Raw genomic sequence first — 57671 nt, 5'->3', positions numbered from 1 at the left:
GAAAACACATGGCCGACTTTAAGCCCAGAAGAACGAGAAAATAGGATTGCTCAAAAAGAAAAAGCTGTTTTCATTATGAAAATTGGCGACAAGCTGCAACATAGCGGTAAGCCCCATGACGGCCGTGCACCAGATTATGACGATTGGCAATTAAATGGCGATCTCATTTTTTGGTATGAACCGCTTAAGCAAAAGATTGAAATTTCTTCAATGGGAATTCGTGTCAGTCCCCAAAGTCTACACGAACAGCTTAAAAAGTCTGGTCATCTTGAGCGCGAACAACTTCCATTCCACAAAATGCTGTTAAAAAACGAATTGCCGTATTCCATCGGAGGTGGTATAGGTCAGTCTCGTTTATGCATGCTTTTATTGGGAAAAGCACATATTGGTGAAGTGCAAGCAAGCATATGGCCGAAAAAAATGATTGAGGAGTGTCAGGCACACCACATTCAAATTTTATAGTTTTCAAAATTCATATGGTGAGCAAGCTGCTTACCATATGAATTTTTATTTATACAAAAACTTGTAGTAAACTATCATATAGTTGTCACTACTTTTAGGGGGAAAAATGATGATCAAAGAAAAGCAATTAACCGAACTCAAACAAGATATTACAATGGCAAAACATATTGTATTTTTAACCGGTGCCGGTGTTTCAACTCATTCTGGTATTCCAGATTATCGCTCAAAAAATGGCATTTATGACGGTGTTTCAGAAAGTCCCGAAACAATTCTAAGCCAAGAAACGCTTTTAAAGCGTCCCGAGTTTTTCTATCATTTTGTGATGAATAATATGTATTTTCCTGACGCTCAGCCCAATATCATTCATCAAAAAATTGCGGAAATTTGTAACCAAAAAGGTGATCTTATCACACAAAATGTTGACGGATTGGACAAAAAAGCAGGTAACAAGCATGTAACCGAATTTCATGGCAGCCTTTATCAGATATACTGTACTAAATGCCAGCATAATGTAGACTATTTAGAGTATGCTCATTCTTTTCGCCATCAAAATTGTGGCGGTATTATCAGACCAGGAATTGTTTTATATGGTGAAGCAATTAACGCCGATAATCTGGCAAAATCAGTTAAGGTAATGCAGCAATCAGATTTAGTGATTATTTCTGGCACAAGTTTTGTTGTCTATCCCTTTGCCCAGTTGCTATCTTACAAACACCCCGGTGCCAAGGTTTGGGCAATCAACAAGACAGAAATACCAGCAACAGATATTTCTGAAATCATTGATGATGCAATTAATGTTTTTAAACAAATTTAATTGATTTCAATATTCACCTTAATTATTACGAAACACTGAAACCCATAAGTGTTTATGGTAAAATACCATGACGATTATCCCCATAGCATTGAGGATACTATTTTACAAAGCAATTAAGAATTCACAAATAATCAGTTTAGAAAAGAGTTTAAAAGATGTCCTTAATCAAATTGTATGCCCCCTTCTTTAGCATTAACAACTGGCTTCATGTTCTAACCAGCGGTAAGGATTGGTTAATTATTCTAACTTTGATTTTGATGGAATGTCTTCTTTCTGTAGATAATGCAGTAGTTCTAGCAGCTCAAACCAAGGCTTTGCCTGATAAAAAGCAACAGGAAAAGTCTCTCATTTATGGTATGTGGGGAGCATATATTTTTCGTTTCATCGTCATCGGTATTGGAACTTATCTTATCAATTTTTGGGAAATCAAACTAGCTGGTAGTATTTACCTCTTCTATCTTTCGTTTAAGTTTTTCTATGATCAGCATCATAAATTGAAAACACAACAAAAGGAGCAGACTAAAAAAGATGATTTTTTAGTGCATAAGAAAAAAAGCGGCAAACATATTTTGTCTCTTTTCTGGCGAACCGTTATTTCAATCGAAGCAATGGATATAGTTTTCTCAATTGATTCTGTTCTAGCAGCACTTGCTGTCTCAAGTAATCCAGTGGTTGTATTAATTGGCGGAATGATCGGTATCTTATGTATGCGAGGAGTAGCAGAAGTAATTATCAAACTAATGGATATCATTCCTGAATTGCAGCCTATGGCTTATCTCTTAATTGGTATTATTGCTCTGAAATTATTCCTGTCACTGCCACCACTACATTACGAAATTTCTAATACCGCTTTTGCATTACTTGTATTTATAATTTTGTTAATTACCATTGTCTTTCATTTTTGGAAAATCAAAAAACATAGACATAAATCATAGTCGTTGTTCAATATAATCTTTAAGTACAATCGCTTGGTTGTGCTTTGTATTTCTAGAACCATATAAAAAGACTACGTCTTGCTCAAGCAGTTGCTTTTTTACTAATATTAAAAATTTTTTCGTATTTGGATTTTCATCCAGCTCCTGGCAATATCTTTGTTTAAATATTAAGAATTTATCGTCATCGTGAGCGAACCACTTGCGCAGATCCAAACTGGGACTTATTTCCTTAGCCCATTTATCTATTTGAACTTCGGCTCTACTTTTCCCTCTTGGCCATAAACGATCTACCAAAATATGATAGCCAACCGGAATTTCATGCTCATAAACGCGTGCTAGTATTATATCTGTCATCATTATCATTCCTTTATTTTAGTATACTACTCGAGAAAGAAAATGAATTATTCATCTTACTTTACCAATCGTCCAACCGCAGAAATTTGTGCAGATTTACTCGGACGCCCCTTAACATTTAATGACGGCAAACAGATTTTAGGAGGTTATATTGTTGAAGCAGAAGCTTATTTAGGTAAGAAGGATCGGGCTGCACATTCCTATGGTGGCCATCGCAGTCCCGCTAACGAAGGTCTTTACGCTCGCGGTGGAACCATTTATATTTATGCTCAACGGCAATATTTTTTCTTTGACGTGGCAACGCAAAAAACAGATGAACCCCAAGGAATTTTAATCAGAGCAATTGAACCAACATGGGGAATCAATCAAATGGTTATAAATCGGGCAGGTAAGGTTGGTCCTTTACTTACCAATGGCCCTGCTAAAATGATGCAGGCGTTAGGAATCCATAACAAAAAATGGAATCTTCATTTTTTAAGTGATTCCCCTTTTACCATTGATTTAAATGATCAACACCAAAAGCAGGCTGCTGAAATTCTATCCAGTCCTCGAATTGGAATTAATCAGTCTGATCATGAGTGGGCACAAAAGCCGCTGCGCTTTTATGTTGCTGGCAATCCCTATGTTTCAAAAATGCCCAAAAGTGCTTATCAAACTACTCGAGGTTGGATATAACAACTAAAGAACGCTGACTAACTCTACATAAATAAAATGATGAAAAAATGATAATTAACTGTTGACAAAAAAAAAAAATTAGCCTATTATCACCTATAAGTTAATAATTTCCAATGCAATAGAGGTCGCGGTGATTACAAAGTTAATCTGAGTGTACGAACACGATGAAGATTTTCTGTAAGAGTTACCGCCGAAATCAAAAACTGTTCGTATCAATTTTTGGTTGGGCTGCACGAGAATATCTTGCAGACTGTCCTAGCTAGTTACTAGGGAGCGCTATATGATTTGTCTAATGAATTAGATTATAACCTCGTTGTTTAACTTCAACGAGGTTTTTATTTACGCTTTTTATTGTATTGGCTTTATTTGAAAAAAGTTTTTGGAGGTTTTCAAAATGAAGTCAAGATATAAATGGATAGCTATTTTAATGGCAATATTCGCAAATTCATTCATTATATTTAATTGGGTTAATCCGGTTAATGCGAAAGATAATAGTCCCTTAAAGATAGCCATGGAAGCTAATTATCAGCCCTATAACTGGACTCAGACAGATGACGCTAATGGTGCTGTACCAATTGAGGGATCACATACTTATGCTAACGGCTACGATGTTAAAATTGCTAAAATTATTGGTCAACGGCTTCACCGAAAAGTTGTTGTTGTTAAAACCGAATGGGATGGATTATTACCAGCTTTAACCAGTGGCAAAGCTGATCTAATTATTGCCGGAATGAGTCCCACAGCTGAACGGGCAAAAGCAATTAATTTTTCCGAACCGTATCGACGTGGTACATTCGTGGTAATTACTAAGCAAAATAGTAAATATGCTAATGCAAAGAAATTAACTGATTTCAAGGGTGCAAAATTAACAGCTCAACAAGGAACATCACATTACGGCATGATTAAACAACTTATCGGTGCCAAAAGGCAAACAGCCATGCGTGATTTTGCTGCTATGCGTCAAAGCTTAATTTCTGGTACAATCGACGGTTATCTTGCCGAAGATACCGAAGCAACTTCGTTTAAGTTAGTTGATCCTGACATTAAGGCAATTCCAATTAGTAAAATGCCGGGCTTTCACGTTTCTAAAGAAGAATCGGAAACATCAATTGGGATCGCTAAGCCCAACAAATTATTACTTAAACAGGTTAATCAAGTTTTAGCAACTATTTCAATAGCTGAAAGAAATAAAATGATGACGGATGCTATTAAACAACAGCCTAAGACTGATGACACCAATAAAGGCGGCAAAAAGGAAAATTGGCTTGTTTCGATTTGGAAACAATATGGCAATATGATCATGACTGGTATTGGAATGACCCTTTTGTTAGCCTCAGTGGGAACAATTGCAGGTTTCTTTATTGGTTTAGCAGTTGGAATCATCAGAACAATCCCTACTCCAACATCTACTAGTAAAAAGTGGCTGCTTAAAGTGGTTAACTGGTTACTTACAATTTATATTGAAATATTCCGTGGTACACCAATGATGGTTCAAGCAGCTGTAATTTACTATGGTATTGCCCAATTTTGGCACCTAAATATCGATCGAACCATTGCGGCTTTGATAATTGTCTCAATTAACACGGGAGCCTACTTAGCCGAAATTATTCGCGGTGGTATCATTTCTACTCCTCAAGGACAATTTGAAGCTGCTAGTGCTTTAGGAATGACCCATAATCAAAGAATGTGGCATATTATTTTACCGCAAGCTATTAAGAATTGTTTGCCATCAATTACTAACGAATTTATTGTTAACATTAAGGATACTTCCGTATTAAGCATCATTTCAGTATCGGAATTATTCTTTGTAGGAACGACTATCGCTAGTCAGACATTTAAGTTCTTCCCAACTTATCTCACAATTTCTGCTATTTACTTAGTTCTAACCTTTACTATTACCAGAATTTTCAACATGATTGAAAAGCATCTTCAGGGTGATAAAAATTACAACTTAATGGCCAACCAAGTACAAGTTGGCGAGCCTAAGAATATGGGGGCTAACAAATAATGACTGCAACAAATGAAACGATTTTAAGTTTAAAACATTTGCAAAAATCTTTTGGTGAACACCAAGTTTTGCGTGACATTTCTCTTGATATAAAAAGAGGCGAAATTGCTACTATCATCGGCCCTTCTGGCGGTGGTAAATCAACTACTTTACGTTGCATTAATCTCTTAGAAGAACCAACTTCCGGTGAAATTGCTTTTCATGGTGAAAATGTTCTTGCTTCTTCTTATAACCGCAACATCTATCGTGCTAAGGTAGGAATGGTATTTCAGCAATTTGACTTATTTGAAAACAAAAATGTCCTTGCTAACTGCATGGTTGGTCAAGAATTGGTTCTTAAACGCTCTAAAGAAGAAGCACGTAAGATTGCACTTAAAAACTTGGAAAAAGTCGGCATGGCAGAATATATCAATGCCCGTCCTAACCAATTATCCGGTGGACAGCAACAACGAGTAGCAATTGCTAGAGCAATTTCAATGGATCCAGAGATTCTATTGTTTGACGAACCAACTAGTGCCCTTGATCCAGAAATGGTCGGTGAAGTTCTAAGCGTAATGCAAAACTTAGCTAATACTGGGCTAACAATGATTATTGTAACCCATGAGATGGCGTTCGCGCGGGACGTATCTGATCAGATTTTCTTTATCAGTGACGGTATCATTGCCGAGCAAGGTAATCCAGATCAATTATTTAATCATCCACAAAATGAAAAAACCACGAAGTTTTTAAGTAACTTCCAGAATAATTAAATCAGTGACCAAAAGTATTTGAGAAAAACTCAACTCAAAAAGGAATGTTAGAATAAAAATGATCTGAACCCTAAAATTAGAACAGATTATTAAGCTTTAACTTAGGACTAGTTTCCGATATTTTATCGGAGCTAGTCCTTTTAATTTTATTTTTATTCTCTCGTTATTGTAGTAGACGATATATTCTCTGATTGCCTGTTCTAATTCGGCTAGATTCTTAAAATTCTTTTGACTGACTAAGACGTGTAATTTTTTTACAAATTCGTTCTCGACAGTAAGTTTCAAGTTCTGTTCTTATATGTCCTTGTTCTGCTACTTGAGACGCTAATTTTCCTGTTTGATTAGCTTGTCTTTGGAAGTCATGTTTAGCGCGTCCTTTCGGTTTAATAACAATATTATTTTGTAAGAGCGTAACCCAATTAGCTAATGTATCCTTACTTTTGAGTCCTAAATCAGGCGAACCATGATAAGCAGGTTCATGATTAATAATAACTCGTTTAATAGCCTGTTCTTTAAATTCTATAGAATGGCTGGTATATGTTTGATTTAAAATATTTAAGCCATATCGCTCAATTAAAGTAATAAGGTATTTAATATTTTCAGCTCTAATATTATATCTCAGGCTTAATTCTTTTGGTCCAGGGCCATAGTTTTTCCATAAATTATAAATATCAATTTTATTTTGTTTAGATAATTTAGCCATAGTAAAATCCCGAAATTAGAACAAACTAATTTCGGGGTTCAGATCATTTTTATTCTAACATTCCTTTTTGAGTTGAGTTTTTCCAAGATACTTTTAGTTTAATTATTTTTTTCATAGTCTAAAACGATCTTTTCATACAATTTAACCGTTAAATAATAGTAAAACAAATACAAAACAAGAAAGATCAAAAAGGGAATCCAGATTTTGTTATAGGGGTGTGGCAGAAAAATACGAAATAGCTTCAACCCGAATAAGACATCGATCACACCTAGAATTGCTGGTAAAAGAAAGAGTGTACCTATTTCTTGCCTAATCGAAGTATGCAATACTCCTACCTGCGTACCCATCTGATAAAGCATCTTATAACGCGCTTTGTCGCTTGACGTCCCGCTCAAGACCTTGAACATCAGAGTTGAAGCAAGCATGGTCAAAAAGGCAAAGCCGAGAAAGAAACCCATAAATTCAAAACCGCTACTAAAACTACTTATGAACTGGTAGCTGCTTGGCTTACTAGCACTATACAAGTTGTCATAAGCCGGATTTTCCTTTAGCTGCTGCTTTTGAATGAGCAGCAAGGTAGGATAATCACGTTTGAAATTCTCTACTTTTAAAAACGTAACAAACTTATTTTGCCCCTTGAGTTTTTGCCACTTGGCATTTGAAACTAAACGAATGATTTTAGCTGTACCGTTAGGTACCAAGGCACCAAAAGCATTGTTAGCATTCGTTCCCGGCCGATCCAGCTTTTTGATTGGCAATGTTTCAAGATGATAAGTTGGATTACCATTTTTCAAAAAGAACCTGACGTTTTTAACTGGTTTGTTTGTAAACTCCCCACGCTTAAAGTAAAGGTGAGCTTTATTTTCCTTATAATGATATGTTTGGCGGCTCTTAATAGCTAACCGAGCGACTTCTTTTTTAACGGTGGGGGAAGTGCTGACCAAGGTTGTATCGTAATAAATGTTTTCTTCCACTTGGTCTTTCAGAGTATTGAAGTTCAAACCGACCGTAATAGCGCCCAGCGCCAGCGCAAATAGCAGCGATATTACCGTCAACATACGAGTATAATCATGCAAGCGAAATTTCAGCTGACCCAAAGTAAATATGCGAATACCATGATATGAAAAACTCTTTTTCTTAATTAAAAAATTGATTATTGCGCTGAAAAAGGCGTTAAAAGTAAAATAAGAACCAGCAACAATCGTAATGAGGGCTGCAGGGATGATGAACAAAATCATCGCCCCCGGCAGACTCATAATGTAGTAGCCAGTAGCCAGCAGCACAAGCCCTAAAAGTGCCTCGATTGCCCGTAATCCAGTATGTTGCCGGTATTTGAATGGCTTTTGATTTTCATGTAGTAAATCAATTACCGGTGTTCGAGTCAATTTGTGTACGTTTTTAAGTGCCTCTAAAAAGAACATGACTATAAAGAAGATAACGGTCCACAAAATAGCAGCAGGCAAAATCACTTGAAAGTGGCTAATTGTCAAATGCAATTTAGCAATTAGCAATCGGGAAACGAGAGCCGTTAGACCAAAGCCCAGGAGTATTCCCAATGCCATTGCCAAGGTTCCTGTCACCAGAGTCTCACAAAAGATTAGCAGTCCGATTCTCGTGCTTTTAGCGCCCAGCATCATGAACATGCCATAATCATGCTTACGCATATTAAGCAAAAAGGAGTTAGCGTAAGTCAAATACACCGAGCTGATTATTATTAAGAGAACGATACCCAAGGCAAAGATAAAGTTTAGGTAATCGGTGGGTGCTTGAATGTCTTTACTGATAAAACTGGGATTAATTGCAATCGTCAAGAACATATAAAAAATCATGCTGGCGACGACCAAGCCAGAAAAAAGTACAAGATAATCCTTGAAGCGGTTTTTAATTCCTGTTAAAGATAATTTCCAAATCATGATTTACAGTTCACTCTCCATTTCCCAAGTGATCAATCAGCAGGTGATAAAATTGTTGCCGCGCTAAGCCTGACTTCAGCAGTTGCTCCCCAATCTTGCCGTCTTTGATGAATAAAATTCGACTAGCAAAACTGGCTGCATAAGGATCATGCGTGACCATCAAAGTCGTGATGCCATCATTTTGGTTTAAGTCAGCCAGCGTATCGAGCAGTTCCTGTGCACTGGTTGAATCAAGTGCCCCGGTTGGCTCGTCGGCTAGCAAAATTGCGGGTTCATGAACTAGTGCCCGTGCAGCAGCTACCCGCTGCTTTTGTCCGCCTGACACCTCTGCAGGATACTTGGGCAAAATTTGCTTAATCCCCAGCCTAGTTGCAATTTGCTCAACTAAGGGATCTATTCGCCTGCTTGGTACGCCACGCAAGCTTAGCGGTAACGCAATGTTTTCCCGGTTAGTTAAATTTTCTAGCAAATTAAAATCTTGAAAAATGAAACCAATTTGTCTGCTTCTAAAATCGGCTAGCTGGTTAGCATTCAGCGCACTGTTATCTTGATGGTTAATAAATATATGCCCGCTCGTTGGCTTGTCTAGCGTTGCCAAAAGGTTGAGCAGCGTTGTCTTCCCTGACCCCGATGCGCCCATGACAGCAACAAACTCACCTTCTTCAAGTGCAAAATTGATTCCCTTTAACGCTTGATATTGTTTTTCACCCTGCTTGCCATAAGTCTTGGTGGCTTGATCTACTCGTAAAATTTCGCCCATTGTGTTTCCTTTCATTTTATCTCTGTGTTACATTTTACTAATACACTATAGCAAAAACGTGAATTTGTCAATCTCCTAATTAAAAAAAGATAAATTTCTTCAAGCAGAAATTTATCTTTTCGTTTGTATTTTCAATTTTCAACTACGCTTATTAATTTTTTGTTTACTATCTTATCCACTTCAAGACGGTTTTGAGTGGCCTCACAATCAATGGTGTCACAATTGCCGTAAAAATCGCTTCGATCACGCCATTCATCCCCAGAACGATTGTCAGCACCACAATCAGCGGCGTGTTCATAGTAAAACTCCCCATGTTACTAATCAGTTCGTTCGCTTAATTCATAAAAATCAAACTAGTCAGCAAGATGACCATGACCGTGTTAGTTAAAGAAGTGATTGCGCCCGTTCTTAGTTTTAGCTAGTTCGATCAGTTCATCTGTTAACTGAAACTCATCTGCTTCATAGATTTTAAGATCGGATACTAAACCCGTGCTCTTATTTTTACGTTTGCCGTATCTTTTAAAGTTGAAGCGCACTCCTTGCCAGTCAATGTAATAATCATCCTGTTCGTTATAAGTCCAGTTAGGCAGCTTAGTCGGATCTTTTTTACATTTTCTAGTTTGTTCCTTATCGTAAAGACCATAAGGAATATAATAATTTTTATCTTCATACTTGTTTTCAAGCAGAGAATAATTGTATTCACTGCCATAGCCAGCATCGGCAACAATATTCTTGAACTTATCTAAAACAGTCATCTACGCCAAAAAGGGTTCTGAAGTCTTAAAATCCGTTGGGTTAGGGTAAAGCGCAAAGTTTACTACATAATGGTCTGTAGTTTCGATTTGAATATTATATCCAAGCTTGAGCTCGGCGATCATTGTTAGGCCTCGACTTAGTTTGCGCCTCTTCTTAAGTGATCGTCTAGATTACTTCTTTTCGAATCAGTTCATCATAAAGTTTAATTGCACTAATTTTTAATTTGGCATGAAACTTTTTCACTGCTTTTTTCCCAACAAAAGTATACTTGTTGGCATCAGCTGCAATTTTAGTCCCGTCAATAAAAATGGCATCTTCTTTGATCAATCCTTCTGCCGGCAAAAGATTAATGAAATAAACAAAAGCTTGCTTAATCACCTGATTGGCATGGTCGCTAGATCTAAAGTTATTGATCGTATTGATATGAAATATGCCTACCGCCGAGAATAAGAAAAAAGTAAAATTTTAAGAATCATAGCTAGGGGGACAGGCTGGTCTGCCAGTATCTGTTTTATCAGAATTATTTTCAAGCATAACATTATCAGGAATAGAATCCACAAAGTTACTGAATAACCTGAGCAAGATGATTTTTAGGGATAGAAAAGTCTAAGTTCAGTGTTAAAGCAGTTTGACCTGTGATATAATTTTGATACATGAAAAGTTTACCTTTTTTGTGATAAATTAATAATATCAAGGTTGGGGCAGAATATATATGAAAAATCCGCTAGAGCTTAAAGGTTCTAACGGATTTTTTGCTTTTTAGTGTCTAGTTTTTTCCCAGACACTTTTTATTCAGTTTATAATACCTTGGGCCTTTGAATTTGGCAATCAAATTTTTCTTTCTAGCAAACAGATTGGCTGCCCAAAGCAAATATGTGATTCTTATAACTCTTTGTGCATAGTTTGCGCCGAATTTTGAAGCTCTTATTAAGAATGCCGCTTATGCCATTCTTTAATTTGTTCAAGTCGCTTCTTGAAGCGCTCCTCATGACCCTGAATTGTAGGTACATAATATTCATGACCTTCTAAACTAGGCGGCATAGTTTTCATTGTAGTTAACTTATCCTTAGTTTGATGAGCATATTGGTAACCTTTGCCATAATTTAAATCCTGCATCAACTTAGTTGGTGCGTTGCGAATCTGCAGGGGCACAGGTTCATCAATTGTCTTTTTAACGTCTTTTTCAGCAGCTAGACGGGCTTTATAGACCGCATTTGATTTCGGTGCTAAAGATAAATAAGTTACAGCCTCAACAAGGTGAACGTCGCATTCTGGCATCCCTAAGAATTGACAAGCTTGAAAAACATTGACTGCTACATTTAACGCGTTTGTATCTGCCAATCCAATATCTTCACTGGCAAACCGCACTAACCTACGGGCAATATAGAGTGGATCTTCACCACCTTCAAGCATCCGCGATAGCCAATAAATGGCCGCATTAACATCACTATTACGCATCGATTTATGTAGAGCAGAAATAATGTTATAGTGTTCTTCACCATTTTTATCATACAAAACCGATTTCTGTGTGATTAACTGTGCCAAGCTGTCCATAGTCACGTTGATCGTATTACCATTTTTATTGCCATTTAAAACAGCCATTTCCAATGTATTAAGTGCCGTTCGCGCATCACCATTGGCAAACTTAGCAATTGAACTGATTTCCTGCTCACCGATTTCTACTTTCAACTTGCCAAAACCATTTGGATTATTGATAGCTCTCTTAAGTAAATTAACAATGTCTTTGACTTCAAGCGGTTTCAAGACAAAAACCTTGCATCGTGAAAGCAACGCTGAATTGACCTCAAAAGAAGGATTTTCAGTAGTTGCACCAATTAAAGTAATGCTACCGCGTTCAACATAAGGCAAAAAGGCATCTTGCTGGGCTTTGTTGAAACGATGAATCTCATCGATAAAGACCAATGTTTTTTGACCAAGTTGACCTTCTTCTTCAGCCTCTTTCATAATTTTACGGATTTTACTAATACTGCTATCAACGGCGCTGAAACTATAGAAACTGGACTGACTTTGTCGCGCAATAATTTCCGCCAAGGTCGTTTTACCCACTCCGGGTGGTCCCCAAAAAATCATTGAACAAAGTTGATCACTGTCAATAATTTCCCGTAGAATTTTCCCCGAGCCAAGTAGTTGTTCTTGGCCTACAAACTCGCCCAAGTTTTTTGGTCGTACACGGTTGGCTAACGGTTCATTTGCTGCATTATTTGCAAATAATGATTGTTGTTTCATGCTAATATCTTCTTTTTTTAATTTATTCCACCTTGCTCTTATTATACAAGTACTTATCACGTTTACTAAATAAATATTACTGGTCAATTTTTAACTTAAGCAGCTCAAGTTTACCAATAATTATTGCAACTTAAGAAATAACCTTTGCGCTGGCAGTCCTTTCAACAAAATTATTTTTACTAGTACATATAAAGTGACTAATTGATCTTTGTATCAATAAAGCTTGCAAATTATTCAGCAAAATAAACAATTGCTAGCTGAAAATTCCTAATTAAACACAAAATCAAGACTAACCAGAGCAAGCAAAGCAAATCTAGCAAAAAAATAAATACCCAGTAAGAGCACGAATCACTCAACAAAAACGGGAATGTTACCAGTAAACAACCAAGAGATTGCCCTTTTGCATGATACACTTGATCTTATTCAAAAGTTACTGGATCAATCGCAACAATTAATAGTCGAAAAAAGTCAATAAGCTTTAAAAAATTCCAGCCAGTCCAGCAAAAAAGAAAAAGACCACCAAAAATCATGGTGATCAAAATTATTTTGATTACTCGATTATTTAAACTTTCAAATGCTACATAGTAATAAAACTTATGTATTATATTAGATAAACAAAGTAATCATATCTGTTACCAAATTAGCCCATGTTTGAGACATACCAACACTACGACATGCTGAATAAATAATATGCTCTGTAGTTCCTGCATAATGATCAATTATTTCTAGAAAACCAGCAAGACCTCCACCAAAATATTTTTCAATCTTATTTTTACTATAGCTTTTGCTACTTCAGTGGCACCAATTCGTGTATCTACTTTAGGGGCTTGTTCAGCAAGATATACAATATCCTTATCCGAAAGCTCTTTTTAAATCTTCATCAGTAAAATGGTTTTCTTGCTTTAAAACCACTTTTGCATCTGCTAGATCTTGTAGTGTAAACACTACATTTTCTGATAGATCATATTCGGTATCTTGCTGAGAAACTTGTTCAATGTCATCACTATCATTAGTCTTAATTAGCAAGAATAGCTAAAATTTGACCGAGAATTAATAGACTTCCACCTAATGTTGTATATTTTAAAAAATTATTTTTCTTCATAATGTATGCTTCTAAAATTAATTATTTTCTTTTACTTTTTAATAACTCTAAAACAATTATTATTACTTGTTGAATAAGCCAAAGTAATAACGAATAAATAGATATAACACCCAGTAAAATATTTTTCCCATCTAAGTAATAGAAAACCATAAAGACGAAGAACATCGTTAAATAAATACGTTCCGAATAAATTACAACTTTGTGATCAACTAAGTAATCTATTTCAGAAGAAGTTGATTTTTGATTTTTACTTGTGGAACATAATGCTACTGCTAATGTTAATAGTCCTATTATTATTTCCCTTGGACTACGCCAAGGAGAAAAATCTTTTATCGCAATTATTATTAATATAATACCTATTAAAAAAGGAAAAATTTTGCTAGGTTTTATCTTCATAATCTACTCCTATAGAATTTAACGATAAGAATTGGTAATCGATCCAATAGATCATGCCATTTTTGATTCCTTAATCTTTGTTTTCTTGTATAAATTTTTTAATTGTTTGCTATATTCTTCCATTCCAATCAAATTAAAAAAATCAATTATAATCTGACAATCTTCCTGTCCCTTTTTACAACTTTGTCCTGTTGGCTATTTGCGTGCTGTCTTGATAACGGAAAAAGACCTCCGAGCTAATCTTTTAGCTTGAAGGTCTTTCTTAACTTCAACTCTTGCATTTTTAAGTATTCTTGTTATACCTAAGTATTCGTTGAAGCTAATCTCTGACCGTACCAAAGTTCTGGATTAGCTTTTTTCATACCCCGATTTCTTACTTGTATAAGAAATGGGGTATTTTTATTTGCATTTAATAAAACAATCATAGCATAAAATGCGTAGCAACTATTTATTTTTTTCACTAGTTGCCAAGTTTAGTTTTTGCTGTTGATCCAATAATTTATGTAATTCAGCTATTTGATCATTATATTCTTGCGTCAATTCGGTAATTTGCTTTTCTTTTTCTTGTCGTATCTGTTCTTTTTCAGCAGTAAGTTTTTGTAACTGTTGCTCCCTATCGTCTAATTTATTAGTCAGTTGATCCACTTGTTTTTCAAACTTAACGACTTGACTGTTTAGGCTAGACAAAATAGTGTCAATCATTTTACTGTCTAGCTGCTTGACATTACTTGTATTATGTTTGACACCTACTGACGTGTAATATTGCTTGATATTTTTGACTGCATTATCATCAAAAATATACTGTCCCATAGCATTTTTACGGGGCTTTTTATCATTGTCTAGCTTTGCTATTATTTGGTATAGTAGCCTTGCTCTGCTTAATCCAAGTTCATTAACTAGCTCTTTAGCTGTCATATTACTCATTGTTATACTGTCTCCCATTTACATATAATGTCTAATATTTACTATCTAATTAGTATCATCTTAACATCTAATATAATAGAAGAAGTTTTTATTATAAAACTACATAAGCATTATCCCCTGAAACATAAACTTGCTGATCATTAATCTAGATCTTTTAAAATAAAAAATTTATTTTACTGACCAACTACGTCATATAATTGATTAACTATTAATTCAAATTCTTTAGCTTTATTAGCATTACTAGTTGGTTCAAGTAATGAATAAGTACTAGGATTAATTATTGCAACTGCTTGCCATACATATACTTAGTATCAGAAGCCTTAATAAATTTATCTACTGAATCATTGCTAGATTGCAATTGATAAAATAATTCAGATTTACTCTCATTTGGAAGCTTAATGTAAGTCTTTTTAATCACACTTTCAACGGTTCCTTTAAGTAATGTTTGTGGCTCTTTAGATGACATAACAGAAACATTTTTATTACCAAGTATAATTTCATTTGAATTAGTTTTGGGAACATATTGTTCACCACTACTAGTGTAAATATTAGTATTCTTTGTTACATAGACATGCATATAATTACTATATGGAAGTAAAGCTTGTCTACAATTAATATTAACAGCAGTACTCCACAGATACTGGTCTTTTTGGTCTTTAACACCATACAATTCTGTAGTTCCACCATTATTGTCAGGGTCACTATTATCAAGATCATGATAATTAGACTGTCGATCCAAAGTTACTTTTTGACCAACTTTCAGATAATTTTTAGTTTGCTTACCATTGTTATCAAGAATTACTTCTTGACCTGGTTTTCTAGAATATTTTAATGTCTTAATTGTTCCTGTAGTTTGATTTGTATATAAACTATCACCATCAATTTTATCAACATTTGCCGCTTTAACATAACCGCCATGACCAATACTATAATATTCTTGTCCTTTGATTGTCTTATATGGCAAATAGAACCAATTCCAGTCATCATCATGGAATGAATATCTTACTGTATCTGGATCAGCTATTGTTTGTGGTTTATCAACATAGCTGACCGTTGCACCTTTTTTAAGTAACCCATTACTTCTCTGGTAAGAATATAATTTTTGACCTTTTTTATTATAAATACGAGTATTGTGGTTTAACGTTAATGTACCATCTGCTGTAATTTTATTTTGCGTTTGGTCAGTTGTTTGTGCTGCATGAGCTTTGTTAAGACTAGCGGTAATTACTGGAACAGTTGCCAAAGCAACTGCCGCTAAACTAATTATTAATTTTTGGCTTTTTTCATTTTTTATACCTCATAATAAAAAAATAATATATTTACTAAATTATAGTTTATACTTCAAAGTAATAAGTTTCTACTATGCTACCAAACAAAAGAGTGAGTAAAAATATCTACTCACTCTTCTTTTATTTCGCTAATAAGTCACCCAGCTACTTACCAATTAGAAGTACCGGTGTTTCTGATAAATCACTATGCTTTAAATAACCTTTTAATTGTTTAATTGAAGTATCAGCTATTTGCTTATTCTTACCAGTTAATTCGCTAGCTAACGTTTGCGCTTGCTCTAATAAAGCCGAAGTAGGTTCATTATTATCTTTAGCAGCCATTACTTTTAGTTCAGCATTAATTAGTGATTGTAAATCCTTATTAAATAGATTTTTGTTATAAATACCAGTCACGTAATTTGTATAACCTTTATATTTACCATCCTTAGAAATCAAATCAACGGAAATGCCGTTTTTGATGGTTGTCAGCTTTCTAACCTTAAATAGTGTATGATTCTTAACAAGCTTCTTTAATAACTTTCGACTGTATGATTTACCACCCTTGGCTGCTGTATTCTTATATAATGCACCCTTAACAGCATAAGGTAATACAAAAACATACCCAGCTTTAGCTAACCTCTTAGTCCAAGCTTTATTAGTTACACGCTTAGGTTTTTCTATTTGCGCAGCTTGGACTGTAGTATTACCTGTGGTAGCGAACAGTTGTCCCGTCAATACTATCGTTAAAACAACCAAGACTTTAAATATTTTTTTCATATGCTCTTCTCACTAGTACCATTTATGTAATTGCCAAAAATTATGTAATATTTCTTAAATAATTATAACATATTTTAAAAATATTGTATATAAATTTTAAAATATACCAGTAGTAACTTAACATAATGTGCATTATCGGAAGTAGGTAAAAAAGCCCGCAGGATTAGGTTTAATTTAAGCTTTAAACATAAGCTTGTGAAATTTAATTTGTATAGCATATAAAAAGCCCGAATTAGTGGGCTTTTTGTTTCGGTAATTTTTGTTATTTCACAATTAGACCAATCAAAAAAAGCGCAAAATTTTCTTGCGCTTTTCCCTCGCAATTTTACTTAAAATTTTAAGTATTTCTTCAAGTAAATCTTTCAACTTATCAAGTAAGTTTGCCAATTTATCTAAAGCGATTCCCAATTCCCGCAAAGCGGGTGTTAAATCAGTAAGTAATATGCAAGTAAGAGATAATAAAACCACGTATTTTAGCATCACGCCCACCTCCTTTCATGGAAGTTAATCAGACTTCCTGAGATTGCGCACTAAAAAACGTGCATTAACATTTTACCATGTTATAATTATGCATGAGAGATAATAAACTACGATTTTAGTAGTAAAACGTGCATGCGACCTAATCAATCGCAAGGTACAGGGGCAGTCGCAATAGACTGCTTTTTTTGTTTCTTTTTGAAAAAGAAAATCGTGTCCTCAAGGACACGACCAGACGAAAAAACAAGCATTAGTCTTCACGACTTTTGCTTGTTTTTTTCGTCATGAAATTTTGTGCATTACGCAGTTTTGCCAAAATTGAATTAAGCAGAAATTGCGCCAGCTTTTTCTGCTTCGCCCCCTGCGTAAGGGCGTGTGATGTAGTGATATAAACTTAACGCATGTCACACATCCAAAAATTGGCAAGCCGCCAAAAAGATTTTGAACAAAATAACCCCAATTTGCAGGTTTACAATACGGTGCTGCACATGGACGGGCTGGGTTCGCGCATTCAAAAGGCGCACAGCAGGGAGTAACCGTTAAGCCGATCCGTCTAACTGAACTAACGCGTAAATATGACATTGACCGTGAACCAGGCTTAGCCAATCAATTAAAAAACGTCCACGAACACCAGCAGGCTATGCGTGCCGTTGACCAAGTTTAAACCTTAGCTCTGCAACAAAAAAATAAAAGTGTTGCATTAGCAGTTGAATTAACTGATCAAAAAATCGTTATCCAAGAATTAGACCACCAAATCAAGCACATGCCCAAAAACTTATTCAGCAAAAACAGCAATTAGCGTAAGAGAAGCAAACCCTTCATATGCAAGCCAATACTCAAAAATACTTGGTCTAAAGTTGTAGAGCACATTGGGCAACATTTCCACCAACAATAACCTAACTTAAGTCACTTTGAACACCACTAAGTTCACACTAATTTTCAAACACTTAAACATTACGCTTCGATGCTTTCAAAAGCTGAATATATCAATTATATCTAAATATAACCAGGATATGAATTTGAATCGTTAAACCCCACCCTTATTAGCATTCTAAGCTACGTCCAACTTAATTCCTCGGTTATTTCTTGACTTGCTCCTCCAAGGCCACATCTATTCCTGTAATACTAAGCTTAATCACTACTGCCAAGTCTCTCCAGTGGCACAACACTACCCCCATAAAGGAAAATAACATAACCACTTTTACGATTGTTGGTTATCAAATCTGATCAAAAAGATCAGTATACATTTTAAAGTTTTTATCGGTAGTAAAAATAAAGAGTAAATAATTTTTTTATAATAAAACGATTAGACACATTAGAACAAGCATATCATGAACACCCCCCTAACAAGGACCAAAAAATTGCCCGTTTGCATGATACACTTGATCATACTCAAAAGTTACTGAATCAATCACAGCAATTACATAATGGCCAAAATAAAAGTTGATGAGCTTAAAAAATTTCTGATACTTCTAACAAAAAAGATCACCAGAAAACCTAGTGGTCAAAGTTATTCCTACAGATGATATAATATCTTCAAACTTGTTTATTTATGCACTAAATATACTATAATACAATTAAATACATCAATTTAATTATCAGTTGAAAAGAGGTCACTAATGAAAATTACGAAAAAATTTAGTATTGGATTTTCTGTCGTTGCTCTGATTGCAAGTCACTTTTTAGTAAATATTAATCAACCACAAGCCATACAAGCAGCAAAACAAGTATCTAAAGGGAAAATCACTTTTATCAAAAATGATTATCTTTATGACAAATTTGGCCATAAAATTAAAGTTAAAAGGAATACATCACTTTATCCCTTTACGACCGATCATCAAGGTTACAAAATAATTTATACCTATGAAGATTCAGACTTTAGTTACTATGCAATAAACAAAATTAACGGTCAAAAATACTATAATCTTGGCGGCGGTAATTACGTAAATGCCGCAGTTGTTAAGGACGTCAACCAAAAAGATACTAAAAAAGGTAAGCTTGTATTGGCAAACAAGTCATTAATTTATACTGCCAAGGGTAAACCTACCGGACAGAGTCTTGCGCAAAATGCAATTGTTACTTATTATGGCAAAGTCAGACCAACCACAACGATGCCTAAATATTTCTTTTATGATGAAGATCTTAATAAGCAAAAACAAATATTTTATTTACCGACTAAAACGATTAATAATAAGCAATATTATGCTTTAGGACAAAATCGTTATCTTCGTGCAGATAATATTGCTAGTATCGACGGTCACATTGCTCGGTATAACGGGGTTAGCTCGGCGACTCTCCTTGCGACAGCCAAAACAAGTACACTTTCTCAACATCAAACCAATCATCTCCTTAAAAAAGGACAAAAAATCAAAATTGATCTTGCTGTTATTCCTCGCTATTTAGATGGCTTTGAGGGGTATATCTATCGGCTACACGATTATCCCGACGAATACATTGATGAAGCAGATATTACTTTTAGAAATGACTTACCAATTGTAGACTATACAGCATTAGCTTTTAATCCCGTTAACCCAGTAACAGGAAATTCAATTGAGCTTTTTGATTTTACTGGTAATCCTAGTGGTATACGCATTCAAACTACAAAAAATAACTCAATTTTAATAGATGGTCTCTTTTATCTCTGGCTACCTAGTGAACACAAAGCTACATTATTTTACCATTTCCTTAACTATGACAATCCCAAATTAGTTAATGACCAAACACAACAACCACTGAAACAGAATGATTTACCAAATAATGTAGCAGCGACTAACTATAGTAACTATTTTATCAAAGCCAGTGACGTTAAATTTAATAACCAAAATAAACTACAAATTCAAAACACGGAACAGCAAGCTCAAAATGATCAAGTTATTGCAACCAACGCTGATAAAAGTGAGCTACAAAAATTATTTATGAGTTTTGAAAATACTAATAAGGTAATTACCCAATATAGTGATTTAAAAGCTAATTATCGTAATGCTTTAACTAATGCTTCCCAAGTTTTACGTTCAAACAAGGCAACAATTGCCCAAGTTAATGAAGCAACTTGGCTGTTAGAAACTACCAGCAAGCAATTAATTTCATTGGATTTCCCATTAGGTGATTAGGATTACTTAAATAACAAAAATAGGTTAACTTCTAATAAGTTAACCTATTTTTCTTTAATTATTTAATTCCTAGGTGTTTAGGAAAACTTGGTTTTTTACCGTTATACATCACATAGATTGCCACTGGACTTTTTTTAGCCGAATGATTATACAACCTAAAGAGTTGCTCTGCTGTATATTTTTTCCCCTGAGGATGATTAAGCTTTCCGTTACCTACCGCTTGAATATGCTTAAAACTTTGCCCCACGCCTGAACTCTTACGCAAACGATAATGACCCAATTTAACTGCAAAGCCATTTGGATTCCCTGCATGATCTAAAATGCTACTATTATGGATGTTAAAGTGACTCAAATCAATACCAGCTAACTTATAGTCATACTGAAACATTAGTGTAGAGTCTTTTAATTTGGGGGTATAAAAACCACTGAGATCAACGTAAACTAACTGTGGACAATACCTAAACATGCTGCTCATTGTGGTTACCTTTTGGGTATTCCATCCTCTTAAATTTACACTTTCAAGCTTAGAATCATATTCAAATAAATCATCCATGATTTTGACTTGATTTGTCTTAAAGTTGTGCAAATCTAAGTCAACCAGATTTGTATCTTTTCTAAACATTGCCTGCATATTAGTTAATCTACTAGTATCAAAATTGCGTAGATCTAAGCTAGTTAAAGCTGCATCAGCTTCAAACATATAATGCATATCTGTTACTTTAGACGTATCTAAGCCGCTGAGATTTAAGTGATTCAAAGCGGTATCATTTGTAAACATATAGGACATATCAGTAACATTAGATGTAACTAAATGGTTTAAGTCAAGACTAGTTAAGTTTGTATTATATGAAAACATCCCTGACATGTTAGTAACGTGACTAGTATCAAAATGGCTTAAATCAAGACTATTTACGCGAGAACGTGCAAACATTTCGCGCATATTAGTCACATGACTAGTATCAAGATTGTTTAAAACAATCTGTGCATATTTAGTATCAGCAAATAATTCCGACATATCAGTTACTTTACTAGTATTAAAGTGACTTAAAGTGAATTTTTCACCTAAAGCTCCGGTGCCTTGAAACATACTTCTCATACTTGTTAAATTGTTAGTATCAAAATGGCTTAAATCAAGATTAGTAATTTTACTATAGGCAAACATATCGCTCATATTTGTTACATTTCTGGTATCTAAATGACTTAGATCAAGATCAGTAATTCCACTATAGGCAAACATATTGCTCATATTTGTTACATTTCTGGTATTTAAATGACTTAAATCAAGATTATTCAGTCTTCTAGTTTGAAGAAACATACCAGACATATCTGTAACATTTTTGGTATCAAAATGACTCAAGTCAAGACTAGTTAAATTTAGATCATTACCGAAAAGATTTGCCATATTGTTTGTCGCATTTGTATCCACTTTATTTAATCCGCTAATGGCCTTTAGACTAGTTAAATTAGCAAATTTGTTTTTCATATTAGCAGGTAACTTTATCTGACCGTCAAAATTAAGATACTCGATTTCATCTGCCCACGACAACTCTTTTGTAAGAGGAATAGATGATAATTGACCATTTTTAATAGTTAATGTTTTGGTAACTACATCATAATTCCAGTTGCAGTCACCATCTTTTCCAGTCCAAATTCCCAATTCTAAACTCGGATTACTTGCTACTGTTTCTAATTTTTTGGCTGATACTTGAACAGTTGCAACAGATTCCACGATACTACCTAATAAAGCAAAAATTATTCCTAAATTAACTAGTTTTGAAAAATGACCTCTTATCTTTTTAATTTTCATTATTATACCTTCTTTCTTATGTTTTAATTATAAGCTTATTTGAACACTTAAATGATATCCTCTTTAGAATTCTCCTGTAATAACTTCCAGCCAGTATTAAAGTGTTGCTCACGCAAATTTCGTAATTCATCATAATCACTACTTAAACTATCAATAGCATCCTGCAATTTTTTATTTTGCTTACGCATTTGAGTTAATTCCGGATCATCAACAACACCTTTAAGATGCATTGTTGCCGCTATGCTGCGCCGCTTTTGCTCAAATTCACTCCTAAGGGTTGCTAGAGCATTTTCATATTTAACCAGTTTTTGATTAAGTTGCGAGATTTGATCATTCAATTTGATAAAGAGCTTATAGGGCATGTTAGATTTAATCCGATTGCATTCCTGACAAGACAAGATTAAATTGTCAAAATCATTATTATGTGATAAAGATACCGGATCCTTATGGTCCACGCTACGCCCTCGCCGGCCACAATACTGACAGCGGTAATGGTATTTAGCCCGTATACGTTCACGATCAATAAAGTCAACTTCATTTAATTTGAAATCAACTTTTAATCCTAATTTATTTAAATTTTCAGCAAAAGTAAGATTTAATTGTGGAATAAATTCAGTTTTTCCTACCTCACTATCGATGACAGCTTGATTAAATTCTTGCCGGCCAAGTTGTTGCTGTGCCAGTTCATTACCATCATAATCTTGAATAAAAGACTCGTAGCGCTTACGTTCATCTTTTGAATGAACTAAAAATTTCAGTTCTTGATCCTCATTATTTTGGCCCACAAATGTATATAGCAAAGCTTGCGCAAAAATCGCAATTGTCGCATTACCAAAATCTTCGGCTTTTCCTCCACGTTGAAGGCATTGATCACAGATACTAGTTAATTTTGGGTTCATTAGTCCTTGGTGTTTAAAATGATTGGAATTAAGTCGAAGACCGCATGCGCTACATTGAAATTTCACTTTAAGATATCTCCTTTAAGGCAAATATTGTCATTAATCTTAGCTTCATTTTAACCAACTTGTGTCCATAAAAAAAGGTGGATTACAGATGTAATCCACCTTTTTTTAATTAGCGCAAACTATTTATTTTCGTCTGCTTTAGCCTTGTTCAAGAAAGCAACAACTGCTGCTACATGAGCAACGCGCTTTTTACCATTCTTCTTGTTTTTAGGTCTTTGGTTTGGTTCACAACCAGTATTATAGTTTTCACCTTTACGCATAGTACTATACTTCCTTTCAGATTTTCGAAAATCTTTTATAGTTTACCACGGAAAGTATAATCAAGCAAGGCTAGGCCGATTCCGCTTCTACTCTAAATTTGAAGCAGCAAAAAAGCAGATATTTAGTCTGCCATAATATTTTTACTTATATTCATTAATTGTAACAGCGCCATCAATTACACCACTATCATCAGAAAGGCTGATTGTAGCGTTCTTTTCATCAATGACCAATCCACCATCTAAAAACTGCATTTCAGCTGGGCTAGTATATAAATCTAATCCAGCATTATTATCAATCTTTATTGTAAAGTCAGGGTCTGGTTGGTCAACCATGACTAACTGAAAGTTAGCACCAATCGTACAGGTACCACCAACATCAGAATATTTATTAGAACCATCGTTTAATGCTAATAAAACAACTTGTCCAGTCTTTACTTGTGACCTGATTTTATCAGCAGCACTGGATTTGATGTTTATTTTAATCGATTTAGAGTTTTCCATCTTCATTTCCTCCTAATCTTTACCATTTCCATGAGTATATGCTATATTACACAATCAAGTCAAAGTTTATGTTTACAGTATCACATTTTTTGTTACCATAGAATTTTGTTATTGCTAACAAACAAAAAAAAGCTCAAAATGTATATAGCGATACATAGATGAATATAACTTGTGAAAGGGGACATTTTATGTCCAGCTTAAAAAAGATTTTTAGTGACAGAATCTTGCAAATTACTATTGTGGTAACAATTATTAGTCTGTTTTTTGCTAGACCGCGAATTGAGGATATCAATTTGCATACGATATTTTCAATCACAACAATGCTAATCATCATCCAAATTTACGCCTACTTACATGTACTTGATGTTCTGGCATATAAACTTACCAGCGTCGCTGATAATATGCAAAAGTTAAATATTCTGTTTACATTACTTGCAATTATTTCTGGGATGTTTCTGGGAAATGATATAACGGCACTTACATTGATTCCGCTATACTTAAACATTGCTAAACGTTGCAAACTGCCACAAATTTTGCCGGTCACCTTAATTGGGATGGGAGCAAATATTGGGGCAGCATTTACACCTTGGGGTAATCCACATAACATTTTTTTGGTTAGCAAATATTCGGTTGGCGCGTTTGAATTTTTTTCATGGTCATTACCTTATTTACTGGCATCAGTATTAATTTCCTTGATTATTTTTTATTTTATTCCACGTAAACAAATTCCAAGACAAGATATTAAGCCAATCAATATTAGTGTACGTCCTACTATTATAACTACAATCGTTTTTGCCTTATTCTTTTTGGGTGTTTTCAAGATTATCAACATTGTAATTCCTATGATCATTGCTATTATTTTAGCCCTTGTAATCAATCCACGAATCTTACTGAAAATTGACTATGCCCTACTTTTAACCTTTACCTGCTTCTTTATTTTTATTAGTGATATTCAACAGATCCCAATCATTGTCACCCTTATCCATACGATGATTAATTCGGAACAATCGACATATTTTACCTCAATTCTTTCTAGTCAAATTATCAGCAACGTTCCAGCAACTATTTTAGTAGGAAAATTCACACCATACGCTAAAGCTCTCTTTTTAGGTTCTAACATTGGTGGTTTCGGTTCACCAATCGGATCAATGGCTAATATGCTTGTCTTAAAAACTTTTACCCAAAACGCTACCGTTTCCAGAAGTGAATTTTTCAAAAAATGGCTAATTATGCAACTAATTAGTTTAATTATTTTAACAATAGTCGGTTGGTTATTATTACTTATTTAAAAACTATTTATCAGTAATCACTTTTGTATTCAAATAACATATAATCAGTTATAATTGATTAAATACTTATTAAGGAGGAAAAGTAATGTTTAGTTTATCATTCAGCTTATTTTGGATAATTGTCGTTATCCTTGTTTTATTAATTGCCATTTATATTACTATTTATAATAGTTTGCAAAAATCCAAGGTCTACATCGATGAATCGTGGAGCCAAATTGACGTACAGTTAAAACGACGTAATGACTTAATTCCCAATTTAGTGGAAACAACTAAAGGCTACGCCAAACATGAAAAAGAAACCCTTGAGAACGTCGTTCAACTGCGAAATCAACTAAATAATGTTCCTACTAATGATCATACTCAAACATTAAAAGTTTCTAATCAAATTTCTGATGCTTTAAAGACTATCTTTGCTTTGTCAGAAAATTATCCTGACTTAAAGGCTAACCAGAACTTCCTAAAATTACAGGAGGAATTGACCAATACCGAAAATAAAATTGCTTATTCGCGGCAGCTCTATAATTCATCGGCAGCTCTTTATGATCAAAAAATTCTAACTTTTCCGTCGAATCTAGTTGCTCATATTCATGGCTTTAAGAAAGTTGATTATTTACAAACAAGTGAAGCGGAAAAAGAAGTACCAAAAGTTAAGTTTTAAGCGGCAGGATAATTCTTATGTTATTTCAACAAATTGCCCGCAATAAGCGCAAAACAGTTTGGATAATGACTTTATTTATTATCATTCTTGCATTAGTTGGTGCTGGATTAGGATACATTTTTGGCAACCGACCAATTTTAGGGTTAATTATTGCTTTGTTTTTTAGTGTAATTTACATGTTAATTGTTCTACCTAATCCAGCAAATATGGTGATGAGTCTAAACCATGCTCAAGAAATAAGTGAACAAGATCACCCTGAATTGTGGCATGTTGTTCAAGATATGGCCATGGTCGGTAAAGTCCCAATGCCACGCGTTTTCATTATTAATGATCAAAGCCCAAATGCTTTTGCCACGGGACGTGACCCTAATCATTCTGCTGTTGCAGTAACACAAGGTTTACTTGATTTAATGAACCGTGAAGAACTTGAAGGTGTGCTAGGGCACGAAATTTCACATATCCGTAATTACGATATTATGGTTTCAACAATTGCGGCTGTCTTAGTAGGTGTAATTTCCTTCTTATCAGGAATTGCCAGTCGTTACATCTGGTGGATTGATGACGATGACCGTGATACCAATTCGAGTAATGGGTTAGAGGTAGTTTTTAAAGTTGTTGCAATTCTTTTTGTCCTTATCTTAGGGCCACTTTGTGCCAGTTTGGCACAAATGGCTTTATCACGTAACCGTGAATACTTAGCTGATGCATCTTCAGTTGAGTTAACACGTAACCCCCAAGGCTTAATTTCTGCATTAGAGAAAATTGAAGGTTCTGACCCAATGAAAAAAGCAGATCCTAGTAGTGCTGGAATGTATATCGAAAATCCGTTAAACAAAAAGGGAGTTTCTCATTTATTTGACACACATCCTCCAACAGAAGAACGTATTAAGCGGTTAGAAAAAATGTAATTTTATTAATTAAACAACTAAATGAGGTGTCTTGAGTTATATACTCGAAACACCTCATTTTTAGTTAGTCAGTATATTTAAAATTTCAAAATTGCTAGCAAGTAATTTTCTTGATAGCTTATTAGTTCCCAGTAATCATTTTAAATTAATATTAGCCTGCCGGAACAATTCTGTCCGCATTTGCACTGGAGTTTCATGGTAATACTCATTAAACTTCTTATAAAAAAAGGACTTCCCACTATAACCAACACGGGCAATAATCTCTTTAATCGAAATATCCGGTCGAGCAAGCAAATTACGAGCTTCTTGCATTCTTCTTTCATCAACGTGTTCAACAAAACTTTTACCAGTTTTTTGTTTTACTAAACTAGAAAAATAATTAGTGTTAAAACCGAAATATTGAGCAGCTTGGGCAAGCGTTACCTTTGCATAATTATCATCAATATATTGCTCTAGCGTAGTAGGCGCAAATTCTTGAATAGTATCAGGAATTACTATTAAATCACGGTTTCTAATAGTCGTTATGAAAAGTATGCTTAATTGTGCAATAATCATGCTTTGGGTAAACATATTTTGATTTAGATATTCATCAATAATTTCTTTAAGTAATTGTGCTGGTTTCGAGATTGGTGAACTTTTTATATAAAGTAATTGTCTTGTTTTTAAAGCATCGTGGACATTATTGATTACATTTCGTTCGCTTGGATCAAGTACACCTGCGTTAATCAAAAAGGTTTTAAAATTTAAATTAGAATTAAATTCAAGTTTTAGTAACACATTTCCTTTTAGTTGTGTTTGCACATCGTACTCACACTTACGTCGCAAAATCATGATATTTCCTGGCCCTAACTTTAACTCACGGCCATTATTTCTAATCTTGGTTTTACCAGTAATTTCGTAAAGAATAGTAGTATTGGTAGTCTGATACCTGTGTATACCTGCATTACGGTTTTCAAGATAAGCTGTAAAGATATCAAAACTGCTATTTCCTACCTTTAATTGTACTTCATTTGAATCAACATCCACAGCATCCAGAACACTTGCTAAATATTGTTCTAGTTTAAACGCTACCATAAATTCACCTTCTTTAAATAGTGACTGCTTTATAATTTTATTATATATTAATGAATTTTATCCTACTGGTCAATAACTATCCCATTATAAAAAATTTCTTCTACTAGACAGTAAACCTGCTTTTAGATATAATGAAATCAATTATCGGGGTGCCAAGAGGCTGAGAATATACCCGCTGAACCTGCTATGGTTAATACCAGCGAAGGGAAAATTAATGATTTCATGTCGTCAGACCCTTTTGGTTATGATGGCTTTTTTTATATTGAGGATAAAATTGATTACAAGTAAAAATTTGACTTTTTCATATGATAAACAAAATACTATTTTAGAACAAACTAATTTATCCATCCCAACAGGTGAATTTTCGCTATTAATTGGACCCTCAGGATGTGGCAAATCAACCTTTTTAAAAATACTAGCACAACTCTATCCTAAATATGCCGGTACAATTAGTGGTTCGATTAACTTGGATAACCTTCAAACTGCGATGATGTTTCAAAAAGCTAGTGAACAATTTACAATGGCAACTCCTCGAGAGGAAATTGTTTTTGCTTTAGAAAACTTACAAATTAGTCGTGAGAAATACCCAACAAGATTACAACAAGCTGTCAATTTTGCCGGGATTAGCCATTTACTTGATCAAAAAATTAATACTATGTCAGGAGGCGAACAGCAGCGTGTTGCCCTGGCAGTACTTGTAGCAATGGATGTTGATGTTTTTTTATTGGATGAGCCTTTCGCTAGTTGCGATCCCACCACTCGTAAATTCTTAATTACCAAATTGGCTCATCTGCGTGATTTAGGCAAAACAATCTTTCTTAGCGATCACATTCTTAGTGATTATGTCGGAATTTGCGACAACTTGTTTCAGTTTCGTGATAAAACGATTGTCAAACTAAAAGAAAAAGAAAAAAAGCTGCTACTGCACACTAATGATCAACATCCTACCTATTCTTTCTCCATTCCAGTGCATGAAAGTAGTTGCTTTACTTTCGCCAATACTGAAATCAAACAAAATCGATTATTATTATCCCAACACGAATTACAAATTATTGCTGGCAAAACAACATTAATTACTGGGGCAAACGGCGCAGGAAAAACCTCACTATTTGAAGCATTAACCCAAATGCTACCTTATGAAGGCAACTTAACTTTTAACAAACAAGAAATTTGTCAACTTTCGCCCCGCAAATATTTACGGCAAGTTGGGCAAGTTTTCCAAGAAGCAACCGATCAATTTATTAATGTTACTGTACTAGATGAACTAAATCTGAGCAAGAAGCAACGCTCTGACAATTTTTTCACTGATCAAAAAATTCAGCAAGCTTTAGTAAACTTGAATTTAGATCAACTTCTAGATCAGGTAGTTTATTCTCTTTCGGGTGGACAACAAAAGAAATTACAAATACTACTAATGTTAATCTCTAACCAGAAGGTACTACTCTTAGATGAGCCACTCAGTGGGCTTGATCAAGACTCGGCACTTCAAGTCATGAAATTATTAAGACAAAGTCAAATAGACAGGAAACAAACACTACTTATTATCAGTCATGAATTAACTAACCTTGCTAGTTGGTGTGACTATCATCTTGTTTTAGCTAATCATCAATTAACTTATGTCACTAAATGAGGTATACCATTGAACCCTAGTTTTAAATTTCTCTTAGCATTAATTATTTCTTTAGAAATATCTTTTGAGTCCAGTTTGGCAACCAACTTCCTAATTATCAGCATCAGTATTATTTACTTACTAATTAAGCATGTTAAATTGAAAAACTTACTTATAACGTTGTTTGCCCCACTACTAGCGACAGTTACTATCTTTGCCACCCTATATTGGTTTGCGCCACAACCAAATTTAACCAATGCTCTCAGCTTATCTAGTCGTATTTACGTCTACACTTTAACAATTTATTGCGTAGCAGTTGATACCAGTGCCGAACAAATGGCTCGCTCTTTCGAACAAAATTTTCATTTACCAAGCAAATTCGCTTATGGGGTTTTAGCAGCCCTCAACATTGTGCCACAAATTAAACAAGCAATTAGGCAAATTCGCACGGCTGCAATGATGCGGGGTATTTACCTTGGTTTCTGGTCACCTACTCTATATTTCAAAGCAATTCTTGTAGCCCTAAATTCTGCTGAAAACTTGGCTCAAGGAATGGAGTCTCATGGCTATCATGAGAATGCAACACGTTCAGTAATTATAAAAATACCGATTAAGGTAAGTGATTGGACTATAAGTATTATAATTTTGCTAATAGTTAACTTAAGCCTATTTATATTGCATTAGCTTAATAAAAAATGATCGTTTTGATATGACCCCCAAATTTGTCCTAATTTTGGGGGTCATATCATTTTACTGATCCTTTTTTATTTATGATAAGGACTACCACTAATAATCATGAACGCACGGTAAATTTGTTCAATTAATACCACTCGCATTAATTGATGAGGTAATGTCAATTTACCAAAACTTAGTAATTCATCCCCACGTTCATTTACAGCTTGACTTGTTCCGAGACTTCCTCCAACAACAAAAGTAATATTTGAATGACCATAGATTGCTAAATTGTTAATTTCTTGAGCAAATTCTTCACTAGAACTTTGCTTACCTTTGATTGCCGTAACAAAAACATATTCTTTATCTCTAATTTTTTGTAGAATTCGTTGACCTTCAATTTCTTTAACCTTATCTTGCTCTGCTACACTTAACTTCTCAGGAGCTTGCTCATCAGGAACCTGAATTACTTCAATTTGGGCAAAGCGACTGAGTCGCTTCTGATATTCTGCAATTGCATCCTTAAAATACTTTTCTTTTAGCTTACCAACACAAATAATTTTTATCTTTATCGCCATTTTATCCCTCAATTCCCAATCTTTCCACTATGTTTTTCCACACCTGTGAAAAACACAAATCAACATTTTGTGGTTGTAATATAAAACACTATCTTAACTTGTGGTTCTTGATTTTTTTGATCTTTTACAACTTTTTTTACTCACAAATTTATTGTTGTTATTCAATTTTACAAACTTTAAATCCCTTAAAGCTAATATATAAGCCTTAATAAGTATTTTAACAAATTTTACTGTTTTATTATTTACACACAATCCACAGATTATCCACAGCATTTTTGAGCTTATTTTATCAATTTATGCACAATCCACAAAGTTTTCCACAGTTGTTAACAACTTTGCCTTAAAAGCATTTGCCTTGACAGCTTAAAAAAGCGAACATTATATTGTTTCGCATTTAAATTATTAACAAAAAAGCTATACTTGCATTAAAAACCGCTCAGTATAGCCTATTTTATTATCTAATTACAAAATACTACTCAACTTAATCTGCCTGCAATTTAACATGCAAATTAAGCTCTTTACCATTGCGATTAACGATAACATCAACGTTATCACCGACTTTATGATTATACAAAATACTGTGTAACGATGCTACATCAGAGACAGACTTGTTGTCAACTTTTACAATGACATCACCTGTTTTTAATCCAGCTACCTGAGCCGCACTACGTTTCGTTACTTCAGCAATATAAATGCCCGTCTTCAAATTGGATTTGATATTAAGTTGTTTGCGATAGCTATTTGGGATTCCTTGTAGCGCAATTACCTTAACACCTAATTGTGGTCTAACAATCTTTCCTTTCTTAACCAATTGATTAACAATCGTAACGACCTCGTTAGAAGGAATAGCAAAACCCATTCCTTCCACAGATGTGCCATCACCAGATTGTGCTAGTTTCATTGAACTAATTCCAATTACTTGACCGGCAGAATTAACTAGTGCTCCTCCTGAATTACCTGGATTAATTGCCGCATCAGTTTGAATAACAGTTTGCTGGTTTGCTGAAGAAGTTGTGATGTTACGTACCGGAGCAGAAATTATTCCTTGGGTAACTGTAGAGGCATATTCGCTACCTAGAGGGGATCCGACCGCAATTACAGTTTGACCAGCTTGTAGACTCTTAGAATCACCAAATTCAGCAGTTTGAGTAACATGACTGGCATCAATCGATAAGACTGCTAAATCAGTGGTAGCATCTGTACCTACAATTCGCGCGTTCACAGTTTTACCATTGGATAACATGACCTGGATTCTGTCACTACCAGAAACAACATGATTATTAGTCACAATATAGCCCTTATTGCCACTTTTCATGTAGATTACACCAGAACCCTCACTATAAGTCTGCAACTTACCTTTGTCTTTATTAGGCTCATCATCACCAAAAATATCGAATAAGGAGTTGCTACTGCTACGTTGACGTTTCATATTGATAACCGATACTACCGCACCTCTGACATCATTATAAGCAGGAGTCATTGTCCCACTGGTCTTAGCACTGTTTTTAGAAGTCTTGGCACTGTTAGAGCTAATACTAGTCTGAGCATCATTATTAAAACTTGCGGTATTGATTCGATCTAAGGTAGCGTAGGATACACCACCACCAATAATTCCTGCAACTACGCCAACAATGGCTGTTTTGACAATCCCATTATGTTTTTCCATCATTTAATCTCCTTTAGATAACTTTGATTAATATACCAATAAACCTTAAAAAAGTTGTTAATAAACCTGTTAAATTTGTATTAAGTCTGTTGGCTCCTCTGAATCAGTCATAATAATTTTAACATCACTGGGTAAACAGGCATCCCCATTAACTAAGATTTGCTTAGCAGCTTGATAGGCAAGTTTTGCAGTATTATTATGCTGACTCCGATGAGCCAAAAAAATATGTTCTGTCTTGTTTGATACCACATCAAGCAAGGCTTCTCCAGCTTCCACGTTTGATAAATGACCAACATCAGATAAAATTCGGTGTTTTAATGACCAAGAATATGGTCCGTTGCGTAACATCATATCATCATAGTTAAATTCCATTAAATAGGCATCCGCATCAGTAATAACACTTTTTACTCTTTGAGATACATATCCCGTATCTGTTAAAAAGACCATCCGTTTTCCATCACTAGTAAAAACATAATACTGCGGCTCAGCCGCATCATGACTTGTTGCAAATGCTGTTACATCAAGATCACCAAAAGTTTTTGTTTGCCCCGGCTCAATAATATTAACTTGTTCAACTGGGAGCTTACCAATTTTCTGAGTTTTATTTAAATATTTCCAAGTTCCACTGTTAGTAAAAGCATCCATTTGAGGATAACGTCGTAATAAAACCCCCAAGCCTTTACTATGATCAGAATGGTCATGGCTCAAAAAAATCATATCAATATCATTAATATCAACACCGATTTTGGCTAACAATGACTGAATTTTTTTGCCAGATAATCCAGCATCCATTAAAATCTTATGCTGACTTGTTTCAATTAAACTTGTATTTCCAGTTGAACCACTAGCTAAAATAGAAACCCTCACAACAGCTACCTTCTTTCTAATTTTTTTGGATATTATACGAACTACCTTGCAAGATTTGTGCTGTGAAAGCATTAACTCTTTTAACCGTTATATTTTTAGTTGTTTTATTTTCGACTAAAATTAACCAAGTTGGAAGCAAAATTATATTACCACGAACTTCTGTTAATTTTGAGTAACCAAGACTAACCTTCAAGACACGTGAATTATTGACAATTTCACGATCAGTATACATTGCTTTAACTGCATGCCATGCACTAATGATCAATTGTGGCTCACGAACTGCACTAATTGGACCCATATAAGAAATCGTATAGTTAACAATTTGACCAGCATGTACATTAATAGTTAACTGCGCATCGTTATCATAAATTGGTCCATAATCTGTAGTTTGAACATAGCAATATGTAGTTTCACTTGATAGACTTGGATTATATTTGAACTGTTTACCATAAGGAACATTTCTTGGATCGTTCTTAAAATCCTCTAATTGTTGCAAAGTTTTTTTCTTGTTACCGCTAGATAAAACAAGAGCTTTGGGCGTACCTGTTAATTCATTATCATTTTTTGAATAGTGAATGCTTACGTTTGTTAAACTATCTGCCTTGGGGGAAAGATAGTCATGTTTTCTAGCGGCCAAATAGTAGCCCGACTGCTGTTTATGTGAAATATGTGGCGGAAGATCAATTCCATCTGCTCTCATCTCTGATCGAATGCTGGTAGTCGTTAAGCCAGATGTATTGCCTAAACTAATTGGTGAACGCCAAATCTCAAATCCAAGGTAAAGATCAATTAATAAGAAAATAACAAAGATCAGCCATTCAATTCTTTTTCGATCCATCCTATTTCCCCTCTTCTGATTTTACTGAACTGATTTTGTTTAAATTACTAAAATTCTGCTTTCCCCATTCAGAAACACTTCTCCATTGGTCATAAGCTTTAACATAATATACAGGAATCAAATTAATCAAATTATCATGACTATTATCTTGCTCGACGCGGAAAGCAACGATTACTCGTTGAATTTCCGACTTTTTCATACCAGCAGCAATCAAACTCTGCATTACTTCTGCACTAGGCGGCAATGTACGCGTTTGACCATCAAATGGAATCGGGATCTGTAAATCAATATTATTAAATGCTAATTCAACAGCATCCTGCGTAAAAGTTGTCTTTACTTGCACATTGTGATCATCCATAAAAACCGGAAGCCCTTCGATATAATTAATATAGTCAACTGAACCATCACCAAAATCAAAGTAGCGTAAATCCTGTTCACTCAAACCTATTTTATGAACGTATTCCACACTATCTAAAAGTTGGTCACTCACAGTTTTGGCCTGACTTTTTTCATAACGTGTGTATAAAAAGTTATGACGATTAGTACTATTTTGTGGCACACGTAATTTAGTGTAGTAATTAAGTGAATATGTCGTCCAGCCATTTTTATTTGAGCGAGCCGTCACATGAGCTGTTCCTAAAAGTCGCGATACAAAATATGAATTATTTTGACTATTGGTCAAGTAACTATAAACTCGCCAATGTTGCTGTTGTGTATAAAAAACTTCATAGTTGTCTTTTAAATGGACAAATTTGACAGGTAACTTGCCTTGTGCATTACGCGCAAAGCTACGTAACCGTGAAAAATTAGCATTATACAGATCAATACGATAGATGGTAAACGTTCGATCATTTCCTAAATAAAAATAATGGTTATTATTTGAAATAAATATGCGCCGAAATTTTGGATTAATTTGAGTTAACTTCTTCTTTGTAAGAACATCTGCACTAATTTCATTGGGAAAAGTCAGTTGAATATATTTGGGATTATTAAGAAATTGTTCATAATTTTCTTGGCCAATACTAACTTGCTCAATATTCCGGTATTTGACATCCTTCAATTCATTAACAAATTCCAGTGATAGATTATTTTTCGAATCATATAATCGGTTAAGCTGACCATTTTTAAAACCATATGAACTAGTAGGAATATATAAATTAGAAGCTATCCGATTACGATTATGCTCTTGGTCTGTAACGTTATTAGTTTGATTAATATGACTAAAATATTGATCATTAGTCATAATAAAAATCCACAGGATAATTGATAAAATAAAAACAAATAGTGTTCCTAATAGTAATAAAATATCCCCTAGTTTAAACCTAGACTTCATCCCAATCATCCCCTTCACTCATTGGCTCATAAGGCAAAGAAACGTAAAAAGTCGAGCCTTTCCCTTCTTTGCTTTTAGCCCAAAGTTGACCATGATGTTTATCTACTATCTCTTTGGCGATTGCCAAACCTAAACCTGTGCCACCTTGCGCTCTTGAACGTGCCTTGTCTACACGGTAAAAGCGGTCAAAAATCTTATTTAAATCTTCGTGCGGTATTCCTAACCCTTGATCTGTAATACTTAGAATTATTCTGTCTTGTTTATGGCTCAAATTAACTGTAATTATGCCTCCATTAGGAGAATATTTAATCGCATTGTTCATAATATTGTCGATAACTTGCGCCATTTTATCAGTATCAATTTCAACCCATAGTGCTTGTGTCCCTAATTGCCTGATAATTGTATACTTCTTTTTATCTTCTTTTTCATTTGATTTTACAATCATATCAAACCGATCCAAAATATGAGCAACAAAATCATTAAAGTTGACCCACTCAAATTCCAGCTTGGCCGCACCTCGATCCATTCGAGACAAACTTAGTAATTCGCTAATCATCCGAATCATACGTTCAGTCTCTTCTTGCGTAACTTGCAAAAACTTGGGAGCTACTTCTGGATCTTTCCAAGCTCCTTCATTTAAAGTTTCAATATAGGCATGCATACTCGTGAGGGGTGTTCGCAATTCATGAGAAACATTAGAAACAAATTGTTTTTGTGAATTTTCATTTTTTTGTTGCTCAGTAATATCATGTAAAACACAAACACTCCCCGAAACAAAACCAGTTACCCGTTTAATAAGGGAAAAACTAGCATGCAAAATAACCTCATCACGGCTTCCCGCATTAATAGTAATAACAATTCCTTTTTGATTAGTAATTAAATCCTGTGAAGATTCCTTTAAACCTAGAACCGTTGCAATTGGTTTATTAATAATATCGTCTTTACTCATACTTAAAAAGTTAAGTGCCATTTGATTTACAACATTAACATTACCATGACGATCCATAGCCAATACCCCATCGCTCATGTGCGATAAAATACTATCCAGTCGACGCTGCTCACTTTCAGATTCTTCCTGCGAACGCTCAATTCTAACTGACAAAGTATTAAAAGCTTGCCCCAATTGGCCTAACTCATCATTTGAATATATTTTTACCTGACTTGAATAATCACCGTCAGCTATATTTAATGCCTGACTTTGCATCTCCTCGATTGGTTTAGTAATCGCGTGTGAGACCACTAGTGACAATATTGCGCCCAATACCGCAGCAACTAAGGAAGTAACCAAAAACATTAGCGAAATATTACGCAAATCATTAAAAACCCCTTGCATCGAGGCTCGTACATAAATCGCACCCACAGTGTTAGTTGAGCCATTTCCTGCGTTTAAAGGCGTAATTTGAACCATATAATCACCATGATCGTTTACTACCTTAGTTGCTTGACGTCCAGTTGACGTGACTTGTTTAACCAAAGTATTATTGACACGCTGGCCTATACGGTTTTTATCATTAAGTTTGGATACTGCACGAATAATATCCTTGTTATCAACAACAATAATTTCACTAATTGTACCTATACCATTGCTATAATCGTTGACAATACGGTTCAAATTACTATTAGTATGTTTATTGTCTTTCACTAACTGTTCCGAAAGCTGGTTCGTAACAATTGGTAATACTTGAATTGATGATTGAAAATTTTCAATACTATTTTGTTCAAGTTGTCTGGTAAAATATACTCCAATAACTTCAATTGTGGCAATAATCATAGCCATGAAAACAATTGCCAAAGTTGCGTTAATTGAAATCGTTAAGTGTTTAAACTTTTTTTTGAGTTTTTTCATAATTTATAAAATTCATCTAAAAAAGAAAGCCACACACTAAAATAATTTTGCGGGCTTTCTTTGTTAATCTTCATTCGGCTGTTTCACATAGTAGCCTACACCACGGCGAGTTACCAAAATCTGGGGCTGAATTGGGTTATCTTCAATTTTTTCACGCAAACGATGAACAGTTACATCAACAGTCCGAACATCGCCGAAATAATCATATCCCCAAACTGTCTGCAATAAATGTTCTCTGGTCATTACCTGATCCATATGCTGCGCTAAATAATATAATAACTCAAATTCACGATGAGTCAGCTCTATTTTGGTGCCTTCCTTTTCAACGATATAGGCATCGGGCATAATAACTAAATTACCAATTGTGATATTTTTGGTCGAAGTATTATCACTGTCACTCTCAACCTTTTTGGCAATACTACGACGACGCAGATTAGCCTTAACACGTGCAACCAATTCACGATTAGAGAATGGTTTAGTAACATAATCATCCGCACCCATTTCCAGGCCTAAAACCTTATCAATTTCAGTATCTTTAGCTGTCACCATAATAATAGGTAGATCATGTGTTTGGCGAACCTCACGTGCTACCTCTAATCCATCTTTTTTGGGTAGCATTAAATCTAAAATCATTAAATCGGGATCATAGTCCTCAACTTTTTTAATTGCTTCTTCGCCATCATAGGCAGTGTCAACATCAAAACCTTCCTTGGTCAAATTAAATTTGATAATATCGGAAATTGGTTTTTCATCGTCAACAACGAGAATCTTCTTTGACATTGAAAACCTCCTTTGCCTATATTATACTGATTTTTAGACCATTATCCAAAAAAATCACAGAAATTTAATAAAAAGCTTGCAATCCAACCTAAAAAATTGCATAATAGTTTTCGTTGGTTATTTATAATAACATTTTGGGTGGCTAGCTCAGCTGGCAGAGCAACGGACTCTTAATCCGTGGGTCCAGGGTTCGAACCCCTGGCCACCCATTAAAAAGAAGCACTGCGAGAAGGCGGTGCTTTTTTGTTATCACCTGTTTAAACTAGAATTAAAGATGAATTTAATTCCAGTATTCTCTTTTTTGCAAAAATTACTTGCCAAAATCGAAAATAATTGCTAATATGTTTAACTGTCAACAGAAATAAATGGGTGGCTAGCTCAGCTGGCAGAGCAACGGACTCTTAATCCGTGGGTCCAGGGTTCGAACCCCTGGCCACCCATCAATAGAAAAAGCACTGCTTTGTTGCAGTGTTTTTTTGTTTTTAAAACTTATTTTTTTGACCAACCATCAAAATTAAGTGAGCTTGTATTTATTAAAAAAACTTGTTCAATAGTTATTTGCGCAGTTACAAGGCATAATTTAACTGTTTAGAAGCTACCGTTGAACATCAATTACAAACGAATTTATATCACCACGATACTTGGCGATTGAATACTCAATCGGACGCTCATCAACAGTCAATCCCTGTGTATGAAAGTAAAATATTGGTTGTTTAACTGCAATATTTAACAAGTTAGCCGTGGTTTCATCAGCCTCCATTACTTCAAGTTTTCTAATGACATGTGTTACTTTCAAGTTATACTTTTCTAATACATCATATAAAGATTCTTGAGCAAAGTTATACTTGAGTAGTTCTGGTACCCGTATTTTCGGTATATAAGTTGTCACTAAAACAATGGGCTGTTCGTCAGCATAACGTAGACGTACTAACTTAAAGATAGGCGTTTGTGGCTCGATATTTAAATTGACACTAATTTCTTCGTTTGCTTTTTCTTCTTGAAAATATAGTAAATTAGTTTTAGGGTAAATTCCCTTAGCACTCATTTCTTTGCCGTAACTTTCAATTAAGTGAGTAAACTCTTGTTCAATTTTAACTCTTTTAACCACTGTGCCACGTTTGCGATAGCGTTCTAAATAACCTTGATTGACTAAAGTAGAAATAGCCTGCCGCACAGTTGGCCGACTTACTTGATAATAGTTTGCCAATTCAATTTCAGGTGGAATAATTGAGTCTTGGGGGTAAATTCCCGTTTGAATTTTATGCAAAAGATCTTCAGCAATAATTTGATATTTAGGATTACCTGTTTTTGCCAATTTGACTTCGATCACTTTCTATTTATATCATTATTTAATCAGTATACCATCCACATCAAAAAATCAGTATGAGTAAAATTTAATTTTGCTCATACTGATTTCGTTTAAATTAAAAAAATTAGATTTCAAGCGATTCAATATTATCTTCTTTGAAACGCTTTTTTAGTGCTTCTATAATTTTAATACCAGAGCTAGTGCCAATTCTTTCTGCGCCAGCTGCAATCAATGCTAAAAAATCATCGCTATTACGAATCCCGCCAGCCGCCTTGACTTTCACATCTGAACCAACAATTTCTTTCATCAATTTAACATCCTCTACTTTAGCACCTGATGTACCAAAACCAGTAGAAGTTTTAATAAAATCTGGTTTAACTTTTTTGGCAATTAAAGCTAATTGCTTAATTTCATCTTTTGATAGATAACAATTTTCAAAAATTACTTTACATGGTACTTGATGGGTATGACACAACTCAACCATTTGGTTCATTTCATCTGCAATATATGTCCAGTTGTGCTGCCGTACTTGTGTTAAATTGACCACATAATCTATTTCATTTGCACCGTTTAATAAAGCATCCTTTGTTTCTGCTACCTTACATGCGATAGTTGTTTGACCTAATGGAAAACTAATTGCCGCACCAGTATCAATATCTGTTTGTTCTAATTGTTTTGCACAAAATTTTGATTGTACTTGGTTAATCGCTACCATTTTAAAATGATATTTTTTTGCTTCATCACAAAGTTTTTTCATATCGGCTTCTGTCGCGTTCGCATGCAAATTTGTATGATCAATTAATTGAGCAAAATCATCAATAGTATATTTCATCTTTTTCTCCTTTTGTAATTACATAATATAATTCTAAGCAATATTGTAAGCGAAATCAAACCAAAAATTCAAAAAACGTAATTACAAATAACGTTTGCTATAGTAAATGAAATATCATTGTGTAATAACTTTCTTTTTCTGAGTAATATACCTCTCTTTTTAAACTTAAAAATTCATGATAAAATTATTTAGTATTGAAAGGATAATTTATGGGAAAGAAAAAATTTCGTTATCATTACTTAAGTGATGATGTTGTAACTACTCACACGCAAAACTATCATTTATCTGATACTTATTCAATTTTCCCTACTTCTCTTGGTAGCAAAATTTGGTCTGCTATCATTCGACCAACTGCATCTATCATTAGCTTGATTTATACTAAATTAATAATGGATATTCGCATAGTGGGAGCAAATAAACTTCATACAGTTGCTCAACAAGGTTACTTTATTTATGGCAACCACACCCAGCCTTTTGGTGATGTTATCTTACCACTCAGTATTATTCCAGCTAGAAAATATTATGCCATTGGCTCACAAGCTAATTGGGGCATCCCCATCTTGGGAAAACTTGTTTTACCCTATTTTGGTTTACCAGTGGGACAGACTGTCAAACAAACTGCTAACCTAATCCATGCCGTAAAGTATATTATTCACAAAAATAAGGTCGTTGTAATCTATCCTGAGGCCCACGTTTGGCCATATTACACTAAGATTCGTCCGTTTCCTTCAACCAGTATGCACTTTCCAATTATGCTTAATGCTCCAAGTTTTGTCATGACTACAACCTATTCAAAACCTAAGCATGGCATGCGGCCACAAATCACTGTTTATCTTGATGGTCCGTATTATTCTGATCTTCATCTTAGTCAAAAGATGGCTCAACAAAAATTGCACGATCAAATTTATCTCACAATGAAAAAAAGGGCAGCACAAAGCAATTACGAGTATTATACGTATGAAAAAATTTAATTTAAGGAGTTCCAAATGAATATTCTTTTTTGTGGTGATCATCATGCTGAAGATGGAATTTTAATCGCCATTCTTTCCTTGTTAAAAAATAGTGCTGCTAATGAACTCCACATTTATATTTTGACAATGTACACTCAAAGTCACCGAAAGAAGTTTCAGCCTTTTAGCAAACATGCAGCTGATTATCTCAAGACTATTCTCATTAAGCACAATCCACAAAACACTTTAAATTTGATCGACTGTACTGGACTCTTCGTTAAAGAGCCACTGCTTGCTAATATGAGCACACATTTTACTCCCTATGCTATGCTTAGACTATATGCGGATGAAGTTCCACAATTGCCAGAGAAGATTCTTTATCTTGACGCTGACATTATCGATCGCCGGAGTCTTATTGAATTTTACCAACAAGATTTAACAAATACCGAATTTGTTGGGGTTCTTGATTATTGGGGACGATTCTTCTTTCACAACTTACATCAACATAAAATATTTGATTACATTAATTCTGGGGTACTATTACTTAATTTAGTGGAAATCAGAAACACAAATCTATTTAGTAAAATTCGCTATTTACTACAAACACGAACTGTTTTTATGCCTGATCAATCAGCACTCAATCATTTTGCGCAAAAGAAAAAAATTGCTCCCCGACGCTACAACGAACAGTATCACTTACAATCTGACACTGTAATTCAACATTTTACTACTAGTTTTCGCTTTTGGCCTTTCTTCCATACTTTGACAGTTAAGCCTTGGGAAGTGCAACGAGTTCATGATGTGCTAAAATTATATGAATATGATGATATCTTGGAACAGTATCTCGATTTAAAAGAGAATCTAATTAAAAAGTAATATATTTCGGAGAAAATTATGACTATACCTATTTTTTATGCTATCAGTGATGACTTTACAAAATATGCGGCAGTTTCGCTTCATTCCTTGGTAAAGCATACTAACCCTCAAAAAGACTATACAATTTGCTTTTTATGTCAGGATTTAAGTCAACAACACCAAAAAGATTTACTCGAATTAGGTTCAAACAACGTTCATGTTGAGTTCTTTACAATTAGTGACGAAATTGTCGCACCAATTGAAAACCGCAGCGAGAACTATTTACGTGGTGAATTTTTTACAATGTCAATCTTTTATCGTTTATTTATTCCTGACCTATTTCCACAATACGATAAGGCTATTTATATTGACAGTGATACCATTTTAAACGATGATATTGCTAAATTATACAAAACCGAGTTAGGCAATAATTTATTGGGAGCATGTATGGATTCTTCGATTCAATATGTTCCTGAAATGATTACTTACATCAAAAAAGATTTAGCACTTGATCCTAAGACTTATATCAATTCAGGAATGCTTGTGTTGAATTGTAAAGCTTTCCGAGATGAAGGATTTACTGACCACTTTATGAATTTACTGACAAAATACCACTTTGATTGTATTGCCACAGATCAAGACTACTTAAATGAAATTTGTGACAAACGGGTTTTACATTTGAACCTGAAGTGGGATGCCATGCCAAATGAAAATACTGTTCCCTTGCCCAATCCTAGCCTAATTCACTATAATCTCTTCTTCAAGCCATGGCATTTTACCGGTATCCAATATGAGCAATATTTCTGGACTAATGCTAAAGAAACTAAGTTTTATGCTGAATTAAAAGCAGGACTGGATAACTATACCAATGAAGAGCGTGAAGAAGACCGGCATAAATTAGATCACATGCTGGCCAAAAGCGATACAATAGCGAAACAGCCTAATAATTGGGCAAAAATTAAAGAGCAAGGACCTGTCACGCTATGATCATTGGTGATAATCGCGAACAAGTTATTAAAAATATTAAACAGGCCATTGCCCGCCAAGATTGGGATGCTAAAGTTGAAGTAGATGATCCAGTTTTATCCTTAGCCAAAAGGCAAAAACTTGTAAAATCTTTTTGGGAGCAACAAACTCATTACAAAGGAAAAATAAACAATCGAATTGGACACCTAGTCTTCAGTACGCTAATGCACAGCTTGACTTCATCAACTGCGTTTACTGGACTTGAAAATTTGACGAATTTACCCCAAGGTGGCGCAATCATCACTGTTAATCACTTCAATCAAATCGATTCATTACCAATTAAAAATTTAGCTTCAAAAAGCCACCATGATCTAAAAATTGTAATCGAAGATACTAATTTGAAGTTACCTGGGATTCTCTGCTATTTGATGAACTATGTAGGAACAATCCCACTAATTGAAAGTCCTAATTATATTGGTAAAGAATTTCCTCGCCATTTACATGATGCTTTAACACAAAACAAATGGGTCTTAATTTATCCTGAACAAGAAATGTGGTGGAATTATCGCAAACCAAGACCACTTCATCGTGGAGCATACTATTTTGCAGCTCAACAAAACGTTCCTGTAATTTCCACATTTATTGAAATCAAAACAATAGATAAATTAGAAAAGAATCATCCTAATTTTTACCAAACGCAATACGTAGTACATGTTTTACCAACAATTTATCCTAATTTTCAGTTAGACGTAAATGAAAATTCTAAGCAAATGCTTGCAATTGATTATCAACAAAAGATCACAGCATACGAAAAAATTTATCAGCGTAAATTTACGCCTAACTTTACTCCGTGGGATATTGCAGGTTGGCGGTATAACTATAAAAGTGACCAAGCATATAATTAGACTTAGCAAACGCTATGACTTATTCTAATAGAAGAAAATATTTTGTTCTATTATTGAAAGAGGTGTACTTATGGAAAAGTTCACAAAAGAAACTTTAGCAAAATACGATGGTAAAAATGGTAATCCAGCCTATGTTGCAATCAAGGGTAATGTATACGATGTTACCGGTAATGCTCATTGGGCCGAAGGCGAACATCACGGCAACTTAGCTGGTCGTGATTTAACTGTAGCTATTGGTCAATCACCACACGGTGAGAGCGTTTTGAGTAAATTAAAACAAGTTGGGACTTATGAAGATTAATTACCTTTAAACATAACTTAAACCCTCTAGATTGATATGTAATTAAGAGTTAGATATATCTCTAACATTAATATGCATGTCTTTATCTAGAGGGTTTTTACGTTAATTTTAAATTTGAAAAATTGGTATTGTTCGGAACAAATAATTACTACGTTATAATACTTTGAGAAGAGTGTCATTTTGGCTTATCTATCGCAAAAGGACTAGTCTATGATTTACTACCATGGACTAGTCCTTAACTATTTATTTTTTAGAAAACTTCCTGACTCTTCACTAATACCTATATTATTCATGCAGTTCTAAAAAACTTTCTGCACTACGCAAATCTTCAATTGATAATTGCCCCGGTGCAGAGGTCTGTCCCACAGCACCAAAAGATAGACATGAACCAAAAATTTGTCCAGATATCCTTGTTACTTTACCTAAATCTCCCATTGCCATTGTTATTAACGGTGTATTGATCATTTCAGAAGTTGATTGTGTAGCTTCAAGTAGAGTTAACACATCCTTAGAAGAATGAGGCATGCATGCCAATTTTGACACATCAGCACCAAGCTCAGCCATTTTTTGCAGGCGAAACTCAATTACGTCTTTTGCTGGAACCTTTTCAAAGTCATGGTTACTCATAATTACAACGACATTGTAGTCATGGGCTTGGGCAACCACTTCTTTAATCCGACTCTCATCATGAAACAGTTCGATGTCAACCGCATCACCTAAGCGTTTTTCAATCACAGTTTGTAACAAAGACAAATAATCATTTTCGCTCAGTTCAAGCACGCCGCCTTCATTTTTAGTTCTAAAAGTAACTAACATGGGGAGTTCACCGATTAGTTGGCGCAACTTCATAGCGGTCTCAGATAATTTAGTAGGATCTTTGATACCCGCAGCATAATAATCAATTCGCCATTCCATCAAATCAGGTTTAGCGGCAACAATATTTTTAGCTGCAGCCAAAATCTCTTCTTCATTTGTTCCAACGTTAGGTACAGCAATTTTAGGTAAACCCTGACCAAGAATAATATTTCTAATTTTTACAGTAGTCATCATTAGCCTCGATTCTATTTACTCAGTTTACCAAATAATTTTTTGTACCGAATCGCAATCAAAAGTGTATCGATAAATCCAATTAAAGCAATGATAACATCTAAGAATATCACGCTCTTCATATTACCAATCCAGCCGATAAACAATGGAATAGTGAATGAAGCAATTGAACCTGCTGTATAGAAGAATCCTGTAACTGTACCTTTACCAGCAGGGAAGAAATCAGCCATAACAGTTAAGGCCAATTGCATTACACCACCAGCAGCAAAGAAACCAACTAATAAGGCCAAAACACTCATTAAGACTGCATTTGTAGGAAACAACCACATCAACAAAATAGATATAAAGGCGCCAAAAGTATAAACCGGAACAAATTGGATTTCATTAAACTTTTTACCCAAAATAGCAGTTAAAAGAACACAAACAATTGAACCTAGTGAATACCATGACACCAATGAGTGTGCCGCTCCTTGAGCCATACCACCAACTTGTTGACCATATTGTGTCAACATTTGACTAACTAAATAAAATGTCGCTTGTGAAATATAACCATAAATAATGAACAATGCACCATCAAGCCACAAATTGCTTTTCACATTGCCATCTGCTTGTGCTTCAACTTCTTTGTTCTTCTCTTCATCTGCTTTAGCTACCTCTTTTGAATCTGGGAAAGCTCCACCAAGCAAGAAATACAAGAAAGTAATAACAAGAATTACGGCAGGAATTAAGAATGACCAACCATACCACATGTTAGCAGCAGCTAGACCACTAACAATGAATGGTAGTAAAAATTGACCAGCTGAGATAAATGCTTTCAAAATAACATTGGACGTACCCTTAGAATTTGGATAGATTTCCATTAAGCCTGGATAAGTACCAGTATCTAAGAAAGAATTAGCCATTCCTGCTAAAATACCTAAAATATAGGCAACAACAGTATTAGGTGATAATAAGATACCCACAAAAAAGATAAAATAGGTGGCAATACCCAACTGCACAAATGGTTTTCGACCGAATTTATCTGACAAAACTCCAGAAATTAAAAGATTAATAATTCTTCCGATACCTAATGCTGAAACAACAGTTAAAGCTCCCGTTTGAGTTGTTCCCCATTGTTTAGCTAAAGCAGCTGCATTTTGCGAAAGAATAATCACTCCCATACCATGAACAAAATAGTTAAAATACAGGGCCAACGCTGTTGGTGTATATTTATTTTTCATTTTTTCTCCTTCATTAAAACCTCTTGCAAAAATAATCTGCAAGAGGATTAAAGTCTACCATATTGATTGATTATTTGTTTTCATCAGAAAACATAATTTCCCGAATATAATCAGTTGGCATATCTTGACCTGTCCATAATTTGAATGATGCGGCCCCTTGATCAATCATCATGCCAATACCATCAAAGACGTGTTCAACACCAGCTTCTTGAGCAACTTTCATTAATTTAGTTGTTCTAGGCGCATAAACGGTATCAAAGACGACCATGTCTTTGTGGAACCATGAAGGATCAGAAACTAAAGTCTTATCTTCTAATGGTTTCATCCCAACACTAGTTGCATCACAGTAAATATCACTTTCAGCAATTGATTGTTTGAATGCTGCTTGATCATCTAAATTAGTTAGAGTTACCTTGCAATCGGTTTTTTCTTGAATGGTCTTCACGTTCTTTTCAGCCTGAGCCCATTTATCATCTTTAATATTAAATATTCTAATTTCTTTGGCACCATCAAGAGCTGATTGAACAGCAATTGGAGTAGCAGCACCACCAGCACCAGTCAAAGTCATTACCTTATCCTTGACCGAAATACCTTCGTCTTTAAGTGATTGAACAAAACCAATTCCATCAGTGGTGTAACCAGTCAAAATGCCATTGTCATTAACAATTGTATTAACAGCATCACACATTTCTGAGGCTGGGGACAACTTGTCTAAATACTTAATTACTTCTTTTTTATTCGGCATCGAAACATTTGAACCCCGCATATCTAAGGTTCTAATTGCATCAACTGCGCCCTTAAGTTTATCGTTACCAATTTCAAAACATAGATAAGTAAAGTTCAAGCCCAATTTTGCAAACGCATTGTTGTGCATCGTTGGTGACATCGAGTGTCTAATCGGGTAAGCCATCAAGCCAATTAAGTAAGTGTGGCCATCAAGCCACCCAGTAATCGGACCATTAACACCAGTAATTTTATTAGCCATTATTTTTCTCCCTTTTCTATTTTTATTCTTTAATTTACTTCTATGTTACCGCTTGCTAAAATATGATAAATAAGCCTTATTTGCTTTATTAATAAAAATACTTTATGATTTAATTGATTTCATTAGGAACTTGGAGCTTTTATGAACTTAAGACATTTAAAATTTTTTGTAGAATTAGCTCACACTGAACACATGGCCAGAGCTGCTGAAAATTTAGGTATCTCACAGCCTTCCTTATCTTATGCTATCGATAATATCGAAGATGAAGTAGGTGTCCCCCTATTTGAAAAAGATGGACGCAATATTAAATTAACTAACTATGGAAAAATCTATTTAAAATATGTTCAAGAAGGCTTAAACAAACTGGAACAAGGCTCTGAGCATATTGCTGAACTCCTAGATGCTAATCGGGGGCATATCAATTTGGGCTTCACCTTTACTCTGGGACAAGATTTAATTCCTCGAATCGTACGTGATTTTAAGAAACAACCGGATAATAAAGAAATTGAATTTTCCTTTAAGCAAGATACTACTGAAAACTTAATTGATAGCCTACTAAATGACGAATTGGATTTAGTTTTTTGTTCACACCCTAAGCAAAAGGTAGAACAATTATATGTTCACCACTTAGTTGACCAAGGAATGAAAATTGCTGTCCCGCTGGATAACCCGCTTGCTAATGCGAATAGTGCTTATTTAAATGAACTGTCCCCTTATCCTTTTATTATTTATTCAGACAAAAGCGGCTTACGGCCTCGAATTAATCAGATTTGTGATACAACAAATTTTCACCCCAATGTAAAAATAGAAGCCGTCGAGGACCATACTATTATCGGTTTCGTGCATTGGGGATTCGGTGTGGCAATTGTGCCAAATTTGCCACAATTAAATTGCGACTTGGTTAAGCTGTTACGAATCAAAGATAAAATTACCAATCATCGTATTTATTTGGTTGCCAAAAACAATCATTTTTCAACTCCAGTAACGAACAAGTTTCAAGATTTTGCACAACAATATTGCCAAAAGAATTATCTTAATAAAAATAAGTTAATCTAAAAGCTTCTCAGCATGATATGAGAAGCTTTTTGGTATATTTTATTTGAAAATCTTAAAAGTATTGTGTGTCTATATAAAATTATTTTTGTGATGCACTTGAAGTTACATCTGATTTTGCTGATTCCAATTTTGTTGCATTGATTTGACTAAAATTCGCATTGTCAGCGGCTACTGTTCCAGCGACGAATCCTGATGCATAAGACCATGAATTCATCATACTTGGCATTGAATCGTGGCCATTGGCGCCACCAACAATTTCGCCCGCTGCATAAAAATTACTAACTGCATTTAAATCTTTATCAAGTAACTGCATTTGATTGGTGGTTTCGTAGCCGCCCAAAGTAGTACAGAAGCGTTGCTTTTGTTCGATAATATAGAACGTATCGCCTTCATAATTATGTAAAAATTTGGCGCTGCGCTTAAATTCAGCATCATAATGCGCGTTGACACTCTCAGCATAGTCGGCCATTGTGTTACTTAAATTTTCATAATTGATGCCAGCTTTATTTGCTGCTGTTTCAAGATTTCCTGTTACCAAAACTGGACTCTTTTTACCATCTAGATCAAAAAAGCCTTGTACTTCTTCCTTTGTAAAACCGTATTTAAGCAGTAATTCATAAAAGCGATCCCACATTTTTTGATCCATAACAATATATGCAACTTTGCCTTTTTGTTCACCAATTGCATCCCTGAAGTGAGTGTACGGAGCTGATTCATCAACTATTCTTTTACCTTCCTGGTTAACAAAAATAGCACCCATGTCTGTAACTTCTTTGGTTGAATAAGTTGTCAACTTAGCAATCCCTGGTTCAACTTCAAGTCCGTGAGGATATACTTTGTACCAATCAAGATTTCGTGTCACCAGATTCATATCTTTAGTAAAATCAAAATAGTCACCTGTCGACGTCATAGGTCCATAATAAGGAATATCTGTCCGGTGTGCTTTATAATCTTTTGCTCCAAAACCACCAGCTGCAAGAACCAAAGACTTGAAATTAACAGTGGTTGTTTGGTGTTTACCTTCAGCAACTAAAGAAGTTAATTCACCATTAGCATCCTTATTTAATTTTTCTACCCTTGCGTCAAGCAATAATTGTCCACCATTATTCTCAAAAGCTTCAGCAACCTTCATTACCAATTCATAAGAGGTCTGCGTTGGCATCTCAATTTGCCGATCTACTGTGTGTTCGATAGTTTGTGTTTCAGCTTTTTGATAAGATAAATTAGCGAATTGAGTAATAAAATCTACAGCTTTTCCAATATTTTTTGCTAATAACGCCGATAATTCTATATAGTTTGTGCCACGACATTCACGCGCAATATCTTTTTCCAATAAAGCAGGCGAATCTTTTTTGCTTTCCGCGCCAAATAATTTAGCTGAAACTTTAGAACCAGTGCCAACAACATTAGACCCATTTAGAGCAGTAGCACCGCCAACATAGCCGTTCTTTTCTAAAACGACTACTTTTTTACCCATTGAAAGAGCACGACATGCAGCCATTAACCCTGCCATTCCAGATCCAATCACGGCAACATCTACATTTAGCTTTACTTCCTTATGCTTGGGTGCAGCAAGTGGCTTAGTTGTAATATTATTCTCTTTTAACGCCTTTTTACCAGAGTCAAGCATGGCCTGCGTCATTAAAGACGCACCCGAAATTGCATCAACATCAAAGCTTTGATTTTCGATTATTTTATTTTTTAATTTACCGAAGGCTTGGTTAAAAATTGCTGGTGTCTCAGAATTTTTTGTGACTTCAACATTTTTAATAGTGTCATCTTCAACATCAATGTTGAAGTCAATTTGACCATTACGACCGTTAGCATGAGCTTGAATTGTTTTTCTCGTCATGATTACCTTTATCCTTTTCATATTTTATAAATCGCTTACATTATATAAGTGATTTATATAAAGAAAAACAAATCTATTTTTAAAAATCAATAAATATATTTAATCAATAAAAATAGGAACCGATTACTAATCTGAATTCCTATTTTTATTTTTACTCTATAAAATCGCTTTTGCTAGAGGATACCCGACAGAAGTTATGAGAACAATTGAAATAACAGCGAATATTCCTCCCCATATCAACATATCTTTAGTAGAAGTATACCCTGTTCCAATAGCGATTGGATTCACCCCTGCTTGTCCTGCTGGTGTCATATTAGAAATACCTACACCAAAACCAATTAAAGCAATTATAGCAGCCAAACTAACACCATTTGCAGAGCCTTTTAAAGAAGTGATTATAGAAATTGCAATTGATGAAACAATAGTAGTCGTTACGATACTTGAAGAAAAGTTAGTTTCAATAACACACCAAACGACAAAGAATAATACCAGTAACATTTCTGGCAATCCTTTAGCAATTGGACTTAAAACATTAGTTAACCACGTTTCGATTCCCATTGGTTTAGCTGTCAAAATATTTCCTAATTCACTTGCTACGCCAACCATCAAAACAGAAGACCAAGATATTCCCTTAGTTGTAACTTCATTGAAATTTAAAATACTTTTCCCATCAATATTAATAACCATTAATATTATACAACCAAGTAAAGGAGGAAAAGCGGTTGTCCAGCCACTTATTGTAGTATAAACAGTTGGTAAAATTCCTTTAATAAAACTAGGTACCACCCATAAAATAACAGTTAGTAGCATTGTAGCTAAAACTATCTTTTCTTTTCGATCAGCTGGACTCACTGCTCCTTTTAATTTTTCAACAGACCTTAAATTAATATTATTTATATTTTTAGGATAATAAATAAAACGAAAAATTAATAGCATACCAATCATTATCAAAATTCCTAGTGGAATCCCAACTAACATATATTGAAACTGTGAAATTTCTTTCCCAGTTGCACCTTTATAAAAACTAATAGCTAAGGTGGGCCAAACATGAGCGATTGCAGTCATTCCAGAAGAAAGATTGATACAAAAAACTGAACCCATAGTAATCATACTACCAACTTTACTACCTTTTTCAATATGTAAAACCTTAAAGATATCTAACAAAAAAGGCATAAAAGTCACCATCAAAACAGTAGGCGAGATAAACAATCCTAAAAAAGTAATTGCGGTGAATAAAAAGATAACAAATCTCCAGGGGCTTTTCTTGGCAATCGGGTTAGTAATTAAGGCAATTGTGCATCTTCTAATAAAATTCGTTTGTGATAATGGATAAACTAAGGCAAATGTAAAAATTAAAAATGCAAGAGTTGAATTACCAAATGTACCAATAAAAGCATTTTGATAACCCACACTTGGTAGCAAACCAAGAAAAAACAATACAATTAAACATGGCCAAGAAATAGAAATTGTGGTCCACATTATTAAAGCTGCAATAAAAATCCCTAAAGTCCACAATCCTTCATTGGTCAATCCATTACTCGCTGGAAGTAACTTTCCAAAAATTAATATTATTAAAAATGATATCAGCAAAGATAAATACGTTTTTTTCTGCTTATTCATTAATTTTCCTCCCTCTATAACAACGCATCTTGTGTTATTAATTCTTCTTGAATTTTTTTAGTAATAACTTTACCAGTTAAACTTTGAAGACTTGCAGCTACACCAGCTGCTTGACCAGTAATATAACTTGTACCCATCACTCTTACAGAAGCTTGAGCTGTATGATCCACAGAAATCAATCGTCCAGCACCCCATAAATTGTTGATATTAGCTACTTTTAACGTTCCAAGGGGAATATCAGCATAATCATTATCAGGCATATGTTTATACTCAACTTGATCATTACTATGGTGGATTTCTGGGCTCCAAGCAGCTCGCCCAATGCTATCTCCTCTCTTTACTGTATTTAAAATATCGTTACCCGTTAATGTAACATCACCAATCATTCTTCTAGACTCACGAATCCCCAACAGAGGACCAGAACTAAGAAATACAACATCTTTACACCCTTTAATATATTTCTTAACAACCAAAAAATAACTTTGAGCTTTTTTCCTAAGTTCAATTTCAGCATTAGTCAATGCAACACTATTTAAAGATTCTAAATCTACACTTGGAAGTGTTAAAAAACCTATTGTATCCTGCTTATTTTTAATAAAAACACCTTTCTCCTTCGTTAAATAGGGTATCTTATCTTCTTTTCCTTTTTTAACAGCTACTGTAATTTCACTCATTGAAATATCTCTTGCAGGAAGATTGCCTAACCTAAAAACTAAAGATGCTTGTTGAACAAAGTGATTAGTTTCATCACCCCAATTTGTTTTTAATCCAGCTAAATGAATCAGATTACCATTTCCACTTGTATCAATAAAAGACTTTGCCTTAACCTCAAATAAGCCGTCATCATCACTACAAATTAAACTTTGGATATTTTTTCCTTCTTTTTTCACATTAACTAAGCTAGTATGCAATACTAAATCTGCTTTACTCTTAAGCAACAACTCATCAAAAATAATTTTCATAATCTCAGGATCAAATTTAATTGATACATTTCCTGTTGATGCTGATGGATGTGGCGTAATATCCATACCTGCCTCACTCATTTTTTTTAATACAAGTTGGCCAACACCACCCACTACTTTGTCGGGCTTTTTACCACGTGTATAGAAGCCACAATAAGCAGCTACTTGTGAATTAATTCCTTGTCCACCCAATGCAGACTCACGTTCAATTAAAATGGTTTTTGCTCCAGTTTTAGCGGCTGCTAAAGTGGCTGCTATGCCAGCTGCCCCACCGCCTACTATTGCAACATCATAGCTAACAGATCGATTCATGGGTTATATCTCCCTTCCCAAAGTAATAAACTCGAATATAAGTTAATTCTTACACAAAGTTAAATGAATAAAAGAATGCAAATTCAACATATCAATAAAAGTTTTTTATTAAATCGAAATTATAAACTTGAAGTAGTAAAACAAGCTGGACTCCTTATCAACTCTAGCTTGCTAACTCTCAATAATATTTTTTATTTTCTATAAATACTTTACAATATTATTTTAATTTTTATCTTTTTAATAAGTAAATCCCCGGATGGAGTATACTGATATCATAGCTAATTTAAGTTAGCCCAAAAATTGTTAACTAAATAATATTAATTAAAAACTCACTATGACTCATTCAATAACTAAAAATGCCCTGCGAGCTCTCTTATATGAAGTAGTTACTCAACCTAAGCCTGGTCTAGTTGATCCTGTTAGTTCAGGACCACATTTTGATATGAATATTTATACTTTTATCGACAGCAGTCTTAGCCTAACAAATTATTTTATTTCAGCAGAAAATATTGGTAATACCTTTAATGGTGAAGATCTTACCCAGATGTTTTTTACGCTACGTAAACAAGGCATGAAAGCTGAAAAAGAGATGTTTACTGCAACTAAAGGCGTCAATACTCACAAAGGAGCAATTTTTGCTCTTGGTATTTTTGTTTGTGCTGAAAGCTACTGTCAAAACAAGCACACCGATCTATTCTCAACAATTAGACAAATGTGCGCTGGCCTAGTTGAACATGATCTTAAATTAAATAACCACGCTCAAACAGCTGGCGAAAAAGAATTCCTTTGCTATGGTGCAGGGGGAGCTCGTGAACAGGCCGAAGCTGGTTACCCGATTGTGCGTGATGTTGCATTGCCATTCCTAAAAGAAAGAAGAGGGACTGTGCAAGAACGACTATTAGACACACTAATGAAGATTGCTACTGTAACAATAGATAGTAATTTAATAAAACGGGCTGGTAACTATCACGTTATCGCTAAATTACACAGACAAGCCAATTATTATCTTCAAATTGGCGGTGCTGCAACTAATGCTGGCAGAAACTATTTAGCTAAATTAAATAACCAATTCCTAGCTAAAAATTACAGTCTAGGTGGATGCGCTGATTTACTGATTGTCACCATTTTTGTGGCACTTGAACGAAATTATTTTTAAAAAAGCAATAAAAAAGTTAGCAAAATTTGCTAACTTTTTGTCTATTAAAAATTAACTTAGTGACGCACTATTATCATCTGACTTGATACATTCGCATGCTGAATCGGCAGCAATACGTCCAAAGGTGAAAATATCAGCCAAAGAATTTCCTCCCAAGCGGTTACCAGCATGTAATCCACCTGCAACTTCACCAGCCGCATACAACCCCTTAATAACATGACCAATCTTATCAAGTACCTGAGCACGTAGATTGATTTTTAAACCGCCCATCGTGTGATGAATTGCTGGTTTACGTGGTGTTGCATAAAACGGCGCAACCTCACACTTGAGATTAAAGGCACTCTTACCAAACTCAGGATCTTTACCAGCATCAACATATGAATTATACTTTTTAATCGTATTAACCAAAGTGCCTGGATCCATCCCAGCTTTTTCAGCCAATTCTTCTAAAGTGTTAGCCTTTAGTAAAGTACCTGATTTTACTTGTTCTTCAAGAGATTCTTCAGTCGTGTTGTAAGCTGTTTTCTTAATCGCTTCATCCGCAATTAAGTAAAATAGAGTTCCGTTAGCAATCGCTGCTTTAGCCAAAGTATCCCGTTCCGCAAACTCATTCACAAAACGCTCGCCCTTTTGATTTACCATAATAAAATTTTCTGGAGGTGTTTGAATACCAGTAAATAATTCACCAGTCTTTGGATCAGAAACTGGCATTAACTGAATAAAGCCCATTCCAACCAAATCAGCTCCAGCTTCTTGTCCCAAAGCAATTCCATCACCCGTTATTGCTGGAGAATTAGTCGTTGCAATATCATTATCAATATGCTCCCAATAAGTGTTATACTGTTGGACCATCTTGGTATTTGCTCCAAAACCACCTGAAGTTAAAATTACTTTCCGTGCATGAATAGTTACCGTACTGCCATCGCTTTTTTCAGCAATCACGCCTTTTACTTGACCATTTTCAATAATTAAGTGTGTGGCCCGTGTATCAGTCAAAATCATTGCACCATGCTTTTGCGTCCAATCACCCAAAACACGAATAAATGCATAACCCATCGGCTCAGCTGGCTTATGACCTCTGCGCCACAGCGCGCCTACAGGCATAGTCACTTCATCATAATCAAATTTAACGCCAAGATCCGTTAGCCACTTAACAGAATCCAATGCATTATTAACTAATTCAGTTACTAAAGCGTAGTCACCATGAATTTCATTTCCATCTAGGTCTGTACGCTTACCTCCTAAATAAGTTTGTATTTCGTGAAGCAATACAGAATCAAATAAATAATCTTTCCCTGACTTAATGTATTCGTTAATTTGCTTTTGTAATTTTTTAAAATCATCTTGGTATTCTGGATCAATTTCATCAACTGACATTCCAGCCAACTTTTTCAAACTCTCTTTTTCACCTGATAATGATTTGAACTTACTTTGCCATTCTGGTTCAGCCGCATTCAATGGACCACCAGCACGTGTCGTGTTTCCACCAATTTGCGGATACTTTTCCAGAACAATTACTTCTTTGTCATTTTGAATTGTTCTAGCTGCGGCTGCAAGGCCAGCACCACCAGCACCAATTACAACAATATCAGTATTATATTCCTCATCCTTACTGCCTACAATGCTAGGCTTTATACGATTTCTCCATTCATTCGAATCACCACCAGCTTCATCAATTGCTTGGGCAATTCCGTCAACTACACCATGACTAGAGATAGTCGCTCCACTAACAGCATCAACATTTAAAGTTTGGTTGTCAATAATTTCTTTTGGCAAACGTTTAAAAACTTCATCAGCAACACCTTTGGTTTCACTACTAGAATCAATGGTTATATTTTTAATTTTATCCTTGGAAAGGGTAACCTTCATTGGCATAAAACTCGAACCATAACCTTTTGCTTTTACATCATATGTACCTGGTTTCATTATGCTATATTTCCTCCTTGTTAAATATTTAGCAATTAAATTTTACTAACTTTTTATGACAAGGTGAAATACTTTTATAGTAAGTGAACTATAATAAAAATGTTATTGGAGGACATTATGAAAGACCCAGAAATATTGCTGCATTACATTGATACTCTATTAAAAGAGAGCAACTTTACCAGGGCAGCTCATGAATTATACATTTCTCAACCTTATTTAACTCAGCTAATCAAGCATATTGAGCAAAAGCTTGAAACAAAAATAATTAATCGAGAAACTATTCCTTTTTCCTTAACCGAAGCAGGAATAATTTACTATCACTATCTCGAACAAACCATTGCCAATAACCAAAATTTAGTCAAAAAACTAACGCCATTTGTCTTACCCAACAATGAAGTCATCAGAATTGGTATACTAGAAAGCTTGGGAACGTTCTTATTACCAGAATTGCTACCTAACTTTCTCACAAAGAATCCAAACATTAAAATTCAATTATCAGAAACATATCCCCGAGAAAATGAGACTCGGTTATTAAATGAGCAAATTGACTGTTACATCGGTCAAACTCCAGAGACTTTAAATCATGGACTGGATTTTTATGTCAATGGCGGTGAAAATTACTACGTAATTATTTCTCCCAAATCACCATTTTTCAAAAAGGGACGCTTTATTCTACAACCAAATGAATATAAAATGAAAGACATTTTGCAAGAGCCATTTGTCGTTAGTTCTGCTAATTCTGCTATCCGCCACCAAGTTAATGGAGCATTTCAAAAATTTCACGTGAAACCCAACATTATCTTAGAGAGCAAAAGCATTCTAACCGCAACCAACTTATCAATTAAGGGCGTAGGACTAACAATCTCGGCTGCTAGCATCATTAAGAGGATGGCTCAAACTCCAATTAATCTTCTACCACTAGATAATAATTTAATTCAGATTAAATATTTTCTTGCAGTTAAACATTCTATTAAACAAAATAACGGTCTCAAAAAGTTAATTGATACGTTCAAAAAACTTAAGATTCAGCCAAGTATAAAGTAAATAAGTCTGGTTCAAAAGCTATCAAACAGATATTGTAAATTAAAAACAAAAAAGGAAGGCCTAAACCTTCCTCTTACTTCTTGCTCCGGCTGTCAGACTCGAACTGACGACATCTTGATTAACAGTCAAGCGCTCTACCAACTGAGCTAAGCCGGAATATTAAAAAAGCACGGCAGCTTCCTACCCTCGCAGGCAGTCTCCCACCAACTACTCTCGGCGTTAAGAAGCTTAACTGCTGTGTTCGGCATGGTTACAGGTGTTTCCTTCTTGCTTTTGCCACCGTACTTTCTCT

Annotated in this window: 53 protein-coding genes, 3 tRNA genes, 1 rRNA gene, 2 pseudogenes and 2 riboswitches (1 of these 61 running past the window's edge); of the genes and pseudogenes, 22 read left to right on the top strand and 37 right to left on the bottom strand. The window is 34.7% G+C overall.

Annotated elements, in window-relative coordinates; translation table 11 throughout:
* The 3 genes from asnA to F5ESL0228_RS00550 all read left to right on the top strand — a co-directional run.
* Positions 1–462 carry the final stretch of an aspartate--ammonia ligase gene (gene asnA, locus F5ESL0228_RS00560; RefSeq protein WP_122022517.1) on the top strand. Its footprint begins 552 nt before the window's first position, so only the last 462 of its 1014 coding nucleotides appear in the window; its start codon lies beyond the left edge, outside the window; the stop codon is at positions 460–462.
* Between the two features lie 109 nt (positions 463–571).
* Positions 572–1276 (top strand): NAD-dependent protein deacylase, encoded by a 705-nt coding sequence (locus tag F5ESL0228_RS00555; protein WP_122017631.1) that lies wholly within the window; start codon positions 572–574, stop codon positions 1274–1276.
* A 155-nt stretch (positions 1277–1431) separates the two neighbouring features.
* Positions 1432–2211 carry a TerC family protein gene (locus F5ESL0228_RS00550; protein WP_122022516.1) on the top strand — a complete coding sequence of 260 codons (780 nt, stop codon included), beginning with the start codon at positions 1432–1434 and terminating at the stop codon, positions 2209–2211.
* Here F5ESL0228_RS00550 and F5ESL0228_RS00545 read toward each other — a convergent pair.
* The gene (locus F5ESL0228_RS00545) at positions 2206–2565 is read right to left on the bottom strand and encodes a DUF488 domain-containing protein (protein WP_122017643.1); all 360 of its coding nucleotides are present in this window, start codon (positions 2563–2565) and stop codon (positions 2206–2208) included. The two genes, F5ESL0228_RS00550 and F5ESL0228_RS00545, sit on opposite strands and share 6 nt — an antisense overlap.
* Before the next feature lie 42 nt (positions 2566–2607).
* Here F5ESL0228_RS00545 and F5ESL0228_RS00540 point away from each other — a divergent pair, with 42 nt between their 5' ends.
* From F5ESL0228_RS00540 to F5ESL0228_RS00530, 3 genes are all read left to right on the top strand, one after another.
* On the top strand, positions 2608–3240 hold the full coding sequence (locus tag F5ESL0228_RS00540) for a DNA-3-methyladenine glycosylase (protein ID WP_122017629.1): 633 nt from the start codon (positions 2608–2610) through the stop codon (positions 3238–3240).
* Positions 3241–3351: 111 nt separating this feature from the next.
* A riboswitch (Lysine riboswitch) is annotated at positions 3352–3527 on the top strand.
* A gap of 107 nt (positions 3528–3634) precedes the next feature.
* Positions 3635–5248 carry an ABC transporter substrate-binding protein/permease gene (locus tag F5ESL0228_RS00535; protein ID WP_122022515.1) on the top strand — a complete coding sequence of 538 codons (1614 nt, stop codon included), beginning with the start codon at positions 3635–3637 and terminating at the stop codon, positions 5246–5248.
* The gene (locus F5ESL0228_RS00530) at positions 5248–5997 is read left to right on the top strand and encodes an amino acid ABC transporter ATP-binding protein (RefSeq protein WP_122022514.1); all 750 of its coding nucleotides are present in this window, start codon (positions 5248–5250) and stop codon (positions 5995–5997) included. Before F5ESL0228_RS00535 ends, F5ESL0228_RS00530 begins: the two co-directional genes overlap by 1 nt.
* A gap of 96 nt (positions 5998–6093) precedes the next feature.
* Here F5ESL0228_RS00530 and F5ESL0228_RS00525 read toward each other — a convergent pair.
* The 13 genes and pseudogenes from F5ESL0228_RS00525 to F5ESL0228_RS00475 form a co-directional block, all read right to left on the bottom strand.
* Positions 6094–6210, bottom strand: a pseudogene (locus tag F5ESL0228_RS00525) (IS3 family transposase); the annotation flags it as partial.
* A 4-nt stretch (positions 6211–6214) separates the two neighbouring features.
* Entirely contained in the window at positions 6215–6700 is a 486-nt protein-coding gene (locus tag F5ESL0228_RS00520) for a hypothetical protein (RefSeq protein ID WP_122022513.1), read from the bottom strand.
* A 98-nt stretch (positions 6701–6798) separates the two neighbouring features.
* A complete protein-coding gene (locus F5ESL0228_RS00515) occupies positions 6799–8613 on the bottom strand; it encodes an FtsX-like permease family protein (RefSeq protein ID WP_122022512.1) in 1815 nt (604 codons plus the stop codon).
* Between the two features lie 10 nt (positions 8614–8623).
* Positions 8624–9373 carry an ABC transporter ATP-binding protein gene (locus tag F5ESL0228_RS00510; RefSeq protein ID WP_122022511.1) on the bottom strand — a complete coding sequence of 250 codons (750 nt, stop codon included), beginning with the start codon at positions 9371–9373 and terminating at the stop codon, positions 8624–8626.
* Between the two features lie 166 nt (positions 9374–9539).
* Positions 9540–9671, bottom strand: a complete 132-nt coding sequence (locus tag F5ESL0228_RS08520) for a hypothetical protein (RefSeq protein ID WP_255409558.1) — start codon at positions 9669–9671, stop codon at positions 9540–9542.
* Positions 9672–9771: 100 nt separating this feature from the next.
* Positions 9772–10784: pseudogene (locus F5ESL0228_RS00505) on the bottom strand (IS1182 family transposase); the annotation flags it as partial.
* A gap of 272 nt (positions 10785–11056) precedes the next feature.
* A complete protein-coding gene (locus F5ESL0228_RS00500) occupies positions 11057–12376 on the bottom strand; it encodes a replication-associated recombination protein A (protein WP_122022510.1) in 1320 nt (439 codons plus the stop codon).
* A gap of 852 nt (positions 12377–13228) precedes the next feature.
* Positions 13229–13402: a hypothetical protein gene (locus F5ESL0228_RS08265; protein WP_158592459.1), complete on the bottom strand. Its 174-nt coding sequence runs from the start codon at positions 13400–13402 to the stop codon at positions 13229–13231.
* A 97-nt stretch (positions 13403–13499) separates the two neighbouring features.
* Positions 13500–13874: a hypothetical protein gene (locus F5ESL0228_RS00495; RefSeq protein ID WP_122017621.1), complete on the bottom strand. Its 375-nt coding sequence runs from the start codon at positions 13872–13874 to the stop codon at positions 13500–13502.
* Between the two features lie 444 nt (positions 13875–14318).
* Positions 14319–14798, bottom strand: coding sequence for a hypothetical protein (locus tag F5ESL0228_RS00490; protein WP_122022509.1), 480 nt, complete (start codon positions 14796–14798; stop codon positions 14319–14321).
* Positions 14799–15075: 277 nt separating this feature from the next.
* Positions 15076–16041: an SLAP domain-containing protein gene (locus F5ESL0228_RS00485; protein ID WP_158592458.1), complete on the bottom strand. Its 966-nt coding sequence runs from the start codon at positions 16039–16041 to the stop codon at positions 15076–15078.
* A 190-nt stretch (positions 16042–16231) separates the two neighbouring features.
* On the bottom strand, positions 16232–16843 hold the full coding sequence (locus F5ESL0228_RS00480; protein ID WP_122022507.1) for a hypothetical protein: 612 nt from the start codon (positions 16841–16843) through the stop codon (positions 16232–16234).
* A 282-nt stretch (positions 16844–17125) separates the two neighbouring features.
* Entirely contained in the window at positions 17126–17323 is a 198-nt protein-coding gene (locus F5ESL0228_RS00475) for a hypothetical protein (RefSeq protein WP_122022506.1), read from the bottom strand.
* 1616 nt (positions 17324–18939) lie between these two features.
* Between F5ESL0228_RS00475 and F5ESL0228_RS00470 the strand changes: the two genes are divergently transcribed.
* Positions 18940–20430: an SLAP domain-containing protein gene (locus F5ESL0228_RS00470; RefSeq protein ID WP_122022505.1), complete on the top strand. Its 1491-nt coding sequence runs from the start codon at positions 18940–18942 to the stop codon at positions 20428–20430.
* Positions 20431–20488: 58 nt separating this feature from the next.
* Here F5ESL0228_RS00470 and F5ESL0228_RS00465 read toward each other — a convergent pair whose 3' ends face one another.
* From F5ESL0228_RS00465 to F5ESL0228_RS00450, 4 genes are all read right to left on the bottom strand, one after another.
* The gene (locus F5ESL0228_RS00465; RefSeq protein WP_122022504.1) at positions 20489–22237 is read right to left on the bottom strand and encodes a BspA family leucine-rich repeat surface protein; all 1749 of its coding nucleotides are present in this window, start codon (positions 22235–22237) and stop codon (positions 20489–20491) included.
* Positions 22238–22284: 47 nt separating this feature from the next.
* A complete protein-coding gene (locus F5ESL0228_RS00460) occupies positions 22285–23202 on the bottom strand; it encodes an HNH endonuclease (RefSeq protein ID WP_122022503.1) in 918 nt (305 codons plus the stop codon).
* Positions 23203–23321: 119 nt separating this feature from the next.
* Positions 23322–23462: a hypothetical protein gene (locus F5ESL0228_RS00455; protein WP_090094091.1), complete on the bottom strand. Its 141-nt coding sequence runs from the start codon at positions 23460–23462 to the stop codon at positions 23322–23324.
* A gap of 141 nt (positions 23463–23603) precedes the next feature.
* Entirely contained in the window at positions 23604–23963 is a 360-nt protein-coding gene (locus tag F5ESL0228_RS00450) for an iron-sulfur cluster biosynthesis family protein (protein ID WP_122017601.1), read from the bottom strand.
* A 188-nt stretch (positions 23964–24151) separates the two neighbouring features.
* Between F5ESL0228_RS00450 and F5ESL0228_RS00445 the strand changes: the two genes are divergently transcribed.
* The 3 genes from F5ESL0228_RS00445 (at position 24152) to htpX (ending at position 26818) form a co-directional block, all read left to right on the top strand.
* A complete protein-coding gene (locus F5ESL0228_RS00445; protein ID WP_122017600.1) occupies positions 24152–25252 on the top strand; it encodes an SLC13 family permease in 1101 nt (366 codons plus the stop codon).
* A gap of 85 nt (positions 25253–25337) precedes the next feature.
* Positions 25338–25910, top strand: a complete 573-nt coding sequence (locus tag F5ESL0228_RS00440) for a LemA family protein (protein ID WP_122017599.1) — start codon at positions 25338–25340, stop codon at positions 25908–25910.
* Positions 25911–25927: 17 nt separating this feature from the next.
* Positions 25928–26818, top strand: a complete 891-nt coding sequence (gene htpX / locus F5ESL0228_RS00435; protein WP_122022502.1) for a zinc metalloprotease HtpX — start codon at positions 25928–25930, stop codon at positions 26816–26818.
* Between the two features lie 135 nt (positions 26819–26953).
* Here htpX and F5ESL0228_RS00430 read toward each other — a convergent pair whose 3' ends face one another.
* Complete coding sequence (locus F5ESL0228_RS00430; RefSeq protein ID WP_122022501.1) at positions 26954–27892, bottom strand: helix-turn-helix transcriptional regulator; 939 nt, start codon at positions 27890–27892, stop codon at positions 26954–26956.
* Positions 27893–28027: 135 nt separating this feature from the next.
* A riboswitch (TPP riboswitch) is annotated at positions 28028–28117 on the top strand.
* A 22-nt stretch (positions 28118–28139) separates the two neighbouring features.
* Here F5ESL0228_RS00430 and F5ESL0228_RS00425 point away from each other — a divergent pair.
* Positions 28140–29522: an ATP-binding cassette domain-containing protein gene (locus tag F5ESL0228_RS00425; RefSeq protein WP_122022524.1), complete on the top strand. Its 1383-nt coding sequence runs from the start codon at positions 28140–28142 to the stop codon at positions 29520–29522.
* A 9-nt stretch (positions 29523–29531) separates the two neighbouring features.
* Complete coding sequence (locus F5ESL0228_RS00420; RefSeq protein WP_122022500.1) at positions 29532–30185, top strand: energy-coupling factor transporter transmembrane protein EcfT; 654 nt, start codon at positions 29532–29534, stop codon at positions 30183–30185.
* A gap of 80 nt (positions 30186–30265) precedes the next feature.
* Here F5ESL0228_RS00420 and rlmH read toward each other — a convergent pair whose 3' ends face one another.
* The 7 genes from rlmH to yycF all read right to left on the bottom strand — a co-directional run bounded on the left by rlmH (position 30266) and on the right by yycF (position 38081).
* On the bottom strand, positions 30266–30745 hold the full coding sequence (gene rlmH, locus F5ESL0228_RS00415; RefSeq protein WP_122017641.1) for a 23S rRNA (pseudouridine(1915)-N(3))-methyltransferase RlmH: 480 nt from the start codon (positions 30743–30745) through the stop codon (positions 30266–30268).
* A gap of 487 nt (positions 30746–31232) precedes the next feature.
* Positions 31233–32417 (bottom strand): S1C family serine protease, encoded by a 1185-nt coding sequence (locus tag F5ESL0228_RS00410; protein ID WP_233553485.1) that lies wholly within the window; start codon positions 32415–32417, stop codon positions 31233–31235.
* Between the two features lie 69 nt (positions 32418–32486).
* Positions 32487–33284, bottom strand: coding sequence for an MBL fold metallo-hydrolase (locus F5ESL0228_RS00405; RefSeq protein WP_122017594.1), 798 nt, complete (start codon positions 33282–33284; stop codon positions 32487–32489).
* A 16-nt stretch (positions 33285–33300) separates the two neighbouring features.
* Positions 33301–34122, bottom strand: coding sequence for a two-component system regulatory protein YycI (locus F5ESL0228_RS00400; protein WP_122017593.1), 822 nt, complete (start codon positions 34120–34122; stop codon positions 33301–33303).
* Between the two features lies 1 nt (position 34123).
* Positions 34124–35455: a hypothetical protein gene (locus F5ESL0228_RS00395; RefSeq protein WP_122022499.1), complete on the bottom strand. Its 1332-nt coding sequence runs from the start codon at positions 35453–35455 to the stop codon at positions 34124–34126.
* A complete protein-coding gene (gene walK / locus F5ESL0228_RS00390) occupies positions 35445–37301 on the bottom strand; it encodes a cell wall metabolism sensor histidine kinase WalK (protein WP_122017591.1) in 1857 nt (618 codons plus the stop codon). The genes F5ESL0228_RS00395 and walK overlap by 11 nt, the downstream gene beginning before the upstream one ends.
* Positions 37302–37364: 63 nt before the next feature.
* Positions 37365–38081, bottom strand: a complete 717-nt coding sequence (yycF, locus tag F5ESL0228_RS00385) for a response regulator YycF (RefSeq protein ID WP_122017590.1) — start codon at positions 38079–38081, stop codon at positions 37365–37367.
* Positions 38082–38217: 136 nt separating this feature from the next.
* Here yycF and F5ESL0228_RS00380 point away from each other — a divergent pair.
* Both F5ESL0228_RS00380 and F5ESL0228_RS00375 read left to right on the top strand, forming a co-directional pair.
* Positions 38218–38290: transfer RNA gene (locus F5ESL0228_RS00380), tRNA-Lys, on the top strand.
* 158 nt (positions 38291–38448) lie between these two features.
* Positions 38449–38521, top strand: a tRNA-Lys gene (locus tag F5ESL0228_RS00375).
* 155 nt (positions 38522–38676) lie between these two features.
* Here F5ESL0228_RS00375 and F5ESL0228_RS00370 read toward each other — a convergent pair.
* Together F5ESL0228_RS00370 and deoC are read right to left on the bottom strand one after the other, a co-directional pair.
* Positions 38677–39396, bottom strand: a complete 720-nt coding sequence (locus tag F5ESL0228_RS00370) for a GntR family transcriptional regulator (RefSeq protein WP_122022523.1) — start codon at positions 39394–39396, stop codon at positions 38677–38679.
* A gap of 118 nt (positions 39397–39514) precedes the next feature.
* Positions 39515–40222, bottom strand: coding sequence for a deoxyribose-phosphate aldolase (gene deoC, locus F5ESL0228_RS00365; protein WP_122022498.1), 708 nt, complete (start codon positions 40220–40222; stop codon positions 39515–39517).
* A 209-nt stretch (positions 40223–40431) separates the two neighbouring features.
* Here deoC and F5ESL0228_RS00360 point away from each other — a divergent pair, with 209 nt between their 5' ends.
* The 5 genes from F5ESL0228_RS00360 to F5ESL0228_RS00340 all read left to right on the top strand — a co-directional run bounded on the left by F5ESL0228_RS00360 (position 40432) and on the right by F5ESL0228_RS00340 (position 44199).
* On the top strand, positions 40432–41193 hold the full coding sequence (locus F5ESL0228_RS00360; RefSeq protein WP_122022497.1) for a 1-acyl-sn-glycerol-3-phosphate acyltransferase: 762 nt from the start codon (positions 40432–40434) through the stop codon (positions 41191–41193).
* A 15-nt stretch (positions 41194–41208) separates the two neighbouring features.
* Entirely contained in the window at positions 41209–42048 is an 840-nt protein-coding gene (locus F5ESL0228_RS00355) for a glycosyltransferase (RefSeq protein ID WP_122022496.1), read from the top strand.
* Between the two features lie 18 nt (positions 42049–42066).
* Positions 42067–43014 (top strand): glycosyltransferase family 8 protein, encoded by a 948-nt coding sequence (locus tag F5ESL0228_RS00350; RefSeq protein ID WP_122022495.1) that lies wholly within the window; start codon positions 42067–42069, stop codon positions 43012–43014.
* Complete coding sequence (locus F5ESL0228_RS00345) at positions 43011–43898, top strand: lysophospholipid acyltransferase family protein (RefSeq protein WP_122022494.1); 888 nt, start codon at positions 43011–43013, stop codon at positions 43896–43898. The genes F5ESL0228_RS00350 and F5ESL0228_RS00345 overlap by 4 nt, the downstream gene beginning before the upstream one ends.
* A 70-nt stretch (positions 43899–43968) precedes the next feature.
* Entirely contained in the window at positions 43969–44199 is a 231-nt protein-coding gene (locus F5ESL0228_RS00340) for a cytochrome b5 domain-containing protein (protein WP_122017583.1), read from the top strand.
* Positions 44200–44484: 285 nt separating this feature from the next.
* Here F5ESL0228_RS00340 and aroD read toward each other — a convergent pair whose 3' ends face one another.
* The 3 genes from aroD to F5ESL0228_RS00325 form a co-directional block, all read right to left on the bottom strand.
* A complete protein-coding gene (aroD, locus tag F5ESL0228_RS00335) occupies positions 44485–45246 on the bottom strand; it encodes a type I 3-dehydroquinate dehydratase (RefSeq protein ID WP_122022493.1) in 762 nt (253 codons plus the stop codon).
* A gap of 14 nt (positions 45247–45260) precedes the next feature.
* The gene (locus tag F5ESL0228_RS00330) at positions 45261–46466 is read right to left on the bottom strand and encodes an MFS transporter (RefSeq protein ID WP_122022492.1); all 1206 of its coding nucleotides are present in this window, start codon (positions 46464–46466) and stop codon (positions 45261–45263) included.
* Positions 46467–46536: 70 nt separating this feature from the next.
* Positions 46537–47451 (bottom strand): shikimate dehydrogenase, encoded by a 915-nt coding sequence (locus tag F5ESL0228_RS00325; protein ID WP_122022491.1) that lies wholly within the window; start codon positions 47449–47451, stop codon positions 46537–46539.
* 141 nt (positions 47452–47592) lie between these two features.
* Between F5ESL0228_RS00325 and F5ESL0228_RS00320 the strand changes: the two genes are divergently transcribed.
* Positions 47593–48507, top strand: a complete 915-nt coding sequence (locus F5ESL0228_RS00320) for a LysR family transcriptional regulator (RefSeq protein ID WP_122022490.1) — start codon at positions 47593–47595, stop codon at positions 48505–48507.
* A 79-nt stretch (positions 48508–48586) separates the two neighbouring features.
* Here F5ESL0228_RS00320 and F5ESL0228_RS00315 read toward each other — a convergent pair whose 3' ends face one another.
* The 3 genes from F5ESL0228_RS00315 to F5ESL0228_RS00305 all read right to left on the bottom strand — a co-directional run bounded on the left by F5ESL0228_RS00315 (position 48587) and on the right by F5ESL0228_RS00305 (position 53253).
* Positions 48587–50359, bottom strand: a complete 1773-nt coding sequence (locus tag F5ESL0228_RS00315) for an FAD-dependent oxidoreductase (protein ID WP_122022489.1) — start codon at positions 50357–50359, stop codon at positions 48587–48589.
* Positions 50360–50515: 156 nt separating this feature from the next.
* On the bottom strand, positions 50516–51979 hold the full coding sequence (locus F5ESL0228_RS00310) for an SLC13 family permease (RefSeq protein ID WP_122022488.1): 1464 nt from the start codon (positions 51977–51979) through the stop codon (positions 50516–50518).
* A 14-nt stretch (positions 51980–51993) separates the two neighbouring features.
* Positions 51994–53253: an FAD-dependent oxidoreductase gene (locus F5ESL0228_RS00305; RefSeq protein WP_122022487.1), complete on the bottom strand. Its 1260-nt coding sequence runs from the start codon at positions 53251–53253 to the stop codon at positions 51994–51996.
* 334 nt (positions 53254–53587) lie between these two features.
* Between F5ESL0228_RS00305 and F5ESL0228_RS00300 the strand changes: the two genes are divergently transcribed.
* Positions 53588–54409: a triphosphoribosyl-dephospho-CoA synthase gene (locus tag F5ESL0228_RS00300; protein ID WP_122022486.1), complete on the top strand. Its 822-nt coding sequence runs from the start codon at positions 53588–53590 to the stop codon at positions 54407–54409.
* 51 nt (positions 54410–54460) lie between these two features.
* Here F5ESL0228_RS00300 and F5ESL0228_RS00295 read toward each other — a convergent pair whose 3' ends face one another.
* Positions 54461–56335: a flavocytochrome c gene (locus F5ESL0228_RS00295; RefSeq protein WP_122022485.1), complete on the bottom strand. Its 1875-nt coding sequence runs from the start codon at positions 56333–56335 to the stop codon at positions 54461–54463.
* Positions 56336–56452: 117 nt separating this feature from the next.
* Here F5ESL0228_RS00295 and F5ESL0228_RS00290 point away from each other — a divergent pair, with 117 nt between their 5' ends.
* Positions 56453–57379, top strand: coding sequence for a LysR family transcriptional regulator (locus F5ESL0228_RS00290; RefSeq protein ID WP_122022484.1), 927 nt, complete (start codon positions 56453–56455; stop codon positions 57377–57379).
* 83 nt (positions 57380–57462) lie between these two features.
* Here the strand turns inward: F5ESL0228_RS00290 and F5ESL0228_RS00285 are convergent.
* Together F5ESL0228_RS00285 and rrf are read right to left on the bottom strand one after the other, a co-directional pair.
* Positions 57463–57535, bottom strand: a tRNA-Asn gene (locus tag F5ESL0228_RS00285).
* 11 nt (positions 57536–57546) lie between these two features.
* Positions 57547–57663: ribosomal RNA gene (rrf, locus tag F5ESL0228_RS00280) — 5S ribosomal RNA — on the bottom strand.
* Positions 57664–57671 lie beyond the last annotated feature (8 nt).

It is taken from the genome of Lactobacillus sp. ESL0228, assembly GCF_003692825.1.
Lineage (GTDB): Bacteria > Bacillota > Bacilli > Lactobacillales > Lactobacillaceae > Lactobacillus.
The sequence above is the reverse complement of the archived record's forward strand: the minus strand, read 5'-3'. Positions and strand labels throughout refer to the sequence as shown.

What these genes read in the sequence shown, in the direction of transcription:
- F5ESL0228_RS00555 (WP_122017631.1), top strand. Translation starts at nt 572, where the DNA reads ATGATCAAAGAAAAGCAATTAACCGAACTCAAACAAGATATTACAATG.
- F5ESL0228_RS00550 (WP_122022516.1), top strand. Translation starts at nt 1,432, where the DNA reads ATGTCCTTAATCAAATTGTATGCCCCCTTCTTTAGCATTAACAACTGG.
- F5ESL0228_RS00545 (WP_122017643.1), bottom strand. Translation starts at nt 2,565, where the DNA reads ATGACAGATATAATACTAGCACGCGTTTATGAGCATGAAATTCCGGTT.
- F5ESL0228_RS00540 (WP_122017629.1), top strand. Translation starts at nt 2,608, where the DNA reads ATGAATTATTCATCTTACTTTACCAATCGTCCAACCGCAGAAATTTGT.
- F5ESL0228_RS00535 (WP_122022515.1), top strand. Translation starts at nt 3,635, where the DNA reads ATGAAGTCAAGATATAAATGGATAGCTATTTTAATGGCAATATTCGCA.
- F5ESL0228_RS00530 (WP_122022514.1), top strand. Translation starts at nt 5,248, where the DNA reads ATGACTGCAACAAATGAAACGATTTTAAGTTTAAAACATTTGCAAAAA.
- F5ESL0228_RS00520 (WP_122022513.1), bottom strand. Translation starts at nt 6,700, where the DNA reads ATGGCTAAATTATCTAAACAAAATAAAATTGATATTTATAATTTATGG.
- F5ESL0228_RS00515 (WP_122022512.1), bottom strand. Translation starts at nt 8,613, where the DNA reads ATGATTTGGAAATTATCTTTAACAGGAATTAAAAACCGCTTCAAGGAT.
- F5ESL0228_RS00510 (WP_122022511.1), bottom strand. Translation starts at nt 9,373, where the DNA reads ATGGGCGAAATTTTACGAGTAGATCAAGCCACCAAGACTTATGGCAAG.
- F5ESL0228_RS08520 (WP_255409558.1), bottom strand. Translation starts at nt 9,671, where the DNA reads ATGAACACGCCGCTGATTGTGGTGCTGACAATCGTTCTGGGGATGAAT.
- F5ESL0228_RS00500 (WP_122022510.1), bottom strand. Translation starts at nt 12,376, where the DNA reads ATGAAACAACAATCATTATTTGCAAATAATGCAGCAAATGAACCGTTA.
- F5ESL0228_RS00495 (WP_122017621.1), bottom strand. Translation starts at nt 13,874, where the DNA reads ATGAAGATAAAACCTAGCAAAATTTTTCCTTTTTTAATAGGTATTATA.
- F5ESL0228_RS00490 (WP_122022509.1), bottom strand. Translation starts at nt 14,798, where the DNA reads ATGAGTAATATGACAGCTAAAGAGCTAGTTAATGAACTTGGATTAAGC.
- F5ESL0228_RS00480 (WP_122022507.1), bottom strand. Translation starts at nt 16,843, where the DNA reads ATGAAAAAAATATTTAAAGTCTTGGTTGTTTTAACGATAGTATTGACG.
- F5ESL0228_RS00475 (WP_122022506.1), bottom strand. Translation starts at nt 17,323, where the DNA reads ATGCTAAAATACGTGGTTTTATTATCTCTTACTTGCATATTACTTACT.
- F5ESL0228_RS00470 (WP_122022505.1), top strand. Translation starts at nt 18,940, where the DNA reads ATGAAAATTACGAAAAAATTTAGTATTGGATTTTCTGTCGTTGCTCTG.
- F5ESL0228_RS00465 (WP_122022504.1), bottom strand. Translation starts at nt 22,237, where the DNA reads ATGAAAATTAAAAAGATAAGAGGTCATTTTTCAAAACTAGTTAATTTA.
- F5ESL0228_RS00455 (WP_090094091.1), bottom strand. Translation starts at nt 23,462, where the DNA reads ATGCGTAAAGGTGAAAACTATAATACTGGTTGTGAACCAAACCAAAGA.
- F5ESL0228_RS00450 (WP_122017601.1), bottom strand. Translation starts at nt 23,963, where the DNA reads ATGGAAAACTCTAAATCGATTAAAATAAACATCAAATCCAGTGCTGCT.
- F5ESL0228_RS00445 (WP_122017600.1), top strand. Translation starts at nt 24,152, where the DNA reads ATGTCCAGCTTAAAAAAGATTTTTAGTGACAGAATCTTGCAAATTACT.
- F5ESL0228_RS00440 (WP_122017599.1), top strand. Translation starts at nt 25,338, where the DNA reads ATGTTTAGTTTATCATTCAGCTTATTTTGGATAATTGTCGTTATCCTT.
- htpX (WP_122022502.1), top strand. Translation starts at nt 25,928, where the DNA reads ATGTTATTTCAACAAATTGCCCGCAATAAGCGCAAAACAGTTTGGATA.
- F5ESL0228_RS00430 (WP_122022501.1), bottom strand. Translation starts at nt 27,892, where the DNA reads ATGGTAGCGTTTAAACTAGAACAATATTTAGCAAGTGTTCTGGATGCT.
- F5ESL0228_RS00425 (WP_122022524.1), top strand. Translation starts at nt 28,140, where the DNA reads ATGGCTTTTTTTATATTGAGGATAAAATTGATTACAAGTAAAAATTTG.
- F5ESL0228_RS00410 (WP_233553485.1), bottom strand. Translation starts at nt 32,417, where the DNA reads ATGGAAAAACATAATGGGATTGTCAAAACAGCCATTGTTGGCGTAGTT.
- F5ESL0228_RS00400 (WP_122017593.1), bottom strand. Translation starts at nt 34,122, where the DNA reads ATGGATCGAAAAAGAATTGAATGGCTGATCTTTGTTATTTTCTTATTA.
- F5ESL0228_RS00395 (WP_122022499.1), bottom strand. Translation starts at nt 35,455, where the DNA reads ATGAAGTCTAGGTTTAAACTAGGGGATATTTTATTACTATTAGGAACA.
- walK (WP_122017591.1), bottom strand. Translation starts at nt 37,301, where the DNA reads ATGAAAAAACTCAAAAAAAAGTTTAAACACTTAACGATTTCAATTAAC.
- yycF (WP_122017590.1), bottom strand. Translation starts at nt 38,081, where the DNA reads ATGTCAAAGAAGATTCTCGTTGTTGACGATGAAAAACCAATTTCCGAT.
- deoC (WP_122022498.1), bottom strand. Translation starts at nt 40,222, where the DNA reads ATGAAATATACTATTGATGATTTTGCTCAATTAATTGATCATACAAAT.
- F5ESL0228_RS00360 (WP_122022497.1), top strand. Translation starts at nt 40,432, where the DNA reads ATGGGAAAGAAAAAATTTCGTTATCATTACTTAAGTGATGATGTTGTA.
- F5ESL0228_RS00355 (WP_122022496.1), top strand. Translation starts at nt 41,209, where the DNA reads ATGAATATTCTTTTTTGTGGTGATCATCATGCTGAAGATGGAATTTTA.
- F5ESL0228_RS00350 (WP_122022495.1), top strand. Translation starts at nt 42,067, where the DNA reads ATGACTATACCTATTTTTTATGCTATCAGTGATGACTTTACAAAATAT.
- F5ESL0228_RS00345 (WP_122022494.1), top strand. Translation starts at nt 43,011, where the DNA reads ATGATCATTGGTGATAATCGCGAACAAGTTATTAAAAATATTAAACAG.
- F5ESL0228_RS00340 (WP_122017583.1), top strand. Translation starts at nt 43,969, where the DNA reads ATGGAAAAGTTCACAAAAGAAACTTTAGCAAAATACGATGGTAAAAAT.
- aroD (WP_122022493.1), bottom strand. Translation starts at nt 45,246, where the DNA reads ATGACTACTGTAAAAATTAGAAATATTATTCTTGGTCAGGGTTTACCT.
- F5ESL0228_RS00330 (WP_122022492.1), bottom strand. Translation starts at nt 46,466, where the DNA reads ATGAAAAATAAATATACACCAACAGCGTTGGCCCTGTATTTTAACTAT.
- F5ESL0228_RS00325 (WP_122022491.1), bottom strand. Translation starts at nt 47,451, where the DNA reads ATGGCTAATAAAATTACTGGTGTTAATGGTCCGATTACTGGGTGGCTT.
- F5ESL0228_RS00320 (WP_122022490.1), top strand. Translation starts at nt 47,593, where the DNA reads ATGAACTTAAGACATTTAAAATTTTTTGTAGAATTAGCTCACACTGAA.
- F5ESL0228_RS00315 (WP_122022489.1), bottom strand. Translation starts at nt 50,359, where the DNA reads ATGACGAGAAAAACAATTCAAGCTCATGCTAACGGTCGTAATGGTCAA.
- F5ESL0228_RS00310 (WP_122022488.1), bottom strand. Translation starts at nt 51,979, where the DNA reads ATGAATAAGCAGAAAAAAACGTATTTATCTTTGCTGATATCATTTTTA.
- F5ESL0228_RS00305 (WP_122022487.1), bottom strand. Translation starts at nt 53,253, where the DNA reads ATGAATCGATCTGTTAGCTATGATGTTGCAATAGTAGGCGGTGGGGCA.
- F5ESL0228_RS00300 (WP_122022486.1), top strand. Translation starts at nt 53,588, where the DNA reads ATGACTCATTCAATAACTAAAAATGCCCTGCGAGCTCTCTTATATGAA.
- F5ESL0228_RS00295 (WP_122022485.1), bottom strand. Translation starts at nt 56,335, where the DNA reads ATGAAACCAGGTACATATGATGTAAAAGCAAAAGGTTATGGTTCGAGT.
- F5ESL0228_RS00290 (WP_122022484.1), top strand. Translation starts at nt 56,453, where the DNA reads ATGAAAGACCCAGAAATATTGCTGCATTACATTGATACTCTATTAAAA.